The organism is Peribacillus simplex (genome assembly GCF_900156045.1).
GTDB classification, from domain to species: domain Bacteria; phylum Bacillota; class Bacilli; order Bacillales; family DSM-1321; genus Peribacillus; species Peribacillus simplex_D.
The window spans coordinates 519,045-576,715 of sequence record NZ_FTMX01000002.1 but is presented as its reverse complement, the minus strand read 5'-3'; the positions used below and the strand labels follow the sequence as shown (position 1 = coordinate 576,715).

The following is a 57,671-nucleotide window of genomic DNA, read 5'->3' as shown; positions in this document are numbered from 1 at the left end:
ATACATGCTCAAGGCCGGCCAGAGGATATCATCACTCCTGAATTGGTACGGCATGTATTCAGCATGGAATGTCAAATTTCTTTTGATCCAATTTTCGGCAGTCCCATGTGTGTCCCGTTTGGTAAAGGCCGCTATGCCCAAGGTCAGTTAAAAGCGCTGGCCAATGCATAACCTAACACCTGCTATTGAAAAAGAGCTGCAGGGTTATCGCATTTCCTTTCGAGATGAAGCCAAAGTTTCCAAGACCTTCAATCATGCTGATGAGCTTATTCAGTATGCACAAGCCCGGACTGGTGCTGAAACGTCTAGGATAGCAATTTCAATGTGGTTCAGACGCTATGCTTTTTTTGTCACGGCACAATTTTACATGTTCAGCAAACATCGGCTTATCTGGGAAGGCACACTTCAGGAAATTGGCGTTTTGGATGATCCAGAAGATGAACATTGGCTCCCGAATTTTTTGTTGAAAACTAACAGGTGGAGCAATGTCACGGAAAAGGAAAGCACATCTGCCCTCCATTCCATTTTAAGCAGCTTTGGTGCTGATTCCATTCGCTTCTTTTCCGGAACTGCTAAAATATCGAAACTAGTGCTCTGGGAAAATATTTGGAGTTATACGGTATGGATGTATAGTGAGTTATTGAAGCAGGCAGATATAAAGACGCGAGTTGAAAAGGACATTGAAATGCTGCTTGAAGATGAAGTATGGCTTAATATTGAAAAGCATTCGCCATTTAAACGATTCATTGGGGAAAAAAGTGTTCCGGCTTCCATGAATCCTTATAAACGGGTGACATGCTGTTTATATTACCGAATTGAGGGTCAGGAAAAATGTGCGTATTGTCCGAACAAAAACTGTTGAAATAGATTTGATTGGAGAGCCAGGCTTGGGGTCAAGCCTGGTTTTCTTGTGGAGTGATAAGAGACGGTCAGCTTAGGCTTTTTCTGGTCAATTGTCCATCACTTATTAACGAAAACTAAACGCACTAACGAGATTGGTATGTTATAATGTTGATATTTAATTGAACGGAGGCAGTCGCATGGGAAATGGGATCATACACTACGGAATTGGTGAAGTAGTAGATATATATATGTACATTAAAACGAGTACAAAAGCGGTGGCAAGTAATGGAAAGCCATTTTTAACATTGATTTTGTGTGATAAAACCGGGGAGATCGAGGCAAAGCTATGGGATGTTTCCGAGGCTGATGAGAAAACATACAGTGCGGAAGCTACTGTGAAAGTTCAAGGGGAAGTCCAAAATTATCGAGGACGCAGCCAATTGAAAATCCGTAATATCAGAATTACTTCAGACACTGATGGGGTAACGAAAGCCGATTTAATCCAAACGGCCCCTATAAGTCAGGAAGAAATGTTGGATACCATCACTCAATTCATTTTTGAAATGAGGAATCCGAATATCCAAAGGGTGACTAGGCATCTCATAAAAAAATACCAGAATGAATTCCTGACGTTTCCTGCTGCCACCAAGAACCATCATGAGTATATGTCGGGTCTGGCTTATCACGTTGTTTCGATGCTAGGGCTGGCTAAGGCCATTTCAACACTATATCCTTCCCTCAATAAGGATCTTTTGTATGCAGGAGTCATTCTCCATGACCTTGGAAAGGTACATGAGCTATCTGGACCTGTTTCAACTGTTTATACAGTTGAAGGGAACTTGTTGGGGCATATCACCATCATGGTAAATGAAGTCGGCAAAGCTGCAGAGGAATTGGGCATTGAAGCGGAAGAAATCATGATTCTCAAGCACTTGATATTAAGCCACCATGGTAAAGCTGAGTGGGGCAGTCCAAAACCGCCAATGGTTAGGGAAGCGGAAGTGCTGCATTATATTGATAATATGGATGCCAAGATAAATATGATGGACCGGGCATTGGAAAAAGTGAAACCGGGTGAATTTACGGAAAGAGTCTTCGCGCTCGATAATCGTTCATTCTATAAACCAACATTTTAATGAAATATGTTTCTTTCTCGATGGAGAAAGAAGCATATTTTTTTTGTTCGCGCATATTCTCTAGTAAATGAACAGTAGATTTTTTGGGGAGGGAATGGACATGCCAATTTGGATCTGGTTCGTGTTTATTGGGATAATTGTCAGTGCAGTCATGTCAATTTGGACAGCTAGGCAGGAACGCCTCATAGATGATGCTTGGATTGAGAAGGAAGGTCAGAAGTACATTGAACGCATGGAAGAAGAGCGCGAGCGGCGTAAAAAGGATATAAATCAGGGGGCATGACTCGAATGATGAAAAAAAAGCGACAGGCGAATCCTGTCGCTTTTTTTCTATTCAATTATTTTTCAGCATTGGTTGTGTCACCAGAAGTGATGGCATCTTTTAGATCTTTATCTTTAATCTTCACGTCAGCTTTTTTGACTTCTGAATTCAAAATATCCTGAACTTTAGTTTGGTCAATTTGAGCGACTTTCAAATCATATTCAAGATCTTTTTTCATATCTTTGTATGATTCCTTTTCTTTTGTATCAAGAAGTTGGATGATGTGGTAGCCATAATCAGATTTAATCGGCTTGCTGATTTCATCTTTCTTCATTTTGTAAGCTTGTTCTTCAAATGCAGGAACCATTTCACCTTGTCCGAACCAGCCTAGCTCGCCGCCTTTTTCAGCTGTGCCTGTGTCTGTTGAATATTCTTTTGCAAGTTTAGCGAAATCTTCGCCTTTGTCCAATTTAGCTTTAACTTCGTTGGCTGTTTTTTGGTCTTTCACTAGAATATGTCTCGCTTTGATTTGTGGTTTATAGTTTTCATAAGCTTTTTTCACATCAGCTTCTTTAACCTTTATATCGGCAACGGCTGCTTTTTCTTGAAGCATGCCGATTTTAAGTGCACGTTTAAGATCATCTTCGCTCTTATATCCGGAAGAGGCCAGGGCCGTTTCGAAATTTTCGCCCATTTGCTCTTTAAGTTCGTCCGTTTTAGCTTTAACTTCTTTATCGGTTACTGTGTATTTTTCAGAAAGAACTTTTTCATAAACAAGTTCCTGAAGAACGGTTTCACCATAACGGTCTTTCATTACATTGTAAAATTCTTCTTTAGTTATATCCCCCGCTTTAGTTTCCACGACTGCTTCCTTATCACTGTTGCATGCTGTAAGTCCGATCAGCCCTGCAGTAACAGCAATCGATAATGCCCACTTCTTCATAAAAACAACTCCTAGTTTTAAGTTTCTGGTTTGCTATTTTTCGTATTTCCACAAAATTAACTATAACATATTCTGGTTGCTTTACAAAAAATAATATATTGGTGCATGAATAAGATTTTTTTGAAAAATGGGTGTACGCCTACCCAGATAATAAACCATTACATATGATAAATCGAGGACAACAAAAGGGGGTAGGAAAATGAGTAATGGATTTAACGGAGGTTTCGCCTTGTTAGTGGTGTTATTCATATTATTAATAATTGTAGGATCAGCCTGTTTCTAATCGGCTGCAAAATTAATAATGGAAAGAGCCCACTCCTTTTGTCATGGAGTTGAATAGGATAGGGTAGCCGCTCAACAAAAAGACGAAGTGAATATCAAGCCTAGAAAGGAATGGATTCCTTTTGGCGGATTTAAGGGTGTGCATGAAATTACAATTACTTAAGAATGGAAAGGAGGAAGATCAATGTCTGGAGGAATAGGTGGAGGCTTTGCTCTAATTGTCGTTCTTTTCATCCTGTTAATCATCATTGGAGCTTCTTGGTGCTAAGCTCATAAACAAAAGGCGAAGCTGCTGCTTCGCCCTTTTTCTTTATGTGGATAATGCCCCGGGTATCACCAATGTATGTAACAAATGATGGCCATCATTTGTTGCTCATCTCTACGTATACAAAATTTCAATATAGGAGGATAATAACATAATAGTAATTAATACATTAATGGTCCTGAATACTTTAGGCTGCCGGTCTTCAGCAATTTCCTTTTGAATGCATAAAGAGTTAGTCATTCTATTAATATTATAAAGGATCAAAATAGCAACAATAATAAACCAGAATGAGATCAAAACCTAAAATCCCTCCTTGCAAAACATCATGTATAAATACGATACCAAATTATAATGAAAAAAGATACCTAAAAATCTTATTGGACATCATTATGAATGAATAAGAAATCACTTTTGAATAAGTATATCGTATCCTTCGAGATGTTCCTCGATAAAAGAATGCCTTGGGGAACCAATCAGGTTTTTTATATAAATAAAATCCGATACGCATAATCCGGTGTGCAGGGATAATAAAATAGTGAAATAATGAATGTAATGTGGAAAACTAAGGGCACAACCAATCAATATGCCAGACATAATGACGAAAGGCAACACAAGGGTCAAAAGATAAAGGTGCTTTCGAATCGGAACATGTACATTGACTCTGCATGTAAGCACAAGGTTCCACTTCAAGGACCAAGAAGTTTTTACTTTTTTACATAATAATCGTAAAGGTAAATAGTGTAATAGTTTGTGAACAGGATATAATAAGAGCAATAGGCTAAAAAATACCATTGTTTGATCGCCATACAAAATAACATGCGTTAAAAGGACACTTAATAATGTATAGATCAGAACAAAAGACAACAATATAGTAAAAACTGAAAAAAAGATCAGACGGCAACTGCCATATTGTTTTGCCACGTCAATTGTTTTCCACGAATTCATTTCGAAATCAGCCCTCCAAAGCTGTTTTAATATACTTACATACATTACGATGAATGGGTGGAAAAAGCAATGAAATTCTTGGATTAACTTTAAGATAAAATCACGATGGAGTGTAGGCGAGCTAGGCGCGTTTAAGGCCAGGTTCTGAACCAGGGATCTGACGGATTACTTAGCGTGAAAAATCAAAAATTGGTTATATGCCTTTTATGATAAATTGAATGATCGATTGGGGATAATTGATGTATGAAAAATATAAATGAAGAAATAGAAATACTCCGTTTTCATCAACGGCTTTTATTAAACCTGATACGCAATCCGGAGGCCAAGTTGGACTATCTATTTGTGGAAAAAAATTTCACGAAGAAGGAAGCGGAAGAATTATTGGAAACATGTGATATCTTGAGCAAACGCTATGAAATAGAAAAAGCGGAAGGGTATATGAACTTTCGACCGCTTTTTAATCAATTTGAAAGAAAAATCAATCCAAAAATAACCATAAAGGAATGCATTGATGCATGCCTCTCACAAGGTTTATATGTATCATTCATGAAGGAAATGGATAGAGTCTGAGATTAAACTGGCTCAGTTTCTTTCTCTATCTTTTTTTTTGTGATTTTACCCTCCACGTCAGTAAACTCCTGATCAATGTTATCAAAGGATCGTTCAAAGATTTGCATGAAATCTTCACCGTAGATATTACGGATGATGGCCATCATTTCTATCATATCCGGAAACTTGCCATAAAGCTCACGCAGTGGAAGTGCACCTGAGAAAGCAGAGTTCTTGCTTGGGTCGTATGTCTCCATTAAATCAAGAAGAATTTTTTCACCTTCCTCTGTGATCTCTATATACGTATTCCTTTTGTCATTTTCTTTTTTGGAAAATGTTAAGTATCCGCGTTCCTCTAATTTTTTTGAAAAGTTAAATGCCGTAGAAACATGCATGACCCCAAATTTTGCAACATCAGAAATGGAAGAGCCATTAAGATGGTAGGCAATCCAAAGAATATGATGCTCATTGATATTTAAATCATAGGGCTTGATCCATTGCTGCCAATCTTTTTCAATCGATTTCCATAATGCTTTGCTTAATTGTGCAATTCGTTGACTAAAAATCATTGCTTCTTTCATAGAATAATTTTTATTCTGCATATTATGGGCTCACCTACTTATAAGATTCTATATATTTATTATGACAATAAAATAAAAATTAATAAAGAAAAATATTTGCAAAATTTTTAGAAAATTTTAGTTTTTTAATGAATTCTCCATTCTTCTCCAATAAATCATGTAATTTATTGGGAAAAATGGAGAATCAAGTTTGTGTGACGATGTCAGCTATTAATTTTTAGAAGAAGGGGTGGCCGCTTCCAATTCTTTCAATGAATTTTCAATTTCTTGAACGTTCTTCAATAATTCATTTTTATTGGGTTCGATTTCCCGCTTCCAGCTTTCGATGACGACCTGAACATCCGAAATGAACGTTTTTACCGTTTCTTTGCTGATTTGTGAAGCTTCCATCGTGTCATCTTTAATATTTAGCATTTTTACCTTTAACTCATCAATAGTATTCTTAATTTCTTCGGTATTCGTTTTGATGCGGTTCCGTAGGTCTTTACCTGAACTTGGTGTTGAAAGTAAGGTTGCCGCACCAGCTACTACTGTTCCGGTCAAAAAGCCAATTAGTAATGATTTTGCTTTCATTAGGATCACCTCATTTTATAATATGTTTTCGCTTTCCATGGTCTGAATCCCTGCTGAAAAAAGCATCAATTGGAAATTATGATAAATAGGGAGAGAAATACTATTGATATCAAAATACCATAATTTTCATCCTTATGGAAGAGAATCGACCATTTTATCTTTATATCACAAAAATATTTTTTTAAACTTAGAGAGTAAATATATAATATTTAAAAATAACTTGAAGCTTTATTAATAATGCTTCATATAAAGGGAAGAGCAGCATATAGATAATAAAAACGAGCTGTCGGAACATGGATGGCACTGGTGGGTAAAGAATGAAAATCATTTTTTTATTAGGTCTGGTATGCGTGTGCGGAATGGGGTATTTTCTAAGGCAAGCTAAAAATCCTGGCATCTATCCGCCTAAGAGGGTGCTCCAGGCCAGAGCCTTCGCTATGGGCCTCCCCGGGGTTTTACTGCTTTTCATTTGGTTTATGTGGATATTGATTCAATGACTGACGAAGGATGATTCTGACTAGACTTCCAGATTCATAAGATTGGAAAAAAAGCACCGGATATTCCGGTGCTTTTTTAGGTATGATGTTCCTGCTGCTTAAGCATTAATGGGTATATTTGATTTTCTTACGATGCCGTTCACAATTGGATAAATGATGACCATCGCAACTGTATTTAACAGTACGGCAGGAAGTACAACAGCGCCGAAAAGTGCAACGAAAGGCCCTGGAAGGGAAACGATATAATAAGCCGAACCAAGGAAGACAGCGCCGGAAATCATTGTTCCTACGGCAGTCAAGATACTAACGGTGACAACGGACGTTGAAAACTTCTTAAGACTGATGAATAAAAGGTAAAACAGAAAGGCTGTTGCCAATTTGTCTATGATATTTGGAATCTGTCCACCAGGAAATGTAGTTGTCATGGCAGAGATGGCTCCAGCAGCCAGGGCGACAATGAAAACATTCTTCTTCGCAGGAAACAGGGTAATCGCCAAAAACATCATCAACAGCATCATATCCGGTTTCATTCCAAGGAAGAATCCAGGTACGATAAAATGCAGGGCAGCCCCAATTCCGATTAATAGGGACAGTGACACAAGGGTTTTCGTTTTCATTTACTCATCTCTCCTATTCTCATCTCAACTAACATCTTTTCTTCAACAATGCACTATTGCCTGTTGCAAGAAGTTTAAAATAGTATATCATAAGACCTATTTTTTTAGAAGTGATATTTGTTTGAATTAAAGGATTTGAGCTTCCTTCGCTTTATACGATTCCTGGAATTTCTTCATGAAATCCGCAAGGTCCTGGCAATGGGATAGAGGGACAGCATTATAGATGGATGCTCTGCAGCCACCGATGGAACGGTGACCGTTCAGTCCTACGAATCCGGCTTGCTTTGCCTCTTTAAGGAATTGTACTTCAGCTTCTTCGGACGGAAGCGTGAACGTCACATTCATTAATGAACGGCTGTCCGGCAGGGCATGGCCTTTATAAAAACCATCGCTGCCGTCGATGGCATCATAAATGACTTTTGCCTTTTCTTCATTGGCTTCAGCAATCTTTTCCACGCCGCCCTGATCTTTTGCCCAATCCAACACAAGGGACAATAAGTAAATGGCCAATGTCGGAGGAGTGTTGTATAAAGAGTTATTTTTAGAATAGATAGAATAGTTCATCATGGATGGGATTTTGTCATTATCCGTAATTAAATCTTTACGGATGATAACGACCGTGATTCCCGATGGACCCAGATTCTTTTGTGCACCTGCATAGATGATGCCGAATTTACTAACATCAATCTTTTTACTGAGAATATCACTTGACATATCAGCTACTAAAGGAATGCTACCTGTTTCCGGGAAGTCCTTCCATTGCGTTCCGTAAATCGTATTATTGCTTGTGATATGAAGATATGCAGCATCATCATTCAATTGGATGTCTTCGACTTTAGGGATGAACGTATATTTTTCATCTTTGGATGAAGCGACAACAGCCGTTTCACCAACCTTTTTGGCCTCTTTTAAAGCCTTTTCCGACCAAGATCCAGTTAGGACATAATCTGCCCTTTTCCCATCATTCAAAATGTTCATGGGAATCATGGAAAATTGTAGGCTTGCTCCTCCTTGAAGCAGGAGAACTTCATAATTTTCAGGAATTTCCAAGAGGTCTTTTAATGATTGAATGGCATGGTTATGAATCTTTTCGAATTCCGAACTTCTATGGCTTAATTCCATGACCGACATACCGGAATCCTCAATATTCAACCATTCGTTTTGGGCTCTTTGTAAAACTTCTAATGGAAGGGCGGCTGGCCCAGCGTTAAAATTGCGTGCACGTTTCAATTTTTTTCCTCCTATGCGACTATGCGATAAAGTATTTGAGACTATTTATATATCCTACCAGAAAACTAAATTCAATAGGAGGAAAATTTAGAATTTTAGGTGACAATTCGTATTAATGATGGGCCAATGCAAAAAGGTCCTTCACTTTGAGTGAGGACCAAATCGGAATCATTGTTTTTTCATGCAACCAACGTGAGCTAACGTTCAATTGCCGATTCTTTTAAAAAGATATAACGAGAGGAAAAAGAAACCTTCATAGGCCATCACGGTCTCATTTTAAATGCTGTGCAATGGAGTCTGCGATTTGTTTCAGGTCATCTGGTGTATAGTCGCTGGTATTCGTTTTCCAAACAGCCCCAAAGCCGTCCCCTTCACCATGCCGAGGAATTAAATGCATATGAAAATGGAAAACGGACTGTCCTGCGGCTTCGCCATTATTATTTAAAAGGTTCAGGCCTACAGGTTGGAATTCCTGTTTCATGGCGCGGGCAATTTCCGGCACCACTTCAAAAAGGTTCTTGGCAATCTCGGGTGTCAACTCATAAAGATTTTCCTTATGTACTTTAGGTATTACCAGCGTATGTCCTTTTGTTACTTGACTGATATCGAGAAAGGCCAATACATGTTCATTTTCGAAAACTTTGGAACTTGGGATTTCCCCATTGATTATTTTACAAAAAATGCAATCACTCATTAAAAACGCCCCTTTAGATGTTAATGTATTTGGTTAATCGTACCATAGCTTGAATCCTTGAGAAAAGGAAAAATCATAAAAACAGGATGCAACATAAGTTGCACCCTGCCTGTTGAAAAAGGGGGTTTTGCTTCAAAATTCGCATTAGCATAAATTCTCTGCGACAAACACCTCATCTACGTTTTAGTAAAGTATGGTTATTATCTGATTAGAGATTTTCCATTCAAAGCAACCATCTCCTATATCTTTAAAGTTTCATCAACTTTCAAAGCATAATTGATAATTATTGAATGATTTTTCTGCTTTTACGTGCAAGAGAACCATCTCCTTGCTCGAAACGATTTTTTTAATGAAGCTTCTGGTTTAATTCAGTTATACGTCTTTAACTGACACCTCATTTACAATATGATGTGAATCATTTGTAATAAAACATTTGGGTATTTCAGTGTAATACGTCTTTAACTGACACCTCATTTACTATATGATGTGAATCACACGTAATGACTAACCCCTTCTTCCTTATTTATGATGACCACTAAGCAGGGAAAATATAATTAGTTATTTATGGAAATTTAGTTCAGGGGACACTCGACTATATAAAAGCAGGAGAATTTGATAAAATGGAAATAAGAACCTCTATATAGAAAGGATCGTTTATATGTCCTTATTGGAAATAAAGCAATTAGTGGGCGGATATACGAAAACGCCCGTTTTAAAGGGAATAAGTTTTGACATTCAACCAAATGAGCTAGTGGGGTTAATTGGGCTCAATGGGGCTGGGAAAAGTACGACGATTAAACATATCATCGGACTCATGGAGCCGAAAGGCGGAAGCGTCTCGATTCATGGTAAAACTCTTGCCCAGGACCCGGATACATATCGTAAACAATTCACTTATGTTCCAGAAACGCCAATCTTGTATGATGAGCTTACACTTGAGGAGCATTTAAAGCTTACGGCCATGGCACATGGTTTGGCGGAAGCCACGTATAAAGAAAGGATGGACGTTCTATTAAAGGAATTCCATATGGAAAAAAGGCTTAAATGGTTTCCGGCCCATTTCTCAAAAGGAATGAAGCAAAAGGTCATGATAATGTGCGCCTTTTTAGTACAGCCGTCTTTATATATCGTCGACGAACCCTTCGTAGGTCTTGATCCATTAGGCATTCAATCCCTGCTCGATTTGATGAGGAAAATGAAAGAAAGCGGAGCGGGAATTTTAATGTCTACACACATACTGGCGACAGCCGAGAGGTATTGTGATTCTTTCATCATACTGCATAATGGAGAGATCCGGGCAAAAGGCGACCTTGAGCAGCTTAGGGAACAATTTTCCATGCCGGGGGCAACTCTTGACGATTTATATATTCAATTGACGAAAGAAGAAATCGGTCATGAATAGTCAAAATCTCTGGAAGGAAAGATATTTAGGCTATATAAATGAAACGCAAAGATATCTGCGCTATATTTTTAATGGCCATCTTGTTTTTGTCATGGTATTGGTTCTTGGTGGTTTGGCCTATTATTACAGTGATTGGGTGAAGACGTTAGACAATGATTTCCCTGCTGAATTGATCATGGCCTTTGTTTTATCGATCATTGTGACCAGAAGCCCGATAAATACTTTTTTGAAAGAACCTGATACGGTATTCCTGCTTCCGCTTGAAACGAAGTTGAGAAGCTATTTCAAGAATTCACTGATATTAAGTTGGGTCATGCAGGGATTTATTCTTCTGGTTGTCCTCGTTGCATCTATACCGATGTATTCGAAGGTTACGGGTGCAGGAGGTACGGACCTTGGAATGATCCTGGTCGTTTTGCTTATTTTGAAGTTCTTGAATTTGACCATGCGCTGGCAGGTGTTGAAATATCAGGATACATCAGTGAGCCATTGGGACTCTCTCATCCGCTTTTTACTTAATGGAGTGATTCTTTATTTCATCTGTTCAAGGGCAAATATACTGTTTGCACTTATAACATTTTTATTATTGTTAGGACTTTACATGTATTACCGAAGCGCAACTAAAGGGTTTGTTCTTAAGTGGGAACGGCTGGTGGAACTGGAAAATAAGAGGATGAATTCTTTTTATAGAATAGCGAACATGTTTACTGATGTTCCCCATTTGAAAGGGAAGGTAGCAAGAAGGAAATGGATGGACTGGCTATTATCATTCATACCTTATGGTGGAAAATCAACGTATACCTATCTTTACGCCCGTACCCTGTTGAGATCGAATGATTATGTGGGACTTTGTTTTCGCTTGACTATCATTGGGTCAGTGATTTTAAGTGTATTCACTAACATATGGGCACATTTGATTGTAACCTTCATGTTCCTATTCATGACAGCCCTGCAACTGCTGCCTGTTTGGAAGGCTCATGAATGGAAGGTATGGGTCTCATTGTATCCATTGCCAGCAAAAATGAGAGAATCTGCAGTCATAAAGCTAATTTCCTATTTCTTATTGTTTGAGGACCTTGTCTTCGGTTTGGTCCTGCTAGTGAAAGGGGAATGGATGTCCGCTTTAGCCGCCTTGGCAATGGGGCTTGTTTTCTTGCTCGGTTTTAAAATTTATGCAGCAAAGAAAATTAAAAACTTTTAATCAGAAGCTGATTTTTCATAAAATCAGCTTTTTCTTTTAAGAAATGAAAATTGAAACTAAAAGCCTTATAGGGGGTATATACATATTTAACGGAGGTGTTAAATGATGGATGAATATGGACAAAAGGCATTATCGGAACTGGTATCATGGAAAAAGAAAGTAGCCAAGAAATCCGGCAGGCTTGAGCGGATGTCCAAAAAGGCGCAAATCAAAATGAATAGTTATATTCCTGACCGAGTGCACAAAATGATTACTGATAGTATTAAAGGGATGATAGAGGCCGTATTATCAGGTTCGAAATATATGTCTAAAGAAAAAAATGTAGTGCTTTTATCCTTGCAGCAAAAAGAAGAATGGGTTGCGGAAACTGTAACGGCCCATCGGAAAACGGCCGTTATAGAAGGTGTGGGAACCGGAGCGGCAGGGCTTTTAATTGGATTGGCTGATTTCCCATTACTGCTTAGCATCAAGATGAAGCTATTATTCGAAATATCCCGTATATATGGTTTTGATCCAAATAAATATGAGGAACGCCTGTTCATACTCCATATCTTTCAGATGGCATTTTCAAGCGAGGAAAAAAAACTGGAAACATTACGGGTCATAGAAGAATGGGATTCAGGGACATGGCCGGAAATAGACTGGCAAGAATTTCAGCAGGAATATCGCGATCACATCGATATCATCAAAATGTTCCAGCTAGTTCCAGGGCTTGGGGCAGCTGTCGGTGCATATGCCAACCATCATTTGTTGGAACAACTTGGGGAGACGGCTGTCAATTGTTACCGAATCAGACTTCTAAAAGAGTAAGGGACGGGGAAAACCCGTCCCTTTATCATTACCGTAATAAAGATTCATTCACTTTTTGCGATGATTGTTTCTTATTGTGATAGGTTATAGCTGCAGTGCCTAATATTTTGGCTGCAATGAGCATCGCTTTTTCATCGATGTCAAACAAAGGATGATGATGCGGATATGTATGTTCATTTTTTGGCTTGGCCCCTGTAAAGAAGAATGTACCTTTCACATTTTGTAAATAATAAGAAAAATCTTCACCTGTCATATCCGGGTCAATTTCCTCTGTATTCAAAACTTCCTTGACGTATTCAGTGCTTTCGATGAGGAATTTGGTTTCTTCAACATGTGGAATAACAGCTGGATAACCCTGAAAGTATTGATATTCATAAGTGCAGTCCGCAGCTATGCAGGTACCTTTAACAACCCGCTCCATTTCTTCGCTTATGAATGAACGGACATCATCCTTGAAAGTGCGGACGGTCCCGATTATTCTAGCCTTATCTGCAATGACGTTAAAGGCATTATCCGCTACAAAGGAACCGACGGTAATGACTGCAGAATCTATTGGGTTAAGGCGGCGGCTTACGATTTGCTGTAGGGCCATGACTAGCTGGGAGCCGACAACAATTGCATCACGGGTCTTATGCGGCTGGGCTCCATGTCCGCCCTGCCCTTGAATGGTGATTTCAAAACGGTCAGCAGCTGCCATCAGGGGTCCATAAGCGTATTGGACTGTTCCGGTAGGGACCGTAGCCCATAAATGGGTACCGAAAATTACATCCACCCCATCAAGGCAGCCAGCCTCAATCATCGGTTTGGCACCTCCTGGAGCATATTCTTCCGCATGCTGATGGATAAATATATATTCACCTTCGAGCTCATCCTTCAGATCATTCAGATTTTTTGCAAGGACAAGGAGTGTCGCTGTATGGCCATCGTGTCCACACGCATGCATAACCCCGGGTACGGAAGATTTATAGGGAACTTCTTTTTCATCCTGAATGGGTAAAGCGTCGAAATCAGCGCGCAAAGCTACGGTTTTACCAGGCTTATTGCCTGTGATCTTGGCAATAACACCATTACCGCCTACATTCGTCCGATGTTCGATTCCTAGTTTTTCATAATACCCAGCGATGAATGCCGCCGTTTGGGTTTCTTGAAAAGAAAGCTCGGGATGTTGATGAAGATAACGTCTGATGGAAACCATTTCTTCATATGAACCTTCTAGAAGATCGTGTAATCGCTGTATCATTTTGCGCCTCCTAATGATTGGGTTAATTGTAAATAGTATATCATATTCTGAATAATCCAAAGTGAATAAATACCTTGAGGAGATCTATATTATGATTAAATATTCCTGGGTTGCTATTGGTTTCATTTGCTTGTTGCTATTCTTTTTTTTGATGCAAGAAGTCCAGAGTGGGAGGCCTTTAGCGTTCGATTCATATATTGCGAAACTTTTTTCCGTAGGTGAGAATACCTTTTCGTTCACTTTCTTCAAGTCCATTACCTATCTTGGAAAATCCAAGTTCATTGGTTTTGGAAGCTTATTATGTGTTCTATATTTGTGGATAATAAAGAAGGATTATTGGACCATGGCCATCTTCTCTATCGGTATGGCCGGGGGGGATGTATTAAATGGGTGGATAAAAAATCATATTAAAAGAGTGCGCCCTGAAAATCATTTGATGGAGGCTGCTGGCTTCAGTTTTCCAAGTGGCCACGCAATGGTGGGCCTTATTTTCTTCAGTATGGTTGCTTATTTAATCATGAAAGAAATTAAAGGAAACTCTTTGAAATGGGCAGTGGGAATCGGTTTCGTTTGTCTGGTTCTGCTAATCGGGGTCAGCAGGATCGCTATGAAAGTCCATTTTCCAACTGATATCTTGGCAGGTTTTGCATTAGGAGCGGCATATATTTTAACCTTGTTTAAATTGTATAAATTCCTCGGACCTAAAGTACTTTGAAAAAAGATTCAGATAAAATAATTGTAAATACCCGTTGCATTTCCCCGGAAATAAAGAAGGAATTTGTCGGATTGTTATAGGTTTATATCATTTTTGGGCCGTCCCAAATAACGCTCTGTATTACTATGAATTCAAAAAGGCCCATCCTTGAGGAATGGGCCTTTTATTGAGCAAGAATGGATTATTCTTCTGAATCCTTCACCAAAGTATACTGCGTTACATAGGCTTCACCTGAAAACATCTTCTGGCTGGAATTCGTAATGGGAGCTTTGGAGTCGCTGTTATGCGCTTTCTGAAAGGAACTGGATTTCTTCCAGTTCAGGAAATCGGTTTGTTTCTCCCAAATCGTCAAGATTACATAAGTGTCAGAGTTGATTGGCCGCAGTACACGAAGTGCGACGAAACCTGGCTCATTCTCAATGAATCCTGCCCTGTTTTTAAAACGATGTTCGAATACCGGCCTTCCTTCTTCACTGACGGGTATATTGTTCATGACTACATACCCATGATCCTGAAGGTTTCCTTTTCCATCAACTACTTCATACTTACGAGGAGAGCTGAAGAGCGTTTTTCCTGCTGTTTCATGTAAAAGTACTGTAGTGTCAGGATTTTGCATAAGTAATATATTTTCATTCGGATGCTTATCTTTTTTGCTTTTCAAAAAATTGAAACTGCCTGATGTGATGAATACATTCATAATTTCCCCTCCAATATCTATATAGTACCTGTATACCCATTTTACCCAATGAATAGTGCTTTTACCATTTCCAATCTAACCAATAGTCTTTGATACCGGGTAAGATACTTATAAAAAAGTCGATTTTCTGACAAATAAATAGGTTGGCTATACTTCTATTATAGAAAAAGCTATAGTTTAAGGAGAATCGATTTGAAATTCAACATCCTTCTGATATTCTATGTAGGTAATGAATAAAAATCGAAACGTGATTGCTTGAAAGGTGGATATTAATGTCTAAGGAAATTACGAATGATACATTTTTAAAAGCTGCAAGAGGAGAGAAAACGGATCATGTGCCTGTTTGGTATATGCGTCAGGCAGGCCGTTCACAGCCGGAATACCGTAAATTGAAAGAGAAGTACTCCCTTTTTGAGATCACTCATCAGCCGGAATTATGCGCTTATGTGACTAGATTGCCAGTTGAGCAATATGACGTAGACGCTGCGATTTTATATAAAGATATAATGACACCGCTCCCAGCCATTGGTGTGGATGTTGAGATTAAGTCCGGAATCGGTCCAGTCATATCCAATCCGATCCAATCGGTGACAGATGTTGAAAAATTAGGTGAATTGAATCCAGAGAAAGATATCCCATATGTGTTGGACACGATTAAATTATTGACCACGGAGCAATTGTCCGTTCCTTTGATCGGTTTCTCCGGTGCACCTTTCACCATTGCGTCATACATGATTGAAGGTGGCCCATCCAAAAACTACAATAAAACGAAAGCTTTCATGTATTCCGAGCCAAAGGCCTGGTTTGCATTAATGGATAAGCTGGCGGATATGATCATCGTATATGTCAAGTCACAAATTAAAGCCGGCGTCAGTGCCATCCAAATCTTTGATTCATGGGTAGGTGCTTTGAACGTTGAAGATTACCGTGTGTTCATCAAGCCGATCATGACCCGTATCTTTTCTTCATTGCGTGAAGAAAATGTACCGCTAATCATGTTCGGGGTCGGCGCAAGTCACTTGGCACTTGAGTGGAATGATCTTCCGATTGATGTAGTCGGGCTCGATTGGAGATTGCCAATTACAGAAGCAAGACAAATGGGAATACAGAAAACGGTACAAGGTAATCTTGATCCTGCCCTTCTATTATCATCATGGGATGTTATAGAAGAACGGACGAGAAGAATCCTGGATCAGGGCATGGAACGGGATGGATACATCTTTAATCTGGGACATGGGGTTTTCCCTTCCGTAAATCCGGAAACACTGAAGAGGCTGACCGCTTTCATTCATGAATATTCATCAAAAATGAAGTAAGGTGAGCGAACCATTTGCTAAAACTACTTAATTGGATGCACAATAAAAGAACGAAATCTTTAAATGAGGTGTAATTTCATGTCAAGAAAAAAAATGGGCCTTTTAGTCATGGCTTATGGTACTCCATACACGGAAGAGGATATTGAAAGATATTATACACATATTCGTCATGGGAGACGGCCAAGCGATGAATTGATTGCCGACCTAAAAGGCAGATATGAAGCGATCGGTGGATTATCCCCGCTTGCAAAAATAACGGAAGGACAAGCTGAAGCCCTTGAAAAGAAATTGAATTCCGTTCAGGAAGAAGTTGAATTCAAGGCATATCTTGGACTGAAACATATTGAACCTTTTGTTGAAGACGCAGTGAAACAAATGCATGAAGATGGAATCAAAGAAGCGGTCAGTATAGTATTGGCACCGCATTTTTCAACATTCAGCGTGAAGTCTTATAATGGACGCGCCCAGGATGAAGCCGCTAAATTGGGGGACCTGACCATTACTTCCGTTGAAAGCTGGTATGATGAGCCGAAATTCATTCAATATTGGGTAGACCAAGTAATAGAAGTAATCGGGAAAATGACCTCGGAAGAACGCGATAACTTCGCTTTGATTGTGTCGGCACATAGCCTCCCTGAAAAAATCCTGCAATCAGGAGATCCGTATCCAAATCAACTGAAAGAAACGGCAGACATGATTGCTGAAGGAGCAGGTGTTACCAATTATGCAGTAGGCTGGCAAAGCGCAGGACAAACACCTGAACCATGGTTGGGACCTGATGTACAGGATTTAACCAGAGATCTTCATCAAACAAAAGGTTATAAAGCTTTCATTTATATTCCTGTTGGCTTTGTTGCCGAGCACCTTGAAGTCCTTTATGATAACGATTATGAATGTAAGGTTGTGACGGAAGAGATTGGTGCAGGTTACTATAGACCGGATATGCCGAATGTTAAACCTGAATTCATCGATGCTTTGGCCACAATCATTTTAAACAAATTACAGGAAAAGTGATCATTCAATAGAGGAAATTGGTTTAACCATGCTTACAATGTGCTCTACATATTTTCGTATGAAGTTGATAGATGCCATACACCTGGAAAAGCGATGCGTTTTTTACTTTACATGAGTGATTTAAATAAATATCCTTTTGAAAAAGTGGCTGTCCATTAATGAGGATGGCCATTGTTTCTCTAAAAAATTAAAAATTTAATTGAAAAGACTGAATATTTTTGGTATGATATCGTTGAACATAATGACTATTTTGTCCGTTTGGTCAGGATTGAGGTGGGAAATGTCTGTTGATCGTAAAAAATTGATTTTGGAAGCCGCGACCAAGTCGTTTTCACTTTTTGGATATAAGGCAACGACGATGGATCAAGTCGCTAAAATTGCCAATGTGGGAAAAGGGACCATTTATACCTTTTATAAAAATAAAGAAGAACTGTTTAAAGAAATCGTTCAGCGGATGATAGAGGAAATGAAATATGAGGCGGAACAATCTTTGGATGATCAACTCTCCTTTTTTGAAAATCTGCATCGGGCCGTTTATCGAATTCTGGAGTTCAGGCAGGAACATCAATTATCTTTAAAACTTCTTCAGGAAGAGCGGGAAATTGGTACGCCGGCCGTTCAGGAAATGGTTAATGAAATGGAAGAAGCCATTGTATCCTACATTAAGGAAAAACTAAAAATAGCGATTGATAAGGGCTATATACAGCCTTGCGATCCAGAGATAACAGCTTTCCTGATGCTAAAGATGTACCTTGCCCTGATTTTTGATTGGGAAAGGAACCATGCCCCATTAGAGAAAGAGGAAATTGCTGAACTATTTAAAATATATCTGTTCAAAGGATTATCCGTAAAGTGATAATTCTATTTTTTTGCTGAAAAGCAATGAATTCCAATAACAATAAAAAGAAGAGATACCGATGAGCGGTATCTCTTCTTTTTATTGGGGACGTTTTTCAGCTGCGAAACTGAATCTTATATAAATTCATCCTGCTATTTGGGAAGCGGATGGTGGAACACAAGAATACTACTCTCCAGAAAGGCAATGATCACAGTGGTTTCCATAACATTCGTGCTGTTCTTCGATTTTTTTTCCGCATTCCATGCATTGTTTCGGAGGCAGGTTTTTAAAGAACTCAACGCTACTTTGAATCATGAACATCATCTCCTGAATTTATTTTATTATTCTCTTTTCTATGGTTTTATTGTATTATAACAGATTTGTGATGTCAATGAATGTTTTATAACATAAGTAAAAAAGGTGAAATAAGGGCAAGAATAGTTTATATTAATGGGGAAGTCATTGAGAGAAAAAAGGAGTGCCTAAGCATGAAAATCACCGTAATTGGCTGCTGGGGCGGTTATCCAGCTAAAAATGAGGCAAGTTCCGGCTATTTGCTTGAATATGAAGATTTTCGCATTCTGCTTGATTGTGGCAGCGGTGTTCTATCACAGCTGCAAAACCATATGAAGCCGGAGGATCTTGGTGCAGTTGTATTATCCCACTATCATCCGGATCATGTAGCGGATATTGGTGTCCTGCAGCACGCTGCGTTCATACAGCAGATATTGAGCAGCGAAAAAAGGACGATTCCTATTTATGGTCATGATTTGGACGAAGTCGAGTTTGGTAAGTTAACTTATAAAGACGTGACAGAGGGGATAGCCTACACTGCTGATCAACCCTTAACCATTGGACCGTGTAAATTTACGTTCATGAAAACAAACCATCCAGTCCCTTGTTTTGCAATGAGGATTGAAGCTGAAAATCATTCGATAGTTTACACAGGGGATAGTTCATATATGGATGAGCTTGCAGATTTCGCTAAAGACGCAAATGTTTTACTATGTGAAAGTAACTTTTACAGTGATATGGATGGTTCAAAGGCGGGGCATATGACAGCAAGAGAAGCGGGCATGCTAGCGGAAAAGGCTGACGTCCAGCTTTTGCTGTTAACTCATCTCCCTCATTATGGGAATCTAGAACAACTGAAAGAAGAAGCATCCGAGGTATTCAAAAGGGAAATAGCTGTAGCAAAAACCAATCTCGAATTCCAACTATAAATGAAACAACAGTGATATGAAATCTACAAGGAGGAACAACTGTGCTTTTTATTGATAATAAGGGAATTATAGATCCAAGAATTAACCTGGCCATAGAAGAATATGCGCTTAAACATTTAAATATAGATGAAACCTACCTTCTATTTTACATTAATCGTCCTTCAATCATCATAGGAAGAAATCAAAATACGATTGAAGAAATCAATGCCGATTATGTAGATGGAAATGGCATTACAGTTGTTCGCCGCCTTTCCGGGGGGGGAGCGGTTTATCATGACCTGGGGAATCTCAATTTCAGTTTCATTACGAGGGACGATGGGGATAGTTTCCACAATTTCAAAAAATTCACCCAGCCTGTCGTGGAAACGCTTGAGAAACTTGGAATACATGCAGAATTGAGCGGTCGTAACGATATTCTGGCTGAAGGAAAGAAAATCTCGGGAAACGCGATGTTTTCAACGAAGGGCAGAATGTTCAGTCATGGGACATTGCTGTTTCAATCAGAAATGGATCACATTGTATCCGCTTTAAAAGTGAAAAAAGATAAAATCGAGTCCAAAGGGATAAAATCAATAAGAAGCCGTGTCGGTAATATCGCTGATTTCTTAAAAGAACCGATGTCTGTTGAAGAGTTCCGTTCATTCCTTCTGCAAAATATTTTCAAAGATAGCGGAAAGGTTACAGAGTACGTTTTAACGGAGACGGATTGGGAGAAAATTCACAAAATCTCTGAAGAAAGGTATCAAAGCTGGGAATGGAATTACGGAAAATCGCCTAAATTCAACTTGCAAAACTCACATAGATTCCCTGTGGGGTCTGTTGATATCCGCCTTGAAGTGAACAGGGGAATCATTGAAAATTGTAAAATCTATGGTGATTTCTTCGGGGTCGGAGAGGTTGCGGATATTGAACAAAAGCTTACTGGAATACGTTATGAAAAGGAAGCAATCAGCAGGGTACTAGATGAGATCGATGTTCGTCATTATTTTGGCAATGTAACGAAAGAAGAAATATTGGCACTAATATATTAAGCCACAAAAGCCGTCCCGACTTAATAGTACGGCTTTTGTGCCTAATAATGACAGTAATTGCTTGAATATGGATAAAATTGTTGCTGTAATAGCTTTCTTTTAATATAATAAAAATGTATTTAGTTCACCATAAAAATGAATGACTATTCATTCATGCTATTTGCAGGGGAGGGAGAAAGATGAATTTATCTGAACAGCTTCATCAAATGGCTTTAAAAAAGGCGGATAAGCCAGCATATTACTTTATGGATCAATCCACTTCATATGGGGAATTGGATAAAGCCGTTACGAAGTTCGCAGACGAATTACATAGGCTTGGTGTTTCAAAAGGTGATAACATTGCGCTGTTATTAGGCAACTCTCCACATTTCATCATTTCGTTGTATGGGGCTATGCGAGCAGGGGCGACCGTAATTCCCGTCAATCCAATTTACACACCTGACGAGATTGGTTATATCCTGAATAATGGCGATGTAAAGGTTGTTGTGGCATTAGATAAGCTTTTACCCTTACTAGAGAAAATGAACCCGATTCTCTCAAGCGTAGAAAAATATGTAATTTGTGAAACGCAGCAGGATAATGGGGATATTAGCGAATTTAACATCTACCCAAAAATGAAATCGTTTACAAAAATGATCGAATCGGGGGATGACTGCTTTAAAGGTCCAGAACTGGATTCTGAGGATACGGCAATCATACTCTATACTTCCGGAACAACGGGGAAACCAAAGGGGGCCATGCTCACACATACCAATATATTTTCCAATGCACATGATATTGGTGAATATTTAAAAATCTCGGAAAGTGACCGTGTTATTACGACATTGCCAATGTTCCATGTTTTCAGTTTAACGGTCGTTGTGAATGCCCCATTGATAAGCGGAGGTACGCTTTTAATTGTCCCGCAATTCAGTCCAAAGGAAATATTCAGGCAAATCAAAAAATATGAAGCAACCGTTTTTGCTGGAGTGCCTACGATGTATAACTTTCTTTTCCAATACCCAGAGGCGAAAGAAGATGTTTTGAAGTCGTTGCGGATATGCATATCGGGCGGATCCGCCATGCCAGTGTCCCTGCTTGAATCATTCGAGCGAAAATTTAATGTCAGGGTTTCAGAAGGATATGGCTTATCCGAGGCATCCCCTGTTACCTGCTTCAATCCTTTGGATCGTCCAAGAAAGTCGGGATCCATCGGAACCTCCATCCTTAGGGTGGAAAACAAAGTGGTCAATGAGCTTGGAGAAGAAGTGCCGATCAATGAGGTAGGAGAGTTGGTTGTCAGAGGTCCGAATGTAATGAAGGGTTATTATAAAATGCCTGAAGAATCAGCCGTTGCCTTGAAAAATGGCTGGTTATATACAGGCGATTTAGCGAGGATGGATGATGAAGGCTATTTTTTCATTGTAGATCGTAAAAAGGAGCTTATCATCGTTGGTGGTTATAATGTCTATCCACGTGAAGTGGAGGAGATTCTGTATGCCCATCCTGAAGTAGTTGAGGCAGCAGCCATAGGCGTTCCCGATCCCAATCAAGGGGAAGTGGTTAAATGCTTTGTGGTAAAGAAAAACAATGCATTGACGGAGGAAGAACTGCTTGCTTATTGTATGGAACACTTGGCCAAATATAAGGTACCGGCAAAAATCGAGTTTTTGGATGAACTTCCTAAAAACGCGACTGGTAAAATATTACGTCGCTCCTTGAAAAATCATGTACTGCAAAACTGAATATTCATTGATCATCAGGGATCATTGCCTATAACCGGCATGATCCTTTTTTTGTACAACCAAAGTGTATCAGGCTGCATAAAATATATTGGAGCATCTTAAAACCTTGATTCTTGTTTCGAAAAGAGTTATGATTGTCATTAAAAATTTCCACATAATTGTAAGGAGGGGTTAGATGAGAGATGTAAAGCTTTTGGATATTTTTACACATCCCATTGCTCAAAAATACTTGAACCGTTCAGGTCTGGCACATGCGATTGCGGTAGCATACCATGCGTTTCACTTAGCAAACGAATATAATGTCGACCCTGATATTGCTGCTAAAGCTGGACTTTTGCATGATATGGGTCATTTCACCTGGTATCGCAATGGTAAATGGGATTATGATCTGTATAAACAAAATGATATTCATCCCATCAAAGGTGCAGAACGAGCACATAAACTGTTAATCCGCTTGGGAGAAAACCCGATAAAGGCAAAGACCATTTCCCTCGCCATTTTATTTCACACCGATTCGTTCTTACCTTCAAATGATATTATTCGTACACCGCTTCAGCAAGTCGTCAAATGGGCTGACGAAAAAGATGAAGAAGAAGGTGGAAAACACCATTATCGCAAAATTGATTTTCCCCGGGCAAAGGAGAGCATCATGAAACTTGATACGCTCATAGATGAGGAACAAAGAAAAAGGCTATCATCCTGAAGGTAAAGGGGTGATAGCCTTTTACTGTCAGGAGGAACACTTTTTAAACATTTTACAGTTTAAATTTGTTATCAGGTGAATTAATGATGTAAAGTATAGACCAATAGAACTATTCGCGGCGGGCAATTATAAAAAATTATCGGATTAATAACAAATAATGAAAGTAACAGGTGATGTTATGAAATCGATTAGGCTATTGATATATGGTGATCAGGGAGGATATGAGGAATTCATCGAAAAAGAAGAAGACATTAAGGTCATAGGGGTGACTGGAAATGAAATGGACCCTCTTGATTTTAATCACACATCTTCAGTCATGCCAGATGTCATTCTTATTGATGCCCGGTCATCAGGAAAGTATGGACAGGAAGTCATGCCAATCCTAAAGGTAATATATCCATCCACTCCTTTCCTCATTTTTACTGCCTATTCAGAAGATCATTATCTTATCGAAGCGATATGCCATGGTGCAGCAGGTTATGTGTTACAGGATGGCGGAAGGAAACATGTGCTGTCGGCAATCCGTCAATGTGCCAACGGTCAGATAGTTTATCCTGCCTCATTTAAATCATTTTTAATGAAGAAGCTGCAGCAGGATGGTGAAAGATCGCCAGTAACTTTGGATAAGGCAATCGAAAAATTGGGGGCCTTTTCTAAACGCGAGTATGAACTGCTTATCCTGCTGACCCAAGGTGAAACAAATCAGCAAATCTCAAAAAAACTTTTTTTATCCATCGGCACGGTAAAAAACTATATAAGCCGTATTTACAGAAAACTGAATGTTAATAATCGACCGGAGCTTATGGCACTTTTGTATAGATTTCAAAAAAGCGGGATGAAGGGATGACTACTCTTGCCCGCCGTTCCGTTAGTCGGCTTTTGTATCGAGTTCACAATCCAAAAAAATTGATGAACGAATTACATCAAAGTAATTAGGTGGCAGCAAAGGGATAAATTCGTCGTTGCTTAAACCTCCCAGCCCTCCGTTTTTTTTATATCTCTGCGTAAAAATAAAAGGCTCTTTTCGTAAAGATTGTTGTTTTTAAAACGAAACGATTTAAGGTTGATTGGAGCGGAAGTGCGAAACTCCTGCGGGAGCACCGCCCGCCCCGCGGAAAGCGAGCATCTGGAGGGGAAATCAACCACACCGCTTTACTTGGTAAATAGCAACAAAGTATGCGAAAACAGCCAAATAAAAAAATGATGAAGATTGAAAGGAATAAATAATATAGAAGGGAAATGCGGTTCTAACCTGTCCATTTTGGATTAAACTATTAAGAGGGAGATTCGTTTAAGGAGGGGCATCATGGTTAGAAAATGGGCTGGAAGAGCGATTCTGTTATATATCCTTTATGCAGCGGCGATGTATTGGTATATTTTTTATGGAGCTGATACCTCGATTCCCGAAGCTTTGCGTGGAACTGCAGCAGATCCTGCAACATTCCTGAATGCAAGGGAACTAAAGCTTAGCGAAGAGTATTCAGGACTGCGAAATTTTATTTTTTTCGTATCCACGCCATATGAATGGCTGTTGTATTTCTTCATTTTATTATTTGGTTTTTCAAAAGCATTTGAAAAGTCGTCAATGGCAGTCTCGAAATGGAAAGCGATCAGAACGGGCATTTACTTATTCTGGCTTTCCGTTATTTCTTACCTGGCACTGTTTCCGATCAGTTTCATTGGATATCGGATGAGTAGGAGTTACCATATAAGTACACAAAGTTTCACCTCGTGGATGAAGGATGGAGTCATCGAATTCTGGGTGAATTTCGGGATGATGTTTATCATCGTGTCCGTTTTGTATTGGTTAATGAAGAAAAGTGCGAAGAAGTGGTGGCTCTATGCTTGGATGTTGTCCATTCCATTTTCCTTGTTCCTGATGTTTGTACAGCCTGTATTGATTGATCCGCTATATAATGAGTTCTATCCGCTCAAAAATAAAGAGCTGGAAACGGAAATATTGGCACTTGCCTCACAGGCTGAAATTCCTGCTGAACATGTGTATGAAGTAAATATGGCGGAAAAGACAAATGCCTTGAATGCATACGTGACCGGCATAGGCTCCAACTCAAGAATAGTCCTTTGGGATACGACCCTGAACAAACTGAAGGAAGATGAGATCCTTTTTATCATGGCACATGAAATGGCTCATTATGTGGAAAAGCATATTTATATAGGGATTGCAGGTTATTTAGGACTGACTTTAATAGGTTTGTGGCTGACCTCGAAAATCATGAATTTTATCATTAGACGCTGGGGCCATCTATTAAAGGTTCGTTCTATTGACAGCATTTCTTCTCTTCCGTTATTTCTCTTGATAACGTCTGTGCTGCTCTTTGCTTCGAGTCCGCTGTCCAATTATGTTTCCAGATATCAAGAGACAAGGGCTGACCGTTATGCCATTGAAATGACCAGGGATAAAGAATCAGCAATCACGACGTTCCAGGAACTAACGAGATCGGGTTTGAGTCAAGTCAATCCACCATTCCTGGTTAAGTGGCTGCGGTATTCCCATCCAACCATGCTCGAGCGGATTTCAACGGTTGAAAATACAGATACAAAGGGTGATTGAAAGCCAGCTGAAAACCAGCTGGCTTTTTTCTTCTATATCGGAAAAGTGTAAGTTTGTAAGTTGTTTTCAGAAAAAACTATTATTTTTAAAAACCTTAGGTTCTCTACTATAATAAATTAAATTCCCAGTTCGTTTTAAGGAGATCGGATATGTATAATGTACTTTTGATCACTATGGGCTCAGTGCTTGTAGCAGTAGCCTATAACTTATTTTTGATACCTCATTTAATTTTAAGCAGCGGACTTAGTGGACTTGCGATTATGTTCGGAATCATCACCCCGGTCAACACAGGGATATTGAATTTTCTGTTGAACCTCCCATTGCTGATTCTTGGTTACTTGAAATTAGGGAGACGCTTTATCACCTATACGATATTATCAGTTGTCGTGATATCCGTCAGTTTATACCTCATTCCAGTTCACGGAATATCCACTGATCCGATTTTGTCTTCTTTATTTGGCGGAATCATATCGGGATTCGGTATAGGCATTATCTTTCGTGCTTCAGGTTCTTCTGGCGGTTTTGATATCATTGCCATGCTATTGGCTAAGAAGAGCGATTTTCCACTTGGTACATTGCTTTCGGTGATGAATGCAGTTGTGGTGGTTATCTCAGGCTTCATCTTTGGTTGGGATGCCGCATTATATACGCTGATTTCCATTTATGCAGCAGGAAAGGTGATCGATACGATCCATTCCAATCACATTAAATTAACTTTGATGATCGTTACCAAAAAGAGTGACGAAATGAAAACCAAGCTCCTCACCAACCTTTATCGTGGAATTACAGTCATGGATGGTGAAGGTGCATATTCAGGAGAAAAGAGTAAAGTAATGATGACAGTCATTACTCGTTATCAGTTAACCGATGTAAAAACGATGATAAAAGAAGTGGATCCGAATGCTTTTGTCAATATAACCGAAACCTCCGAGGTCATGGGTATGTTTCATAAAGAGTGATGATAATTAGAAAAGCCTCCCATATGGGAGGCTTTTTTGATCATTAGGCTTTTTTATTCATTCATTTAATTACCAAACTGTTTTAGTAAAACGTTCATTTCAGAACTTAGTTTTAAGAATAAAGGTTTGTTTTTCATATCCAAGGCTTCATCGATCTGTTTTGCAAGGATATTCTTTTTGGTAGTAAGGACGGCTTCCTGAATAATCATATCAATTAACATTTCCTGAACCACGGCATCGTTTTTCATTTCGCTCATTGATAAGGACTTCACTGACTCTGAATAAGATTTTTCATTTTTCAAAGTTACCACCCCTGACCCTTTTTATTATTATATGGATTTAAGCGGATAAAATCAACTGAAAATTTAAAAAATTTAAATATTAATAGAGAATGTGTCGTTTAGATGACGAAAAAGCCACTATATAAAGGAATTCTTAATTTTTTGTGAACTCCCTTTTTATATATAAAGATTGTGCTATTATAGTGAGGAATTTAACATACATTTACTAGCCCCCTTCACTCTTCTTGGATAATGGGTAATGGAAGGGTACAAGCAATCAAGAGTATAAGTTTCGGTAAGCGGTGTTTAGCAATGAGGAAGAGGTGGATTAAAAATGAAGGAAAACAATCAAGGAATCATCGAGGAATATGAAATCACGCCACATACACTAATGGTTTCGCCAATCAATTACGGCAGTAAAATATATTCCCGAATCGTTGAAATGGAGGACGAGTTCATCTCCCCTTTTAAACCCATGGAAATAATAAAGAAAAGTTGTGAGTTCTTCGGATCAAGTTATGAAGGACGCAAGCAAGGCACGAAACAGCTCATAAACATCACACATAAAGCACCGATCGCGATCGATCCGACCAGTTCGATTTTCTTCTTTCCGACTACTTCTCCGTTGCGTCCTCAATGCATCTGGCTATCACATGAGCATGTGGCATCCTATGATCGCCTGGATCCCAAACATACAACCATCACATTCAGGAATAGACAAACCATCGATATAGCAGTATCATGCAGTTCTTTCGAAAACCAGCTACACCGGACATCTTTTTTAAAAACGAAATTGATCCAGAGGATTGAGGAGACAAAGAGGAAATCCTTCTATTTGTTTTCCGATGTAAATGGGGCAAAGGCTTCAGAAGTAATGTCAAAGTATATACCGCGTTAGGGGGGCAGGGATAATCATAGAAGAATGCAAACGCGATTCATTCAAAATTGAAGCAAGCCCTTCTTATTAAAGAAGGGCCCGGGAATTAATCTTCAAATAATTCATCCATTAAATCGTCAATCTCTTTTCTTAACTGATTAGTGCCTTCTTTGGAAATGGTGATCGTATTACCATCGATAATCAGCATATCTCCTACTTTTGCTCCCTTGGGGAGAGCGCTTTTAGGAAAATCCTTCATGTCACCACCTTCGATTTCAACGACAGCGACCTTTCCTTCGAAGCGATCAATAATTCCTTGTACCATTTATTTCACCGTCTTTACAGTAATTTTCTGACCTGTAGAAGTAAAAATAATGTTACCTGATTTATCTGTGCGATAAGTTTTGGCTTTCACTGAATTCAACCGTTTTACAACAGTGGAGGTAGGGTGCCCATAGCCATTTTTCCCTACACTGATTACAGCATATTTCGGTTTTGTTTTGTTAATGAAAGCTGAACTTGTCGATGTTTTTGCACCATGATGGCCGACTTTAAGTACATCCACACTTGGTACCAGTTTTTTAGCCAGCATATCTTTCTCTGCTTTTTCTTCGGCATCACCTGTAAACAAGAATGTTTTTTTGCCGTGTTTAAGTAAAAGGACAGCACTCCAATTATTTAAGTCAGACTTGGCATAGTCTTTAACAGGTGCAATGAATTTAAGGGAATTATCCTTTGCTTTAGTGACGATTTCCACGCCAGTCTTCGCTTTTTTTATTGTAAGCTGCTTCTTCTTAACAGCCGTTAAAAAGTCTTTGTATGCCTGGGTGGTATGAGAAACTTTAGGGGCATACACAGATTTTACATTAAGCGATTTAATCACATAAGCCAGACCGCCTACATGATCCGCATCTGGGTGAGTGGATACTAATGCATTAAGTGTTTTTACCTTTTGTTTTTTAAGGTAGGCTACCACTTCGTCGCCCTTTCCTTTACCGCCGCCATCGATTAAAACGTTTTCATTACCGGTTTGTATAAGGATTGAATCTCCTTGTCCAACGTTGATGAAATGTACCTTCACATTTGAGGCTGCCTCAGTTGTTTTAAGTCCAGTGAATAAAGACAAAACAAGAAAGGCAACCAGTAGAATATTTATTTTCTTCATTTTTCCCCTCCAATTAATAATTTACCATGTTTAACCGGAAAAACGGGGATTTGGACACGGTTTTTATTTGTGGTAAAAAAGGAAAAAAACGTCTTAATCTATGGTTAAAATGATAATAGGTATTTATACCTAAGTTATAAAGCGGTTAATTTACAGGTGAAAACTAATAGAAAATCTATTTCTCTCAGAATTTTATAAGAAGAATGTTGAAAGTAATATGGAAAGTTAGGCTTACCAACAAAATATTTTATTACAGAGAATGTTGATGAGTTTGTCTACTGTTTTTTTAGGTTTGTCCAATTTAAACGTTGATTTCCACTCCAGGCACCCGCTTTCCGCGGGCGGTCCGGCGGGAGCCTTCTCGGTGCGTTTGCGCCTACGGGGTCTCCCTGGGACACGCATTTCCCGCAGGAGTCTCGTATATTTCGTTCCAATCAACTTTGTTTTAAAATTTAGATAAACCCTTTTGGCTACAAATTAAACCATGCAAACAAAACATTGCATGGTTTTTTATAAGAAATAAGGGATTGGGGAAATTAAACAATGGGGGTATAAGTTGTTGATGATCATTTCTTAATACATAATATAATAGACACCCACGATGCAACAATAATTTTGTTCAATGTTTCACAAACTATTCGGGAAAGGTTCTTATTTTTTTCTGAATGTTCCTTTTTACTTTATACGTTTTATATCAAGAGATCGTTACTAGTAGATATAGGTATGGATATGCAATTAACAATCTTTTGCAAAAAAACTTTTACGGACTCTAAAATGATAGTGTTGGCGAATGGTTATAATAGGCGTATAGGTGATTAAAATGACTAATTATGAACAGACGAGCCGGCCCGGCCTATTATTCGTTAAGGGCTGTGTCCTTAGAAATCGTTCAGTGCAAATCATGAGTGATGTGTTACATTCTACGGCGGATAATGATATTGATTACTTTTTCATTGATTTGTCGAAGCTCATCGTTCAAGATAATTGTTTTCCTAACTTTCTATTTAATATGGTGAGTGCTCTTGGTTTGATGGGGGGAATGATCACAACGGGTGTCACTCCAACCTTGGCCAAGGAATATGTAAAAATTTTTGATTTGAAGAATCTCAAAAATAAAATGTTTTAAGGATATTCAAAATGCACTTGATTACATAGGTTATGACTTGATCGAAAGTGATATTTCATGGTGCTAGATCCATATTTGAGATAGCCAATTATATATGGATTATGGAATATTCATACAGGTGAATGGAGGTAAGTAAGTCCTATCGATCTTGATCATCAAAAATTGACCTCCCGTAACTTTATGAAGCAGGAAAGGTGGGATGCGTTGTTAATGGTCATGCATACTTACAACGAAGGCATCTGTATCCTTCCCGAAAGGCTCCAAACACCTATATTCCACAAATATATATGGAGGAGGCCTGTCTCTAATTCCTTGAATAGTGGTTTTTTTCGAAAAAGTAATAACATAACAAGTCTTCGGTTTTGTTGCGAAGGCGGGGATTGAAATAATTATGATGTTCCTCGTATCCTTTATATAAAAAACAATACATCGTGAAGGATTCATCGCGTTTGATTTCACTAACCTTAATATTCTCCTTGCGCAAATATCGCCTTACCTCGGCAAGTTCGTCTTGAACCACTTTTAAAATATGTTCGACTAGCTCCGAATAGGGCCTTTTTAATTTGAACGGACTAATTTCGATGACCTTGAGATCCCGGTTTAAGACTGTAATAACCATAGGGAGGTAGATGGCTTTTTCAATCATATTTCGGTCATCTTCTGGAATGCGGGTCATCTTGACCGCTCCTTTCTAATAGCACGGTTTTTAATATTAGTATGTATACCTTGTAAAAATAGAACGTTTGTTCCGTTTTTTATCCTAATGTATTTTCAGTGTATATGCAAGCGGTTTTGATAAATCCAGAAATATTCGTTAACAAGATTATGTTTTCCGGAGTTAGGGAAAGTATGAAGGTATATGGATAATAATTCTTGCAATTTCAGGGGAAAGTGATATATCTAAAATAAACAGTTTTTAATAAGTTTATGCTGCTCTGATAGCAGCATGTCGAGGGAGATAATTATGGATTTGGATACTATACGTGAGTGGTTTACACTTGATCATATATCTGCACTTATTCAGCAATATCGCTCATTCGGTCCAATTCCTGGGATCTTACTGCCGATGCTGGAAGCTTTTTTGCCCTTTTTGCCTTTAGTGGTGTTCGTGCTTGCTAACGCAACGGCTTTTGGTCTCTGGTGGGGCTTTTTATTTTCTTGGATTGGTGCGGTAGCGGGTTCTTTTTTGATCTTTTGGATTATTAGAAGATATGGTCAAATGAGGTTTTTCCGATTTTTGCAAAAGCATAAACAGGTGCAGAGGTTGATGGTTTGGGTGGAAAGCCATGGATTCGGTCCTTTGTTCATATTGCTCTGCTTCCCTTTTACACCTTCGGCCATCGTTAATATCGTGGCAGGACTTTCAAAAGTCAGTCCCTTGCAATATGGACTTGCAGTGGTGGGGGGGAAAGCGGTGATGATCTTTACGATCAGCTTCGTAGGTTACGATTTAGTATCCTTAATTCATAAACCTGTGCGTACGATCATTATCGGGATCGTCATCTTTATCCTATGGTATGTGGGAAAAAGACTTGAAGTCCGGTTAAATAAAAGCATGAAGAGGGAAGAAGGACAATAAATTAGTATATAAATGCAGTAGGGGTTGAACTAGATGGAAAAAACAAACAAGAATTCTTTATCCGATTGGATAAAACCAGCGATGATAGCTTTTGTTATTTACATCTTAATCCGTACATTTTTCTTTTCAAGCTATGATGTTGAAGGGAAGTCGATGCAGCCGACCCTAGAAGATGGAAATAAACTTGTCGTGAATAAAATCAATTACCAGATTCATGATATCAACCGTTTTGACATTATTGTTTTTCATGCAAATTCACAAGAAGATTATGTTAAGCGAGTTATAGGGGTTGCAGGTGACCAAATTCGATATAAAGATGATTGGCTTTACGTAAATGGTGAGAAAGTGGATGAGCCCTATCTTGAGAAATTCAAGGAAGGTTTCCCGGGACAGGACTTTACAGGTGATTTTACATTAAAAGAGTTGACGGATGTGACCAAAGTTCCGGAGGGCAAGCTTTTTGTCATGGGTGATAATCGTCTTGAAAGTGCTGACAGCCGTCACTTTGGTTATATACCGGTTGAAAATGTTGTCGGTAAAGTGGATGTTCGATATTGGCCGGTCAAAGAATTCAATTATAAATTTACAGGTGAATGATCGTGGAAGCCCAAAATTATGTGGGCTTTTTCTTTTGGGAAAAAACGCGAACGTACGATTGGTGTTTTTTTAAGGGAAACGGTAAAATAATAGAAAGTAAATCTAATTGGAAACAGAAACCTAGTCATGGTGACTAAAGTATTTCTGGTATGATGGATCTAGATATTATGTTGTAAGGGGGAAAAAGAGATGTCACTCCGTTTTTTACTGGGAAGATCGGGTGCAGGGAAAACTTCGAATATATTGGACGAAATTCGCTCCAAATTGGCAGAAGATCCCGAAGGAAATCCAATTATCTACCTCGTTCCTGATCAGATGACGTTTCTATCTGAATATAAATTAATTAAAACACCAGGCCTTGCCGGAATGATCCGGACACAGGTTTTTAGTTTTAGCAGGCTTGCTTGGCGCGTCCTTCAGGAGACCGGGGGGATGAGCCGGCTGCATTTGGACAGCGTTGGCGTTAATATGTTGATACGGAAAATCATGGATGATAAAAAGGAAGAGTTAAAGATGTTTCGTCGTTCTGCCGATAAGCAGGGGTTCATTGCACAGATGGAGCTAATGCTGGCTGAGTTCAAGCAGTATTGCATCCAACCTGATGACATTCAAAACTATTTGGCCGAAACCTCACAGGCCGGCAGCGGCATTCAGGATAAACTGCATGATCTTGAATTGGTCTATCAGGCTTTTGAGGATGAAATGGTTAACAAATATTTAGATTCCGAAGACTACTTCACTTTGCTGATCGAGAAAATGGCGGATTCTTCCTATATAAGGGATGCGGATATATATATCGATGGTTTTTATAGTTTGACTCCGCAGGAATTATTGATTGCGGAAGAAATGATCAAGCTGTGCAGGAGTGTAACGATCTCGCTGACGTTAGATCAGCCCTACAGACAATATGCTCCGGATGATTTGCAGTTGTTCAGGCAAACGGGAAATCTATATCATCACCTTTATCAGGCTGGATTGAGGAATGGCATACCGATTTCAGAAGATCGAATCTTAAAAGGAACGGAAAGGTTTGGAAAGAGCCCGGGGCTGAATCACCTGGAAACTTATTTTGCCATTCGCCCTGCCAAAGCGTTAGAGCAGTCGCCTGATGTGACGATCGCCCAGGCAGTTAACCGCAGAGCCGAGATTGAAGGAGTTGCCCGGGACATCTTGTCGCTGGTCAGACAGAAACAGCACCGTTTCAGTGATATTGCGATTTTAGTCCGGAATGGAGAAGCGTACGCAGATATTTTACAAACCGTTTTTCGGGATTATCAAATTCCCTTGTTCGTCGATTCCAAACGGACGATGCTGAATCATCCTCTGATTGAACTGATTCGTTCCACTTTGGAGATCATCAATGGCTATTGGCGTTATGAGCCGGTATTTCGTGCGATCAAGACGGAGCTTCTTTTTCCGCTGCAAAATAACCATGATAGAATGCGTGAACAGGTAGATAAGCTGGAAAACTATGTGCTGGCCCGTGGCATTAAAGGAAGCAGGTGGACGTCCAAAGATCGTTGGACCTACCGGCGCTTCCGCGGACTGGAACTCGAGGACCGGAATCAAACGGATAAGGAAATGCAGCTTGAGCAAGAGTTGAATGAGCTGAAGCAATTATTTACCGAGCCCATCTTGAAGCTCTCAAAACGTGTTAAAAAGGTTGTTAATGGCAGGGAATTGTGTGAAGCCCTTTATCTATATCTTGAAGAATTGCATGTACCGGAAAAATTGGAAAAGCTGAAACAAGAGGCAGAAGAAGCAGGTGACCTGGTATCGGCAAGAGAGCATGAGCAAACATGGAATGCAGTTGTCGACCTATTGGACCAATTCGTTGAACTGCTGAGCGGGGAAGAGCTTTCTTTGAAACAGTTTGCAGTTATCATTGAAGCTGGTCTGGAGTCTCTTGAATTTTCTTTGGTACCGCCGGCAATTGACCAAGTATTGGTCGCCAATCTAGATTTATCCCGCCTGGATGATGTGAAGACAGCTTTTGTTATAGGCCTGAACGAAGGGGTTCTGCCTGGAAAAGCTGTATCTGACGGGATATTTTCAGATAGTGATCGTGAGGTGCTGCTGGCTGGTGGACTTGATGTTGCCCCAAGTTCAAAAGTGCGCCTGCTGGATGAGGAGTTTACAGCGTACAAAGCATTTACTACGCCTGCCGAGGCCCTTTATTTATCATATCCGCTTGCCGATGAGGAAGGGAAGGCACTTTTACCCTCATCCTATTTGAAACGGGTAAGGGACGTATTGCCCAACGTTTCCGATGTGTATTATATGAACGATCCGTCCGATCTGCCTGCTGAGGAACAGGTGAAATATGCTGCAAATCATGATGTCGCCCTATCGTACCTGGCTGCCCAATTGCAGCTGAAAAAAAGGAACTATCCAATCCATTCACTATGGTGGGATGTATATAATGCCATTATGGATGATGATATGGCCGGTCCTTCAGCAACTAAGGTTTTATCGAGCCTTTTTTATCAAAATAGGACAAAGAAATTATCTGAGGAAACAAGTAAGCAATTATACGGTGAGAGCATTCTTACGAGTGTATCCCGGATGGAAATGTTCAATAGCTGTCCGTTTTCCCATTATGCCGCTCATGGCTTGAAATTACGGGAACGGCAAATTTTCCGTTTGGATGCCCCGGATATAGGCGAGATGTTCCATGGAGCGTTGAAAATGATTTCCGATTATTTAAAGGACCATGATATTCCTTGGTCTGCATTGACCCCGGAACAATGCTTGGAGCTGGCCAGAATGGCTGTGGAGAGACTTGCTCCTAAACTCCAAAATCAGATTTTGTTAAGTACGAACCGCCATCACTATTTACGCAGGAAACTGGAAAATGTGATTGGCCGGGCCTCAATCGTATTAAGTGAACATGCAAAGGTGAGCGGTTTTGCCCCAGTCGGATTAGAACTTGGTTTCGGAAAAAATGGCGAGCTTCCTCCACTTTCTTTCACATTGAAAAACGGTACGAAGATGGAATTGATCGGGCGGATTGACCGCGTGGATAAAGCGGAAGAAGATGAGGGTGTCTATTTGCGTGTGCTCGATTATAAGTCGAGTGAAAAGGAACTGAACATGAGTGAAGTGTATTATGGACTCGCGCTGCAAATGTTGACATACCTAGATATCGTTGTCACCCATTCCAAGTCGCTTATAGGAAAAGAAGCGATTCCAGCCGGCGTTTTGTATTTTCATGTGCATAATCCCGTTGTCAAATCAAAGGGAATGCTCAGTTTGGATAAAATTGAGGAAGAAATTTATAAAAGTTTTAAAATGAATGGACTAGTACTGGATCATTCAAATGTCATTCAGATGATGGATACTTCGCTTGATATTGAAAATTCGGGTAAGTCGGATATCATTCCAGCTGGATTTAAAAAGGACGGATCACTCCTTGCGGCTTCCAAAGTTGCCAGCAGGGAAGAGTTTTCGCTTCTGAATCATCATGTGCGCCGTATTTATCAGGAGGCTGGTGATCGAATGGTCGATGGTGATGTGGATATAACCCCATATAAATTAAAGGAAAAAACGCCGTGTACTTTCTGTTCCTTTAAATCTGTATGCCAATTCGACCAATCACTGGAGGAAAACCAATTCAGGAATTTGGCACAGAAGAAACAAAATGACGTTCTTGAGCTATTAAGGGGGGAGGGAGAGAAAGATGAGTAAAACGAAAATTCCTGCTCTGCCGGGAGATGTGACTTGGACGGAAGATCAATGGAAAGCGATATGGGCTAAAGATCAGGACATTCTGGTTGCGGCCGCCGCAGGTTCAGGGAAAACAGCGGTGCTGGTCAATCGGATCATTCAAAAAGTCATTTCCGAAGAAGATCCAATCGATGTTGATGAACTGCTTGTCGTTACATTCACCAATGCCTCGGCTGCCGAGATGCGCCATCGGATAAGTGAGGCATTGGAAAAAGCGATCAATGATAATCCGCATTCACAGCATCTGCGTAAACAGTTGAGCTTGATTAATCGTGCCTCGATTTCCACACTTCATTCCTTTTGTTTAGAGGTGATCAGGAAGTATTATTATCTGACGGATATCGACCCGGGCTTTCGGATTGCAGATTCAACGGAGATCCAGCTGCTCCGTGATGAAGTGATGGAAGAGCTTTTCGAGGAGCAGTATGGCCAAAGTGATAATGAAGAGTTCTTTAATTTGGTTGATGCTTTCACAAGCGATCGAAACGATGATGCGCTTCAGAATATCGTTCGATCGCTGCATGATTTTTCGCAATCGAATCCAGAGCCGGCCCGATGGCTCGATGGTGCAGCTAGCATGTATGAGTTGGCAGATGATGAAGGGATTGATGATCTTTCGTTTATCGATTCATTGAAGTTCGATGTTGGCTTGCAATTGGACACTGCCAGGGACTTATTGGAACGCTCGCTTGCATTGACAAAAATCCCTGGAGGCCCGGCACCAAGGGCTGAAAACTATATAGCTGATCTTGCCCTGGTTGCTAAACTTTCGGAAGTGAAGGATCAATCCTGGAATGCTCTTTATGAAGAAATCCAAAATGTGAAATTTGGTACGGCAAAACGCCTTACTGGTGGAGATTTCATCAAAGAAGTTTCGGATGAGGCTACCAAGTGTCGTGATAAGGCGAAGAAAATCATCAAATCGTTACAGGAAGAGTTATTTTCCCGCAAACCGGAAAGTTATCTGCGGGATATAAGGGAGCTCAAGGGCTATGTCGATACACTTGTAATGCTTGTTAAGCAGTTTGACGATCGATTTTTTGCTGCAAAAGCAGAAAAGAACTTGGTGGATTTCGCCGATTTGGAACATTATTGTCTTCAAATTTTGACGGGGGAAACTGTGGACGGTGAACGAAAACCTTCAGCCGCGGCCGTAGAATACAGGAACCAGTTCAAAGAGGTACTCGTAGATGAGTATCAGGATACGAACCTGGTTCAGGAATCCATCTTAAAACTTGTGACGGCTGACGGCGAATATAATGGGAATCTTTTCATGGTTGGCGATGTCAAGCAGTCCATTTACCGGTTCAGGCTTGCGGAACCGAATCTCTTCCTTGGGAAATACACACGTTTTACTCATGATGGTGTCGATTCCGGACTGAAAATAGATTTAAACCGCAATTTCCGGAGCCGTAAGGAAGTTCTCGATGGGACCAATTTCTTGTTTCAACAGTTGATGGGCGTTACAGTCGGTGAGATTGTATATGATGAAGATGCCCAATTGAAAAAAGGTGCCCCATATCCCGAAGAAGATCCAAATCCGATCGAACTCCATTTAATCGATGGAACTGCCGATCCGGAAGCACATTCGGAAACGGAAGGATCGGATGGCGGGTTTGAAGCCGAAGAGCTTGAAAAAGCACAGCTCGAAGCAAGACAGATGGCCAAGCTCATTAAAAGGGCTATAAGCGAAAAGCATCGGATATATGATACGAAAACCCAAAAGTACCGATCTGCGACTTATCGAGACATGGTCATTCTTCTTCGTTCGATGCCATGGGCACCGCAAATCATGGAGGAATTTAAAAAGCAGGGCATTCCAGTATATGCTAATTTATCGACTGGTTATTTTGAAGCGACCGAAGTGGCCATCATGATTTCCTTATTGAAAGTGATAGATAACCCGCAACAGGATATCCCATTGGCATCCGTTCTCCGTTCACCTATCGTCGGTCTGGATGAAGAAGAGATGTCACAGGTGCGTTTGTTCCATAAAGGAAGCTATTACGAAGCGCTAGCTGATTTTTACAGAAAGAGTGACCCGGAAGAACATCCCGGGCTTTATGAAAAAGCCTCTGCTTTTTATAAAAAACTCGTGAAGTGGAGGAAGCTTGCCAGGCAGGAAGCATTATCGGATTTGATTTGGCTTCTATACCGAGAAACGCAGTTTTATGATTTTGCAGGTGGGATGCCGGGTGGCAAACAGCGTCAGGCCAATTTAAGAGCTCTGTATGACAGGGCAAGGCAATATGAAGCAAGTTCTTTCCGCGGTCTGTTCCGTTTCTTGCGTTTTATAGAAAGAATGCAAGAACGTGGGGATGATTTAGGGGCAGCCCGGGCTTTAGGGGAACAGGAAGATGTAGTCCGGCTGATGACGATTCACTCCTCAAAGGGGCTTGAGTTCCCGATCGTGTTCATTGCCGGCCTTTCCAAGCAATTCAATATGATGGATTTACGCAAGCCCTATTTACTGGATAAGGATTATGGCTTTGCGGCAAAGTATGTGAATTCCGAATTACGGATAACTTATCCATCCCTCCCTCAAATGGCTTTCAAGAAAAAAAAGCAGCTTGAATTAATTGCCGAAGAAATGCGTGTCCTCTACGTGGCGCTTACAAGGGCTAAGGAGAAGCTTTATTTGATTGCCAGTATCAATGATGCTGAAAAAACGCAGCAGAACTGGGAAAGTAATGCTGCACATGGAGAGTGGCTATTAAAGGACTATGTACGGGCAGGTGCAAAAAGTTATCTTGATTGGATTGGTCCATCCCTTGTCCGACATCGGGATTCTCTTGGTGCTGCAGGTCAAGGCTTGGAAATGGAGTCGCATCCATCGAATTGGTCCATTTCCGTCATTCCAAGTGAAGAGCTTGCTGTTCTTGATGAGGAAGAGGCACTGGTTCAAGAGCAAATGCTTGATCATGTCCAGAAATCGGAGAAGGTCGGTATCGTTTCCGAGTTTTATGATGATATCAAGGAACAGCTGGAATGGGAGTACCCAGAGCATGATGCGACGGTGTATCGTTCCAAGCAATCCGTTTCTGAACTAAAACGTCAATATGAACTCAAGGACGAGCAAAGCTCCACAGAGTTGTTGCGTAAATTTAAGCGACCTATCACGAAGCGGCCGACTTTCATGCAAGAAAAGTCACTGACTCCTGCTGAAAGGGGTACGATTACTCATTTAGTCATGCAGCATATCGATCTATCTAAAGAGATTACCATTCAATCGATTCAGGAACTGATCGTTGACTTGATTCAACGTGAGCTGTTGACGGAGGAACAGAAAGCAGCTGTGGAACCTGAGACGATCCTCGATTTCTTTGACAGTGAAATCGGGCAAAGAATGCAGAGGGCCGGAAGCATTCGCCGTGAAGTGCCATTCACGATGTCGTTGCCTGCAAAGGAAGCTTACAGCGATTGGGCAGCGGGAGATGAAGAGATCCTTATTCAAGGTGTGATTGATTGTATCTTTGAGGATGAACAAGGTCTTGTGCTCCTCGATTATAAAACGGATACCATAACCGGCCGTTTTGCTAGCGGGTATGAAGGGGCCAAAGAGATTCTTGCCGATAGATACCGGATGCAGCTCCAGCTTTATACGAGGGCTGTTGAAGGGATAATGAATAAGAAGGTAACCGGCCGTTACTTGTTTTTCTTTGATGGCTCGCATTTAATGGAAGTATAAGAGAAAAGGAGTGTCCCATTTATGTGGGACGCTTCTTTTTGGTTAAATAAACAGAATAGTTTGAAAAGGTATAAATGCTTACTATATACTAGTGGAGAAAAATACCTTTTTAAAGGAGTAGAGACGAGTATGACGAGTGAGATCAAGAGCAAGGGATACTTTGGTGAGTTCGGTGGAAGCTTCGTACCTGGTGAACTTCAGGAAGTTATGGATATTTTGGAAACGGAATTCCTGAAATATAAGGATGACCCGGAATTCATTGAGGAGTTTCAATATTATCTGAGAGAATATGTCGGACGCGAAAATCCGTTAACACATGCGAAGAATTTAACGAAAAAGGTTGGCGGGGCAAAAATATACTTGAAGCGTGAGGATCTGAATCATACAGGTGCTCACAAAATTAATAATGCGATCGGACAAATCCTGCTCGCTAAACGGATGGGTGCTAAACGCATCATCGCAGAAACGGGCGCTGGGCAGCATGGTGTGGCGACTGCTACTGCATGTGCGATGTTTGGCATGGAGTGTGTGATCTATATGGGTAAGCTGGATACGGAGAGGCAGGCATTAAATGTCTTTCGGATGGAATTGTTGGGGGCAAAGGTCGTAGCGGTCGAAAAGGGACAGGGTCGATTGAAGGATGCCGTTGATGAGGCATTGAATGATTTGGTGCAAAACTATGAAAATACTTTTTACTTGCTTGGTTCAGCAGTGGGACCACACCCATATCCAACGATTGTTAAGCATTTTCAATCAATCATAAGTGAAGAATCAAAGCGCCAGATCCTTGAAAAGGAAGGAAAGCTGCCAACTGCCATCATTGCTTGTGCAGGAGGGGGAAGTAATGCGATTGGTGCTTTTGCTCATTATATCGATGAGGAAAATGTCCGTTTAATTGGTGTAGAGCCAAGTGAGGCACCAAGTATTTCCCAAGGTGTCCCGGCAGTATTGCACGGATTCAAAAGTTTGACGTTAGTGGACGAACAAGGGGAACCAAAACCGACATTTTCCATAGCAGCCGGATTGGATTATCCAAGCGTGGGACCCGAACATAGTTTTTTGAAAGATAGCGGACGGGCGGAGTATGTAACGGTTAAAGGAGAAGAAGCTCTTGAGGCTTTTCAGGTATTATCAAAAACAGAGGGGATCATTCCAGCTCTCGAAAGCTCACATGCTTTAGCTCACGCCTTGGAGCTGGCGAAAGAGTTGACAAGAGAGGATATACTGATCGTCAATTTATCAGGCAGGGGAGACAAAGATGTCGAGCAAGTATTTAACATGTTAAAAAAATAACGAATTTAAAAGCCTCCCTGGAGATGGGAGGCTTTTTCTTTGACTAATTATTCCCTGTAATGGGCTGGTCGACCCCATTGACATCAAGGACATTGCTTCCATTCAGGCCATTGGCCGTAAACACGATTGCAGCTGTGTTCCCTGAACCGGATCCGGAAACCGATTTGGAGGAAGACTTAGGGGAAATGACGGCGCAATCACCAAATAGCAGGTTTCCTTCCGCGACATTAAATACTTGAACTGGGCCGATAATGGCTGGCATATGAACCCCTCCTTTTAAAATTTAAGCGTTATTGGTTGAATCCACGACTGGCGTTTCTTCGATTTTTTTAGGAACTTCCCGAATATGTTTCACTCTTGATTCCATACGTGCATGACATACATTCCCCACACCAACTACAGATGAGGCTGATATCCCGATTATATTGATATTGCCGACCCGTATGAAGGGATTCGGATTTGAAAAACTTGATATGACTGGTTCATTCAATCTCGGAATATAAAATGGTCTCTTGAAAATTTCATAATTTTCGAAATGAATATCGACTGACTGGAAAGTTTCACTTCTCTTTTGGACCGCTAAAGCCTGGGAATTACCGTCTATATATGAAGTATCCCCGATTTGCAGAGTGGAGCTGAATGATACCGTGTCGGATACTAAAGATTTTACTTTTGATATTCTAGAAAACATGTTATTTACCCTTCTGGAGTAAGCGGCACGAGTGGCCCGATAATAAGGGATTCCGGCGGGGTATCGAATGCTGAGGACAGTTGGACCGTTTGTACATCCCCTATGAGAAATAAAGCAGAGCTTGCTACACCGGTAATTTTAATATCTCCTACGCAAAGTTGGTGATTGGTTACATTAAATTCCATTTGGATTTCCTCCTGTCTCGGCTTGTGAATGGGTAATGAATTGAAATAGTGCGGTTTGAATATCGGATTTCACCTTTTCCCTGATCTTTTCCTTGATATTATCCCTTTGCTGCGGAGCACGTTCCGCGTATGAAAGATTATCGAAATACATATTAATCCGTTGATGCAGCTGGCGTTCGACGTCCTGCTTAATGAAGTCATGATAAGAGGGTTCCAATGATATTTTTAGCTGGTTTTCCGCATCGTGAATCATATTTTCCAAGTCTGAAAGTATATCGTTGTGAATTTCCTGGACGACGATCTCCCTGCCTGGAAATAGGTTAGGGGCAGGTTGAACAGGTTGGTTGTTGACGGCAAATTCATCAATGTTGTTAAGATCAGTTGGATTTAAACCGATATTCAATGTTCCATCTAGAGATTCGACCTTTAACTGATCGAATTTATATTCAATTTTATCTACATGGATTGGCGGTTTATTTTTCAGCTCGGCTAGTTCATCTGTCAGGCGTTTGAGTTCGTGTTCAAGTTTCATGATCCGTTTATCCTGGGCTTCAAGAAAACGCTGCATTTGTATGGAATATGAATATAGATCCTGATTCACGATTCAACACCTCACCTTCACAATAAGTTAATTTCATATATGACAGTATATGAAAAAGTCGGAGGTAGGTGAATGCCTATGAACTAGGAGGGGGTAAATGGGACGAAACTGGTTAATGGAGTTACATCAGCATCAATTTGTGGAGCAGGCTCGGTGAATCCTCCGGTATTGGCTAATGTTGAATATGGTTTAATCACCCCGGCACTTCCTATTTGAAAAACGGATGAATTGGCGATGCTTTCAATTTTTATCATATTGATTTGTATGGTCTGGTGAATATTGAAGATCATGCTGACTCCTTTCTTAAAAACATTAGAGATTTAAGACCAGTGGCTGATCGATACCATCTGTATCATTTGTATTTGTGGTGCTATAGGCATTATACAGGGATATGGATTCACCTGTATTAAAAGAGCCAGCACCTGCAAACGTTTTTGAGGTGGAAAATGGACTTATTTTAAAGACGTCACCAATATGGACAATTCCACTGCTACCGACGTTGATGACTTGAACGACTCCTACGATGGCCGGCAAGAAAATCACCCTTTTTTTTCTGGTTTTTCCCTTGAATCTCAGGCCATGAGCCTATCACTGAAGGGAGTTTCAATGTATTGTATGTTGGCTCATGATTGATGTGATTCATCTGCCTATCAATATATTGTTATATAACAATGGTGAATATTGTTGAAAGCCTGATAACAGATATGGTAATATAATACTAATTTAGAATATTCAAATAAAATTAGAGGTGAGGAAATGAATGTACCATTAGTATTATCGCATTTCTTGGATCGGGCAGCCTTACTATATGGCGATAAGAAAGCCATCATTGGAGATGACAAGGTTTTAACATACTTAGAGCTGAACGGTCGTGTAAACCAGCTTTCGAATGGTTTAAGGGACCTTGGAGTCAAAAAGGGTGATAAGGTGGCATATTTAGCACCTAACTCAATTGAAATGCTTGAAGGCTTTTATGGGGTCTTTCAGCTTGGGGCAGTAATCGTTCCATTGAATATCCGTTTAAAGCCTGCCGATTATGTATTCATTTTGAACCACAGCGAGTCAAAGGTCCTTTTCGTAGATCAGGAATTATATCATCTAATTTCCCCTGTCAAGGATGAACTTGAATCGGTGGAGCACATAATCGTTCATTATAAAAATGAAGAGATAAATGAAACCGATTACAACCATTGGCTGGAACGTCATGATAACAAGTGCTTCAAACGGGAGTCCGTGGATGAAAATGATGTTTCGAGCCTCCTTTATACTAGCGGGACCACAGGAAATCCCAAAGGGGTGATGCTGACTCATCGCAACAACTATTTACATGCTCTGGGTGCGATGCATCATTTCAGGGTCAATGACCGCGATACATATTTGCATGTACTGCCGATGTTCCATGTGAATGGGTGGGGTGCCCCATTTTATTATACGGCAAATGGTGCCACTCAAGTTTGTTTGAGGAAAACCAGCCCTGAAATGATATTTGATGCACTGCAAAAACATAAGGTTTCCATAATGCATATGGCACCAACGGTTTTGAATTCCCTGTTTCAATATTATGAAAGGAATGTTCCGAATATCGAGCAGGATATCCGAATCGTCGTTGCGGGTTCCGCACCGCCTCCTGCATTCGTTACAAGGGTGGAAAAAGAGTTAGGGTGGGAATTCATTCAAATTTACGGAATGACTGAATCAACACCGGTTAGTCTGATATCGCTGATTCGTTCTGAATTTGATGATCTTTCGGAAAAAGAAAAATACAGAATGAAGGCGAAAGCCGGATATCCCATCATAGGCAGCGAGGTAAAGGTTATCCATGACAATGGTGAGGAAGTGGCCCATGATGGTGTAGATATCGGGGAGCTCATCGTCCGCAGTCATGGAGTGATGTTAGGTTATTGGAAAAATGAAGAAGCGACCAGCCAGGCTTTGAGAAATGGATGGCTGCATACAGGGGATATGGCCACAATCGATGAAAATGGCAATGTTGATATCGTTGACCGCAAAAAGGATATCATCATTAGTGGCGGAGAAAATATCTCTTCCATAGAAGTGGAAGGAGTACTCTACGAACATCCGGAAATACTTGAAGCGGCAGTCATTGCCGTTCCGCATGAAAAGTGGGGAGAGACGCCGCATGCCTTCATAGTGCCAAAAAGGGGCGTGGAATTAACGGAGGATGATATAAAGGCCTTCACACGGGAAAAACTAGCTCATTTCAAATCAGTTACCAGTGTGTCGTTCGTCGATGAGCTTCCAAAAACGGCATCAGGGAAAATACAAAAAATCCATCTCCGTAATGATTACTGGGAATCTAAGGGGAAAACAGGCAGATTCGTTAATTGATGCCTCGCTAACGCTGTTCAGAAATGATCAGCGTTTTTTTCTGTTGCCCTTTAAATTCGGTTTCAGATTAAGCTATGAAGAGTAACTCATGCCATTGTTGGATAAGGACGGTCATTCAGGAGCAATGAAATTTGTTTCGATAAAAAGCTTCCTGTTTAACGATAAAGTGTTACTATTATAAAATATTTCAAATTATTATAATTTTTCATTTTCATGAGTTTTGGATTGTGGAGGGAGAGCATTGAAACGTATTCATTATAGCTGGGTTATTTTAATCATAACCTTCTTCTCGATAATTGTAGCGGGAATCGTTAGGTCATCATCGGGTGTATTCATCGTACCATTTGAAAGTGAGTTCGGCTGGGACCGGTCCGTCATTTCTTTAGCTTTCGCCATAAGTCTTTTTCTTTATGGCTTATCGGGTCCATTCATGGCCGCTCTAATTGAAGTGCTTGGATTGAAGAAAATGATGGTATTGGCCATGTCCACTTTATTGGCAGGGATTTTCCTCACTTTTTTCATGGAGCATGAGTGGCAGCTCATTTTAATTTGGGGAATTATCATTGGATTGGGTTCTGGTGTGTTTTTAACGGTATTGAGCCCATATGTGGCAAATCGTTGGTTCGAGAAGAGGCGGGGGCTGGCGGTAGGGATACTGACGGCAAGTACAGCCACAGGTCAGCTCATTTTACTTCCGGTTTTAGCCATCATCATTGAGAATTATTCATGGAGATGGGCGATTGGATTAATTTTGATCCTTAGCTTGATCATGCTGGCAATCATCCTTTTATTCATGAAAAACAATCCGATGGAAGTCGGCACTCTTCCATACGGATTAGAGGAGGAAAGTCAGGAGGCCGTTATAGTACAAAAGAAGAACCCCATCGCCATGGCCTTTCAGTCATTGAATCAAGCAGTGAAAGTGAAGGAATTCTGGCTATTGGCAGGGAGCTTTTTTATATGCGGACTTTCAACGAGCGGGTTGATCGGCACACATTTCATTTCTTACTGCATTAGTTTTGGTTTACCGGTTGTGACGGCAGCATCACTGCTATCTTTCATGGGAATCTTTGATTTGATTGGTACGACTGTATCCGGGTGGTTATCAGATCGTTTTGATAACCGTTGGCTGTTGTTTTGGTATTACGCTCTAAGGGGTGCTTCCCTCGTATTACTTCCTTTTGCGCTAAATGAAGGCTCAATCGGTCTATTGATCATCTTCTCCATTTTTTATGGCCTGGATTGGATAGCCACCGTTCCTCCGACCATAAGCATTTCAAGGCAAGTCTTTGGCATGGAGAAAAGCGGGATTGTATACGGATGGATATTCGCGGCCCATCAGGTGGGTGCGGCAGTGGCGGCGTATGGTGGAGGGCTTATCTTCAAAATATTCAATTCCTATACATGGGCATTCTTCCTGGCAGGAATCTTTTGCTTATTGGGCAGCTTGTTTGTCATACTGATAAAAAAGCAAAAAGCGGTCACGAAAGTTAAAACTGATGCAATGGAGTTATAGAAAGGATGTTAAATCTGTATGGATGAAAGAGGGTGTACCCTATGAAGGGCACAATGGTACCATTGCAGGAAAGTAAAAGGATCGTAAGCATCGATGTTTTACGTGGATTGGCCATTTTAGGCATTTTTTTAGTGAATATGCCTTCTTTCCACTCTCCGCTCTTATACATAGATGGTGCCGGGCAGTGGTCCGAGGGATGGGACAGGATTTTGTACAGATTCAGTGATATTGTCGCACAGGCCAGCTTTTATCCGTTATTCGCCTTTCTGTTCGGTTTTGGGGCAATCATACTAGCTGTAAGGACTGAAGAAAAGGGTATTTCATTTCCTTTACTATATATGAAAAGGCTAAGTTTCCTGCTGATACTTGGGTGCATTCATGCTTTTTTCATCTGGCATGGGGACATCCTCATCAATTATGCTGTATTTGGGTTTGCATTTTTATTTTTTTATAAAATGAAGGGCAGGAATTTAATTCTGCTAGGCTCGGTTTGTTATATCCTGCCTTTTGCGATATTGGGTACGCTATTTCTTATATTGGGCCTTTTTGATAGGGAAGGGATGGCAATAACGACTGATACGGCGATGATGAAACAGTCTTTGGAAGTCTATCAATCTGGTACATTTACGGACATAATGAGCCAAAGGGCACAGGATTGGTATATGGTGAACAACCCTTTTAATGCCATTATCCTCTTTTTATCGATTTTTCCTTTTTTTTTAATTGGAGCAGGCGTTGCAAAACAAGGCATTCTCCAAAATCCAACCCAATATAAACGACAATTGAAAATGATTTCGATTGTAAGCTTGCTATTGGGCATGTCAATTAAGATTCTGCCGTATGTGACGGTTTACCATTTTGGTACGATATTCGTGCAGGATTATTTGGGAGGGCCGTTACTTACGACTTTTTATATCACGGCAATCGCGCTTTTGGCGGAACAGGCAGGGGCTTTCCGCCTCTTACATCCGCTTTCGTATATCGGAAGGATGTCGATGAGCAATTACTTGTTCCAATCTATGGTATGTACGGCCATTTTTTATTCATATGGCCTTGGATTATATGGATCAGTCTCTTATACGACAGGATTTGTTTTCTTAATGGCCCTGTTTTGCCTGCAAATTTTGCTTTCCTTATTGTGGATGGGGGTGTTTAAATACGGACCGGTTGAATATATATGGCGTTTGGTTACATATGGTAAAAAGCCGGTTATGCGCAGGTAGGGACCTATTAAGAATAAATGTAAATGATGTTCATTAAATTGTTGGTTTTTACCCATTCAGGTAGTTCCTTAGTTTTGTTTTTTTGTAAAAGCCTATGATATGATGAAATGGAAACTGAACGAGGGGGCAAAAAAATGACACATATGCATATTACGGCTTGGGTTATCGGAATCATTCTTTTCTTTGTCACATATTCGATGCTTAAAGGTGGAAATCCGAAAGCGAAAATGCTACATATGATAACACGGTTGTTCTATCTATTGATTTTCCTGACTGGCGGTATGCTGATCACTGATTTTGGTGCTTACGCAGTAAAAATGATTGTTGGAATCATCGTGATTGCGGCGATGGAGATGGTGCTGGTCCGTACGAAAAAAGGGAAAAGCACGAGTGCCATGTGGATATTGTTCATCGTAGCGCTTGTATTCGTCCTTTATTTAGGGCTTTCGCTGCCACAAGGAATGGACTTTTTTTAATACAGAATTGAAGACGGGTAAATGAGGAAATCTCATTTACCCGTTTTCTTTTGCCCATTATTGTGAATTCACTTTCTCAATGACGATCCTTTTTCCAGTGTTCAGGGTGAATTCAAAACGATCGTGATCCTTTTTCCCATAAGAAAAGTGGTGCTGAACGAGACATATTTGGCTCTCGTTATCAAAGGTGAAGAAATTAACGCCTGACTGGTTAGGGACGGCCCTTAAAAAGGTGAGCTGGTTATAACTATATATACAATCATAAATAGAAAAATCAAGTGAATTCAATGTCGTTACAAATTGGAAAAAGGAATCATCGTTCAATTCTTCCAATAAACGTTCAAAAGAGTAGAGCAGTTTTTTGCGTATCCGAATGGGCTCATTTTCCCTTAAGAAGGTGATTTCTCGGTGAAGCAGGATTTTTCCCTCTTCTTCAACTACTCCTTGCTGCCAGCGCCCACCCCTGTACACTTCAATGATGCTATCAACGTGGTCTTCAATGGAGCAGGCCTCATCTGTTTCATCATCGAAAAAAATCCATTGTTGATTGATATTTTCCACTGTTCCTTCGGTAAAAGCTCTTGTTTGCCTGTTCATTAACTTGATTCGTTGTTGCTGACTCATACATATACCTCCAATAGTGGAATCCTCACCTACTTTTTAGTCAAAATCCAATGAAAATATAACTGTATATTTTAAAATATTATGGACAAATAACCATCTTTCCGTCTTTGCATAGGCTATGTTTAAACACGGGATGCTTTGCTCAACAATTCATTAACGACGCCGGGCGATGTGGGCAGGGTAGTCCTACGGAATTGCTGATCGATACTTAGGGACTGTAAATCTTTTTTTAGATAGGGAGCCAATATATTTTTGATAGTCCGGATAGAAAGGATGAAGTGTAAAATGTGTGGGATAACAGGCTGGGTGCATTTTCAAAAAGATTTACGGACGAAAACGAGAACATTGGAAAACATGACAAAAACGTTGGCAAAGCGGGGGCCAGACGAAGAAAATGTTTGGAGCGAAGCCCATGTTGCCTTTGGTCATAAACGGTTAACGGTTGTCGATGCGGAAGGCGGAAAACAGCCGATGACGAAAAATCACGAAAACGGCAGATATACACTTTGTTATAATGGTGAGCTATATAACACCGAGGATATTCGTAAACAGCTATTATTAAAAGGATATTCCTTTAACGGTCATTCTGATACAGAAGTTTTACTAACTTCTTATATAGAATGGAAAGAAAAATGCATTGACTTGTTCAATGGGATTTTTGCATTTGCGATTTGGGATGAAAAGGAACAGAAATTATTCGTTGGAAGAGATCGCATGGGGGTAAAACCATTCTTTTACGCGGAAAGGGACGGCGGGTTCATTTTCGGATCGGAACTAAAGGCGATCCTGGCCCATCCGGATGTTAAAACGGAGATTGACCGCGATGGGTTGTCTGAAGTTTTTGGTGTTGGTCCATCCCGAAAGCCAGGTTCAGGGGTATTTCATAATATCCAGGAATTAAGGCCTGCCCATGCGCTTACCTTATCAAGGAAAGGCCTCCGGATTTGGAGATATTGGAATGTGAAAAGCGAGGAACATCGGGATACTCTTGATGAGACGGCCGAGAAGGTTCGCTTCCTTGTCGAAGATGCAGTCACACGGCAACTTGTATCAGATGTTCCGCTTTGTACCTTCTTATCGGGAGGGCTTGACTCAAGCGCGATAACAGCCATTGCGGCAAACGCCTATCAAAAAGAAGGAAAAGGCCAGCTTCATACGTATTCCATCGATTATGAAGATAATGAGCGCTATTTTAAGGCAAATGATTTTCAGCCTAACTCTGATGGGTATTGGATAAAAAAGATGTCGGATACCTTTAACACGGTTCACCATTCATCGATCATCACTCAAGAGCAGTTGACGGATTATTTAACGGAAGCTGTCCTTGTAAGGGACCTCCCAGGCATGGCGGATGTCGATTCTTCTTTACTTTGGTTTTGTAAGGAAATCAAGCGGGATTTTGTCGTAGGCCTATCCGGCGAATGTGCGGACGAAATTTTTGGCGGTTATCCTTGGTTCCATCGTGAGGATGATTTGAATCGTGCTGGTTTTCCATGGATGAGATCGACCGGGGAGCGGGTATCTTTATTAAAGACGGAATGGCGCGAGAAATTGAAGCTGGAGGAGTATGCGCAGGAAGCTTATTTGACCACCCTTGCCGAAACGCCTAAATTGGAAGGGGAAAGCGGTGTGGCAGCAAAGCGGAGAGAGCTTTTCTATATGAACTTATTATGGTTCATGACGACGCTCCTTGACCGGAAGGACCGGATGAGTATGGGTGCAAGTCTAGAGGTGCGCGTGCCATTTGCCGACCATCGCCTTGTTGAATATGCATGGAACATTCCTTGGGAAATGAAAATGGAAGGCAACCGTGAAAAGGGTATTCTAAGGAAAGCGTTGGAGGGGCTGTTACCTGATGAGGTATTGTATCGTAAAAAAAGTCCATATCCAAAAACCCATAACCCTATATATACAGACCGTGTGCAGGCGTGGTTGAAAGACTTACTTACGGATAAAAATTCGGTCCTGCATGAGTTTTTCGATAAAAAGAAGCTAACCGATATAGTAGATTCCAAGGGTGCCGCTTTTAAAGTGCCGTGGTTCGGGCAATTGATGTCTGGTCCACAGTTGCTCGCTCACTTGGCACAAACCCATGTATGGTTCAAAGAATATGATATCCAAATAATCGATTGAAAAAAACGGGGCGAATGATTTTCATTGCCCCGTTTTCATTGCCTCAATGATTGAATGCGAGAATTTTATATTGATAACCACCCAATTCATATTTACTTTCCTGGGTGGTTTCTTTTGTTCTTAAATCGGTTAGTGTACGTCCTTTCAAATCAAAAGGGAGGGTAAAGGATTGCTGGACATCCGTCGGATTGATGAGGATCACGACAGAACGTTCCCCATTATACTTTTGGTAGGCCACGATATTTTCGTTTCCGGCAGTATCAAGGAATTTGAACTTTCCGTCATTGGCGAGTAATCGTTCTTCTTTTCGCAAGAGGATCAATGCCTTAATTTCATTGAAAAGCTCGGTATTTTGTTTTTCTTCTTCCCAGACCATACATTTTCGGCACCCTGGATCCATGCCTCCGGTTAAGCCGATTTCATCTCCATAGTATATACAAGGGCTGCCACTGAATGTCAGCAGGATTGCGTGGATGAGCTTGGCCCGAGCTAGATCTTCCCCGCAATCCGTGAAAATCCGCGGTGTATCATGGCTTCCAAGAAGATTGAATGTCACGTCAAAAACATTGGTAGGATAACTGTGATAGATGGCTGTCATTTGTTCTGTGAACTCGCGTGCATTGATGGTTTGTGAAGCGACCAAGCGAAAAACTTGGTTGGTAAACGGGTAATTCATGACTGCATCGAACTGATCGCCGCGAAGCCAGGGCATCGAGTCATGCCAAATTTCCCCAAGAATATAAAGGTCAGGCTTTATATTTTTCACCGTTGTTCGAAATTCACGCCAGAATGGCTGATCGACTTCATTTGCCACATCGAGCCTCCAGGCGTCTATATCGTACTCCTTGATCCAATAAGCCGAGACCTCAAGCAGATATTCTTTCACCTCCGGATTCGCAGTATTCAATTTTGGCATCGATTCAAAAAAACCGAATGTTTCATAATTGGGCCTTTCCCCTCCCTTAAGCGGAAAGCTATGTGGGTGGAACCAATCCTTATATTTCGATTTCTCTCCTTTTTCGAGTAAATCCTGAAAAGGGGGGAAGTAGTAGCCGCTATGGTTAAAAACGGCGTCCAGCATGACCCGGATATTCCGTTTATGGCATTCGGCTATTAGTGTTTTCAATGTTTCCTTCGTTCCAAATTGCGGATCGATACTCCGATAATCAATCGTGTCGTATTTATGATTGGAGTAGGCATGGAAGATTGGCGTGAAATAGATTCCGTTGATGCCGAGATTCTCAAGGTAATCCAAATGTTCAATGATTCCTTCGAAGTCCCCGCCAAAAAAATTATCCACGGCCGGATCTTCACTTCCCCATGGTATCACGCCTTCCGGATCATTGTCGGGGTTTCCGTTCGCGAATCGTTCAGGAAAAATTTGATACCAAACTGTATCTTTGACCCATTCCGGTGCCCCGAAAACTTCATTTTGATGTAGATAGGGTATCGCGAAATAGCTTCCTGGATCTCGGGGGGCTTCATTAAAGAAGCCCTTTTCCGTATAAATGGCACTTTCATCTTCTGAGGATACCTTGAACCCATATCGAATTCTTCGGTAGGGAGGCTTCACATAGATATGCCAATAATCATAACGGTCATCGCTGCCTGATAAACTCATGGGAAGTTCTTCGTACTGCCACTGACCATCATTATCGGAAATGTATGGATCCCCAAAAATCAATCCAGCTGAGGAGATATCTTGTTTTTTCGTACGTAGGCGGATATGTAGGGTTTCAGTGTTGATGGTATAGCCGTAATTGTCATTAGGTCTATGGTGTATGGATGAAAATTCCATTGCAAAACCACTCCAATTCTATAGGTATTTGGGGAGGTGAAAAAGGAAACTTCCGGCTGTTTTATGAGGGGGCACCATGAAGTTGCACTAAGCCAGGTAAAGTGTTTTTTCAATATGGTTATATACCCGATTTCAATTGAAAGAAGCACTTATTAACTAAAAAATAACAAAAAGTATACATCACTACAAGGAAATAAATACACCAAGGAAAAATGTTGTAAAAACCAAAGCCGTTCATATAATGATAACAATAGCTTTGGTACCGTTTTCATTAAGCGGCTTTGTTTGAATGAATGAACTGAAAAACAGTATTATTTGGTGCTTTTGGACATGATAGAATAAACATTTTAAAAAGGAGAATGAAAGTGAAGAAGCTGATTTTTCATTTGTTCATGTCCATGTTTTTAATCGTAAGTGTAAGTGCTTGTGGTACCAGTTCAGATTTGGAAAATGAAGTAGTGAAAGAAAAGAAGAAAAAAGGAGACGAAGCCAGCAAAGAAGCTAAGCCGGAAAAATTGATCATTTGGGAGGAAAAAGGTAAAGCGGAGGCCCTAAAGCCGGTGATTGAAGCTTTTGAAAAAGAATATGGAATCAAAGTTGAGCATAAAGAGCTTGAAATAGCTACCGAGATGTATGAGAGGCTTCGAAGTGATGGGCCAATCGGAAACGGAAAGGCCCCGGATGTCGTAACTTTTTCTCATGAAAAAGTCGGGCAAATCGTGAAGGAAGGCTTAATTCAGGAAGTGAAGGTGAAAGATGAGGTATTGAATGCCTTCATTGAGCCCTCAATTAGTGGGGAGATGTATCAAGATAAGGTGTTTGGATTGCCAAAATCCGTAAACACATCCGTTTTCATTTATAATAAAAAATTGATGGCTAAGGCTCCTGAGACGATGAATGACCTTTATAAAATGGCGAAGGAATTAAGAAAGGGTAACGTGCATGGTTACTATGCCAAATGGAATGATTTCCATGATTCGTATGGAGTGATCGCTGGAATGGGAGGTTATATATTCAAAGATAAGAATGGAAAACTGGACCCTTCCCACATTGGTTTGAATAATAAGGGTGCCATAAAAGGGGCTGCGTACATCCAAAAATGGTATAAGGCCGGTTTGATTCCTAAAGGCGACAAAGCAGCGATCGAGAAGTTGTTCATACAAGGGAATTTGGCTTCTATCATGAGTGACGGTGACTCATTTACAGAACGAGAGGATACAGGAATTGCCCCCATGCCCGAATTGCCCAATGGCCGGCCAATGAAAACGTTGATGGAAATCAAAGGCTGGCATGTAACAGCATTCACGAAACATCCTTATTGGTCTACCAAGTTAGTGGAATATTTGACAAATGATGATAATGCAATGCAGCGTTATGATTTAACAGGGGAAATCCCTCCTAATAAATCAATCAAACACAATGCCGAAATCAATGAAAATGAAAGGGCACAAGCCATAAGCATACAATTACAATACGCTGAACCAGTGCCGAATATACCGGAAATGAATAGAGTATGGGTACCGATGAATGCAGCCATGGATGAAATAAGCACTCAAAAAGCAAAACCAAAAAAGGCCTTGGATAAAGCGGTTAAGACGATAAAAAAAGAACGTTAATAATGTTCTTCCTTTTCCGATTCAGTAACTATAACCAGTTTCACCAATTTGTCCCTTTAGTGTAAAGTTTTTTATAAATTGGATTTGACGTTAAAGGGCCAAAAGGCTAATCTTAAAGGCGTAAAGAGATAGCTAGGAGGAGAGCGGATATGAGAAAAAGAGTGTTATCACTCGCTTTAATTCCGTTGCTTCTTTTTTACGCCATTCCAGTAGGAGCAGCTGAAAAAGAACAACGAACTTGGAAGGATGAAATCGTATATTCATTATTGGTCGACAGATTTTTCGATGGGAATATTCAAAATAATGGAGATGCGAACGTGAATGACCCTTCCGCGTTTAATGGTGGGGATTTCGAAGGTGTCACGAAGAAACTGAATTATTTAAAAGATATGGGTTATACCGCTATCATCCTTTCACCGATTTTCGCTAATGATGAAAATGGCTATCATGGCGATTGGGTGGCAGATTTCTATAAAACGGATAAACATTATGGGACATTGAAAGAGTTTAAAAAACTCGTGAATGAGGCACATAAACGCGATATGAAGGTGATCCTTGATTTTCAAGCAAATAATGTGGGTCCTGACTCCACGTGGCTGACCGATCCAAAAAAACAAGATTGGTTCCATGAAGAAAAAAAGATTTCCCAGGACAGTAGCCAAAAGGATTTGGAAACAGGCTGGGTAGATGATCTTCCCGATTTGAATCAAGAAAATGAGGAAACAAGGGAATATTTACTTGATGCTGCCAAATGGTGGATAACGGAAACCGATATTGATGGTTACCGCATAAATAAAGTCCAATACGTAGCAAAAGATTTTTGGAAGGAATTTGTGGATGCAGTCAAATCTGAAAAATCAAATTTCTACACAATCGGCGATGTACAAGGTGATGCCGATCTGATATCAAGCTACAAGAAGACGGGTATCGATGCTTTTATGGCTTATCCACTAAATACTGAGCTAAGGGAAGCATTTGCTGCACCCGATAAAGAATTGAAACCTGTTTTTAATGCGTTTGAGAAAAGCGAAGGTGAATTAGGGGGCGATGCTCAGCAGGCATTATTCATGGATACACAGGGGATGCCCCGTTTTACAAAGGATGCAGCCGACCATAACGAAAATCCAGGTTCCAGATGGAGAATGGCGCTGTCGTATCTATATACGATGCCAGGGGTGCCAATCGTATTTTATGGATCGGAAATTGCCTTAAATGGGGATATTGCCCCGGATAATCACAAGTTGATGAATTTTAAGACAGAACAGGAATTGGTGGAATATATAACAAAGCTTTCTGATCTCAGAGACATGTACCCAGCGTTGGTAAAGGGGGATATGGAGCTTCTATATGAAAAAGGTGGAGCTTCGGTATTCAAGCGTGTATATGGTGATGAAACGATTGTCGTCGCCATGAACAATACGACTGAAACTCAAACGATAAACCTTACTGATAAGGAGCTTGAAAGTAATAAAGAGTTGAGAGGTATGCTGAATGGGGATCTGGTCCGCAGTAAGGACAACAGTTACTCTATCGTAATCGACAGGGAGACGACAGAAGTCTACACGCTGTCACCTAAATCGATTATTAATATTCCTTACCTGTTAGTCATAGGATTGGTTCTTCTTATTTTTGGTATATTCATTGCTTTGGTTATTAAGCGTTCAAAACGGAACCAACCAAAATAATCATATACCTCTCGATTGTCGGTAGCCGCCAAACATTGTCCCTAAGGCTTTGTGGAAAACAGGATCGGGAGGTTACAGCATGAATAAGACCTGGTGGAAAGAAGCGGTCTGCTATCAAATATACCCGCGCAGTTTCATGGATAGTAATGGTGATGGAGTCGGTGATATAAAAGGTTTGATTTCAAAGCTTGACTATCTGCAGGAATTAGGAATTGATGTTATTTGGATTTGTCCGTTTTATAAATCGCCCAATGCGGATAATGGCTATGATATTAGTGATTATCAAGCAGTTTCCGATGAATTCGGTTCAATTGAAGATATTGATCTGTTATTGAAAGATGTTCACGGACGTGGGATGAAGGTGATACTCGATCTTGTTTTGAATCATACAAGTGATGAGCACCCCTGGTTCGTAGAGTCACGTTCGTCCCGCGATAATCCGAAACGGGATTGGTATATATGGAGGGATGGGCAGGACGGTCGTGAGCCTAATAATTGGGAAAGCATCTTTTCCGGAAGTGCCTGGAAATTCGATGAAAGGACCAATCAATACTATTTACATTTATTTGCCGAAAAGCAGCCAGACTTAAACTGGAAAAATACTGATGTACGAAAGGCATTATATGAAATGGTCAATTGGTGGCTCGATAAGGGAATAGATGGCTTCCGGATTGATGCCATCACACATATTCATAAGCGTGATGGCCTTCCGGATATGCCCAATCCTTATTGGCATCAGTACGTACCTGCGTTTGAAATGCACACCAATCAGGACGGGATTCTGGATTACCTTCAGGAGTTGAAAGAAGAGACTTTCTCTAAGTATGATATCATGACGGTCGGTGAGGCCAATGGCGTCAGGATTGAGCAGGCGGATGAATGGGTCGGGGAATCGAATGGTAAGTTCAATATGATATTTCAATTTGAACATCTTGGACTTTGGAATAGGGGACAGAATCACGACGTTGATGTTCAGGGATTAAAGCGCACAATGACCAAATGGCAAAAGGGGCTGAAAAACAAAGGATGGAATGCTTTGTTTTTTGAAAACCATGACCAGCCAAGAAGTGTATCCACCTGGGGAAATGATCAACAATACTGGTTGGAAAGCGCAAAAATGATTGGGGCTCTATACTTTTTCATGCAAGGCACACCTTTTATTTATCAAGGTCAGGAAATTGGCATGACGAATGTCCAATTTGATTCGATTGATGATTATGATGATGTAGGAATGAAAAATTTTTATCGGATAGAGACCTCCAAAGGCCGCCCGCATGATGAAATCATGAACATTATCTGGCATAGCGGCCGTGATAATTCACGAACACCGATGCAATGGAATGATATTGAAAATGGCGGTTTCACGCACGGAACACCCTGGATGAGGGTTAATCCCAATTATCGCGCCATTAATGTAGAACAGCAGAAAAATGACCCGTCATCCATTTATCATTTTTATAAAAAGATGATTGATCTTCGAAAAAAACATCAGGTTCTTGTTTATGGGGAATATGAATTATTATGGGAAGATCATCCCGACCTTTATATTTATACAAGAAATATGAATGATAATTCAGTCA

At 40.4% G+C, this 57,671-nt stretch carries 60 protein-coding genes (2 of these 60 cut by a window edge); 37 read left to right on the top strand and 23 right to left on the bottom strand.

From position 1 onward, the window contains the following. From BW986_RS09395 to BW986_RS09380, 4 genes are all read left to right on the top strand, one after another. On the top strand, positions 1-171 hold the 3' end of the coding sequence (locus BW986_RS09395) for an ABC transporter ATP-binding protein (protein ID WP_076367298.1). 654 nt of this gene lie to the left of the window's left edge; the window shows 171 of its 825 coding nt (coding positions 655-825); its start codon lies off the left edge, out of view; its stop codon occupies positions 169-171. After that, positions 164-862: a (2Fe-2S)-binding protein gene (locus BW986_RS09390; RefSeq protein WP_076367296.1), complete on the top strand. Its 699-nt coding sequence runs from the start codon at positions 164-166 to the stop codon at positions 860-862. The genes BW986_RS09395 and BW986_RS09390 overlap by 8 nt, the downstream gene beginning before the upstream one ends. Before the next feature lie 178 nt (positions 863-1,040). Continuing rightward, a complete protein-coding gene (yhaM, locus tag BW986_RS09385; protein ID WP_076367294.1) occupies positions 1,041-1,979 on the top strand; it encodes a 3'-5' exoribonuclease YhaM in 939 nt (312 codons plus the stop codon). A 100-nt stretch (positions 1,980-2,079) separates the two neighbouring features. Beyond that, the gene (locus BW986_RS09380; RefSeq protein ID WP_053344914.1) at positions 2,080-2,262 is read left to right on the top strand and encodes a sporulation YhaL family protein; all 183 of its coding nucleotides are present in this window, start codon (positions 2,080-2,082) and stop codon (positions 2,260-2,262) included. A gap of 55 nt (positions 2,263-2,317) precedes the next feature. On the opposite strand, the gene BW986_RS09375 is transcribed toward BW986_RS09380, so the two are convergent. After that, positions 2,318-3,184 carry a peptidylprolyl isomerase gene (locus BW986_RS09375; RefSeq protein ID WP_076367292.1) on the bottom strand — a complete coding sequence of 289 codons (867 nt, stop codon included), beginning with the start codon at positions 3,182-3,184 and terminating at the stop codon, positions 2,318-2,320. Positions 3,185-3,383: 199 nt separating this feature from the next. On the opposite strand from BW986_RS09375, the gene BW986_RS09370 reads away from it, so the two are divergent. Further along, positions 3,384-3,467 (top strand): YjcZ family sporulation protein, encoded by an 84-nt coding sequence (locus BW986_RS09370; RefSeq protein WP_076367290.1) that lies wholly within the window; start codon positions 3,384-3,386, stop codon positions 3,465-3,467. Between the two features lie 183 nt (positions 3,468-3,650). Further along, positions 3,651-3,734: a YjcZ family sporulation protein gene (locus tag BW986_RS09365; protein WP_076367288.1), complete on the top strand. Its 84-nt coding sequence runs from the start codon at positions 3,651-3,653 to the stop codon at positions 3,732-3,734. 111 nt (positions 3,735-3,845) lie between these two features. On the opposite strand, the gene BW986_RS30630 is transcribed toward BW986_RS09365, so the two are convergent. Both BW986_RS30630 and BW986_RS31205 read right to left on the bottom strand, forming a co-directional pair. After that, positions 3,846-4,028, bottom strand: a complete 183-nt coding sequence (locus BW986_RS30630; protein ID WP_057912502.1) for a hypothetical protein — start codon at positions 4,026-4,028, stop codon at positions 3,846-3,848. 108 nt (positions 4,029-4,136) lie between these two features. Continuing rightward, positions 4,137-4,523 carry a DUF3267 domain-containing protein gene (locus tag BW986_RS31205; protein ID WP_397222057.1) on the bottom strand — a complete coding sequence of 129 codons (387 nt, stop codon included), beginning with the start codon at positions 4,521-4,523 and terminating at the stop codon, positions 4,137-4,139. Between the two features lie 396 nt (positions 4,524-4,919). Here BW986_RS31205 and BW986_RS09350 point away from each other — a divergent pair, with 396 nt between their 5' ends. Beyond that, on the top strand, positions 4,920-5,246 hold the full coding sequence (locus BW986_RS09350; protein WP_076367284.1) for a DUF1878 family protein: 327 nt from the start codon (positions 4,920-4,922) through the stop codon (positions 5,244-5,246). Between the two features lie 2 nt (positions 5,247-5,248). On the opposite strand, the gene BW986_RS09345 is transcribed toward BW986_RS09350, so the two are convergent. After that, on the bottom strand, positions 5,249-5,827 hold the full coding sequence (locus tag BW986_RS09345) for an HTH-type transcriptional regulator Hpr (RefSeq protein WP_076367282.1): 579 nt from the start codon (positions 5,825-5,827) through the stop codon (positions 5,249-5,251). Positions 5,828-6,016: 189 nt separating this feature from the next. Next, on the bottom strand, positions 6,017-6,379 hold the full coding sequence (locus BW986_RS09340; RefSeq protein ID WP_076367280.1) for a YtxH domain-containing protein: 363 nt from the start codon (positions 6,377-6,379) through the stop codon (positions 6,017-6,019). Between the two features lie 317 nt (positions 6,380-6,696). Here BW986_RS09340 and BW986_RS31400 point away from each other — a divergent pair, with 317 nt between their 5' ends. Next, a complete protein-coding gene (locus BW986_RS31400; RefSeq protein WP_076367278.1) occupies positions 6,697-6,876 on the top strand; it encodes a membrane protein YhzF in 180 nt (59 codons plus the stop codon). A gap of 98 nt (positions 6,877-6,974) precedes the next feature. Here the strand turns inward: BW986_RS31400 and BW986_RS09330 are convergent, their stop codons facing one another. The 3 genes from BW986_RS09330 to BW986_RS09320 form a co-directional block, all read right to left on the bottom strand. Next, positions 6,975-7,493, bottom strand: coding sequence for a tryptophan transporter (locus tag BW986_RS09330; RefSeq protein ID WP_076367276.1), 519 nt, complete (start codon positions 7,491-7,493; stop codon positions 6,975-6,977). A 126-nt stretch (positions 7,494-7,619) separates the two neighbouring features. After that, a complete protein-coding gene (gene serC, locus BW986_RS09325; RefSeq protein ID WP_076367274.1) occupies positions 7,620-8,723 on the bottom strand; it encodes a 3-phosphoserine/phosphohydroxythreonine transaminase in 1,104 nt (367 codons plus the stop codon). Positions 8,724-8,994: 271 nt separating this feature from the next. Beyond that, positions 8,995-9,417 carry an HIT family protein gene (locus BW986_RS09320; RefSeq protein ID WP_076367272.1) on the bottom strand — a complete coding sequence of 141 codons (423 nt, stop codon included), beginning with the start codon at positions 9,415-9,417 and terminating at the stop codon, positions 8,995-8,997. Between the two features lie 658 nt (positions 9,418-10,075). Here BW986_RS09320 and BW986_RS09315 point away from each other — a divergent pair. From BW986_RS09315 to BW986_RS09305, 3 genes are all read left to right on the top strand, one after another. Beyond that, complete coding sequence (locus tag BW986_RS09315) at positions 10,076-10,819, top strand: ABC transporter ATP-binding protein (protein ID WP_076367270.1); 744 nt, start codon at positions 10,076-10,078, stop codon at positions 10,817-10,819. Beyond that, positions 10,812-12,020, top strand: a complete 1,209-nt coding sequence (locus BW986_RS09310) for an ABC transporter permease (RefSeq protein WP_076367268.1) — start codon at positions 10,812-10,814, stop codon at positions 12,018-12,020. Before BW986_RS09315 ends, BW986_RS09310 begins: the two co-directional genes overlap by 8 nt. A 102-nt stretch (positions 12,021-12,122) precedes the next feature. After that, complete coding sequence (locus BW986_RS09305) at positions 12,123-12,830, top strand: EcsC family protein (RefSeq protein WP_311316537.1); 708 nt, start codon at positions 12,123-12,125, stop codon at positions 12,828-12,830. Positions 12,831-12,858: 28 nt separating this feature from the next. On the opposite strand, the gene BW986_RS09300 is transcribed toward BW986_RS09305, so the two are convergent. Next, complete coding sequence (locus BW986_RS09300) at positions 12,859-14,070, bottom strand: M20 family metallopeptidase (RefSeq protein ID WP_076367266.1); 1,212 nt, start codon at positions 14,068-14,070, stop codon at positions 12,859-12,861. A gap of 91 nt (positions 14,071-14,161) precedes the next feature. On the opposite strand from BW986_RS09300, the gene BW986_RS09295 reads away from it, so the two are divergent. Then, entirely contained in the window at positions 14,162-14,785 is a 624-nt protein-coding gene (locus tag BW986_RS09295; protein WP_076367264.1) for a phosphatase PAP2 family protein, read from the top strand. Between the two features lie 181 nt (positions 14,786-14,966). Here the strand turns inward: BW986_RS09295 and BW986_RS09290 are convergent, their stop codons facing one another. Next, entirely contained in the window at positions 14,967-15,482 is a 516-nt protein-coding gene (locus BW986_RS09290; protein ID WP_076367262.1) for an antibiotic biosynthesis monooxygenase family protein, read from the bottom strand. A gap of 272 nt (positions 15,483-15,754) precedes the next feature. On the opposite strand from BW986_RS09290, the gene hemE reads away from it, so the two are divergent. The 3 genes from hemE to BW986_RS09275 all read left to right on the top strand — a co-directional run bounded on the left by hemE (position 15,755) and on the right by BW986_RS09275 (position 18,668). Continuing rightward, the gene (gene hemE, locus BW986_RS09285; RefSeq protein WP_076367261.1) at positions 15,755-16,798 is read left to right on the top strand and encodes a uroporphyrinogen decarboxylase; all 1,044 of its coding nucleotides are present in this window, start codon (positions 15,755-15,757) and stop codon (positions 16,796-16,798) included. 78 nt (positions 16,799-16,876) lie between these two features. After that, a complete protein-coding gene (gene hemH / locus BW986_RS09280) occupies positions 16,877-17,812 on the top strand; it encodes a ferrochelatase (protein ID WP_076367259.1) in 936 nt (311 codons plus the stop codon). 280 nt (positions 17,813-18,092) lie between these two features. Then, positions 18,093-18,668 (top strand): TetR/AcrR family transcriptional regulator, encoded by a 576-nt coding sequence (locus tag BW986_RS09275; protein ID WP_076367257.1) that lies wholly within the window; start codon positions 18,093-18,095, stop codon positions 18,666-18,668. A gap of 168 nt (positions 18,669-18,836) precedes the next feature. On the opposite strand, the gene yhfH is transcribed toward BW986_RS09275, so the two are convergent. Beyond that, positions 18,837-18,965 (bottom strand): protein YhfH, encoded by a 129-nt coding sequence (yhfH, locus tag BW986_RS09270; RefSeq protein WP_076367255.1) that lies wholly within the window; start codon positions 18,963-18,965, stop codon positions 18,837-18,839. A 173-nt stretch (positions 18,966-19,138) separates the two neighbouring features. Here yhfH and BW986_RS09265 point away from each other — a divergent pair, with 173 nt between their 5' ends. The 7 genes from BW986_RS09265 to BW986_RS09235 all read left to right on the top strand — a co-directional run bounded on the left by BW986_RS09265 (position 19,139) and on the right by BW986_RS09235 (position 26,862). After that, a complete protein-coding gene (locus tag BW986_RS09265) occupies positions 19,139-19,873 on the top strand; it encodes an MBL fold metallo-hydrolase (protein ID WP_076367253.1) in 735 nt (244 codons plus the stop codon). A 41-nt stretch (positions 19,874-19,914) separates the two neighbouring features. Next, positions 19,915-20,904: a lipoate--protein ligase gene (locus BW986_RS09260; RefSeq protein ID WP_076367251.1), complete on the top strand. Its 990-nt coding sequence runs from the start codon at positions 19,915-19,917 to the stop codon at positions 20,902-20,904. Positions 20,905-21,083: 179 nt separating this feature from the next. Next, positions 21,084-22,628: a fatty acid--CoA ligase family protein gene (locus tag BW986_RS09255; protein ID WP_076367249.1), complete on the top strand. Its 1,545-nt coding sequence runs from the start codon at positions 21,084-21,086 to the stop codon at positions 22,626-22,628. A 175-nt stretch (positions 22,629-22,803) separates the two neighbouring features. After that, the gene (locus tag BW986_RS09250; RefSeq protein WP_034314654.1) at positions 22,804-23,331 is read left to right on the top strand and encodes an HD domain-containing protein; all 528 of its coding nucleotides are present in this window, start codon (positions 22,804-22,806) and stop codon (positions 23,329-23,331) included. A gap of 178 nt (positions 23,332-23,509) precedes the next feature. Further along, positions 23,510-24,178, top strand: coding sequence for a LuxR C-terminal-related transcriptional regulator (locus BW986_RS09245; protein ID WP_076367247.1), 669 nt, complete (start codon positions 23,510-23,512; stop codon positions 24,176-24,178). Positions 24,179-24,637: 459 nt separating this feature from the next. After that, entirely contained in the window at positions 24,638-25,903 is a 1,266-nt protein-coding gene (locus BW986_RS09240) for a M48 family metallopeptidase (protein WP_076367245.1), read from the top strand. A gap of 149 nt (positions 25,904-26,052) precedes the next feature. Continuing rightward, positions 26,053-26,862, top strand: a complete 810-nt coding sequence (locus BW986_RS09235) for a YitT family protein (RefSeq protein ID WP_076367243.1) — start codon at positions 26,053-26,055, stop codon at positions 26,860-26,862. 65 nt (positions 26,863-26,927) lie between these two features. Here the strand turns inward: BW986_RS09235 and BW986_RS09230 are convergent, their stop codons facing one another. Continuing rightward, positions 26,928-27,164, bottom strand: a complete 237-nt coding sequence (locus BW986_RS09230; RefSeq protein WP_034314641.1) for an IDEAL domain-containing protein — start codon at positions 27,162-27,164, stop codon at positions 26,928-26,930. A 313-nt stretch (positions 27,165-27,477) separates the two neighbouring features. Between BW986_RS09230 and BW986_RS09225 the strand changes: the two genes are divergently transcribed. Continuing rightward, entirely contained in the window at positions 27,478-28,041 is a 564-nt protein-coding gene (locus tag BW986_RS09225) for a competence protein ComK (RefSeq protein ID WP_076367241.1), read from the top strand. An 85-nt stretch (positions 28,042-28,126) separates the two neighbouring features. Here the strand turns inward: BW986_RS09225 and BW986_RS09220 are convergent, their stop codons facing one another. Both BW986_RS09220 and BW986_RS09215 read right to left on the bottom strand, forming a co-directional pair. After that, positions 28,127-28,345, bottom strand: a complete 219-nt coding sequence (locus BW986_RS09220) for a DUF3006 domain-containing protein (protein WP_076367239.1) — start codon at positions 28,343-28,345, stop codon at positions 28,127-28,129. Next, on the bottom strand, positions 28,346-29,185 hold the full coding sequence (locus BW986_RS09215) for a ComEC/Rec2 family competence protein (RefSeq protein ID WP_076367237.1): 840 nt from the start codon (positions 29,183-29,185) through the stop codon (positions 28,346-28,348). A gap of 820 nt (positions 29,186-30,005) precedes the next feature. Between BW986_RS09215 and BW986_RS09210 the strand changes: the two genes are divergently transcribed. Next, positions 30,006-30,311 (top strand): STAS domain-containing protein, encoded by a 306-nt coding sequence (locus BW986_RS09210; RefSeq protein WP_076367235.1) that lies wholly within the window; start codon positions 30,006-30,008, stop codon positions 30,309-30,311. Between the two features lie 304 nt (positions 30,312-30,615). Here the strand turns inward: BW986_RS09210 and BW986_RS09205 are convergent, their stop codons facing one another. Next, entirely contained in the window at positions 30,616-30,987 is a 372-nt protein-coding gene (locus tag BW986_RS09205) for a YhjD family protein (RefSeq protein WP_076367233.1), read from the bottom strand. Between the two features lie 288 nt (positions 30,988-31,275). On the opposite strand from BW986_RS09205, the gene BW986_RS09200 reads away from it, so the two are divergent. The 5 genes from BW986_RS09200 (at position 31,276) to trpB (ending at position 41,194) form a co-directional block, all read left to right on the top strand. Then, positions 31,276-31,890: a TVP38/TMEM64 family protein gene (locus tag BW986_RS09200; protein WP_076367231.1), complete on the top strand. Its 615-nt coding sequence runs from the start codon at positions 31,276-31,278 to the stop codon at positions 31,888-31,890. Positions 31,891-31,923: 33 nt separating this feature from the next. Further along, the gene (gene lepB / locus BW986_RS09195; protein ID WP_076367229.1) at positions 31,924-32,487 is read left to right on the top strand and encodes a signal peptidase I; all 564 of its coding nucleotides are present in this window, start codon (positions 31,924-31,926) and stop codon (positions 32,485-32,487) included. A gap of 189 nt (positions 32,488-32,676) precedes the next feature. Next, positions 32,677-36,174, top strand: coding sequence for a helicase-exonuclease AddAB subunit AddB (addB, locus tag BW986_RS09190; RefSeq protein ID WP_076367227.1), 3,498 nt, complete (start codon positions 32,677-32,679; stop codon positions 36,172-36,174). After that, positions 36,167-39,901 carry a helicase-exonuclease AddAB subunit AddA gene (gene addA, locus BW986_RS09185; RefSeq protein ID WP_076367225.1) on the top strand — a complete coding sequence of 1,245 codons (3,735 nt, stop codon included), beginning with the start codon at positions 36,167-36,169 and terminating at the stop codon, positions 39,899-39,901. The genes addB and addA overlap by 8 nt, the downstream gene beginning before the upstream one ends. 129 nt (positions 39,902-40,030) lie before the next feature. Then, on the top strand, positions 40,031-41,194 hold the full coding sequence (gene trpB, locus BW986_RS09180) for a tryptophan synthase subunit beta (RefSeq protein ID WP_076367965.1): 1,164 nt from the start codon (positions 40,031-40,033) through the stop codon (positions 41,192-41,194). A 43-nt stretch (positions 41,195-41,237) separates the two neighbouring features. On the opposite strand, the gene BW986_RS09175 is transcribed toward trpB, so the two are convergent. The 6 genes from BW986_RS09175 to BW986_RS09150 all read right to left on the bottom strand — a co-directional run bounded on the left by BW986_RS09175 (position 41,238) and on the right by BW986_RS09150 (position 43,205). Beyond that, positions 41,238-41,456: a spore germination protein gene (locus BW986_RS09175; RefSeq protein WP_076367223.1), complete on the bottom strand. Its 219-nt coding sequence runs from the start codon at positions 41,454-41,456 to the stop codon at positions 41,238-41,240. 21 nt (positions 41,457-41,477) lie between these two features. Next, the gene (locus BW986_RS09170; protein ID WP_076367221.1) at positions 41,478-41,885 is read right to left on the bottom strand and encodes a spore germination protein GerPE; all 408 of its coding nucleotides are present in this window, start codon (positions 41,883-41,885) and stop codon (positions 41,478-41,480) included. 5 nt (positions 41,886-41,890) lie between these two features. Continuing rightward, complete coding sequence (locus tag BW986_RS09165) at positions 41,891-42,070, bottom strand: spore gernimation protein GerPD (protein ID WP_076367219.1); 180 nt, start codon at positions 42,068-42,070, stop codon at positions 41,891-41,893. Then, the gene (gene gerPC, locus BW986_RS09160) at positions 42,060-42,671 is read right to left on the bottom strand and encodes a spore germination protein GerPC (protein ID WP_076367217.1); all 612 of its coding nucleotides are present in this window, start codon (positions 42,669-42,671) and stop codon (positions 42,060-42,062) included. Before gerPC ends, BW986_RS09165 begins: the two co-directional genes overlap by 11 nt. 83 nt (positions 42,672-42,754) lie before the next feature. Continuing rightward, positions 42,755-42,961, bottom strand: coding sequence for a spore germination protein GerPB (locus tag BW986_RS09155; RefSeq protein WP_076367215.1), 207 nt, complete (start codon positions 42,959-42,961; stop codon positions 42,755-42,757). A gap of 22 nt (positions 42,962-42,983) precedes the next feature. After that, positions 42,984-43,205, bottom strand: a complete 222-nt coding sequence (locus tag BW986_RS09150; RefSeq protein ID WP_076367213.1) for a spore germination protein — start codon at positions 43,203-43,205, stop codon at positions 42,984-42,986. A gap of 222 nt (positions 43,206-43,427) precedes the next feature. Here BW986_RS09150 and BW986_RS09145 point away from each other — a divergent pair, with 222 nt between their 5' ends. The 4 genes from BW986_RS09145 (at position 43,428) to BW986_RS09130 (ending at position 48,235) form a co-directional block, all read left to right on the top strand. Beyond that, entirely contained in the window at positions 43,428-45,020 is a 1,593-nt protein-coding gene (locus tag BW986_RS09145; RefSeq protein WP_076367211.1) for a long-chain-fatty-acid--CoA ligase, read from the top strand. 241 nt (positions 45,021-45,261) lie between these two features. Then, positions 45,262-46,536 carry an MFS transporter gene (locus tag BW986_RS09140; protein WP_076367209.1) on the top strand — a complete coding sequence of 425 codons (1,275 nt, stop codon included), beginning with the start codon at positions 45,262-45,264 and terminating at the stop codon, positions 46,534-46,536. Between the two features lie 41 nt (positions 46,537-46,577). Next, entirely contained in the window at positions 46,578-47,759 is a 1,182-nt protein-coding gene (locus BW986_RS09135; RefSeq protein ID WP_076367207.1) for a DUF418 domain-containing protein, read from the top strand. A 134-nt stretch (positions 47,760-47,893) separates the two neighbouring features. Continuing rightward, a complete protein-coding gene (locus BW986_RS09130; protein ID WP_076367205.1) occupies positions 47,894-48,235 on the top strand; it encodes a YisL family protein in 342 nt (113 codons plus the stop codon). A gap of 57 nt (positions 48,236-48,292) precedes the next feature. Here BW986_RS09130 and BW986_RS09125 read toward each other — a convergent pair whose 3' ends face one another. Next, positions 48,293-48,859 (bottom strand): DUF2777 domain-containing protein, encoded by a 567-nt coding sequence (locus BW986_RS09125; protein ID WP_076367203.1) that lies wholly within the window; start codon positions 48,857-48,859, stop codon positions 48,293-48,295. A gap of 285 nt (positions 48,860-49,144) precedes the next feature. Between BW986_RS09125 and asnB the strand changes: the two genes are divergently transcribed. Further along, positions 49,145-50,992, top strand: coding sequence for an asparagine synthase (glutamine-hydrolyzing) (gene asnB, locus BW986_RS09120; protein ID WP_076367201.1), 1,848 nt, complete (start codon positions 49,145-49,147; stop codon positions 50,990-50,992). A 43-nt stretch (positions 50,993-51,035) separates the two neighbouring features. Here the strand turns inward: asnB and BW986_RS09115 are convergent, their stop codons facing one another. Further along, positions 51,036-52,790 (bottom strand): glycoside hydrolase family 13 protein, encoded by a 1,755-nt coding sequence (locus BW986_RS09115; RefSeq protein WP_076367199.1) that lies wholly within the window; start codon positions 52,788-52,790, stop codon positions 51,036-51,038. Positions 52,791-53,155: 365 nt separating this feature from the next. Between BW986_RS09115 and BW986_RS09110 the strand changes: the two genes are divergently transcribed. The 3 genes from BW986_RS09110 to BW986_RS09100 all read left to right on the top strand — a co-directional run. Then, positions 53,156-54,406, top strand: coding sequence for an extracellular solute-binding protein (locus BW986_RS09110; RefSeq protein ID WP_076367197.1), 1,251 nt, complete (start codon positions 53,156-53,158; stop codon positions 54,404-54,406). Positions 54,407-54,555: 149 nt separating this feature from the next. Next, the gene (locus tag BW986_RS09105) at positions 54,556-56,091 is read left to right on the top strand and encodes an alpha-amylase family glycosyl hydrolase (protein WP_076367195.1); all 1,536 of its coding nucleotides are present in this window, start codon (positions 54,556-54,558) and stop codon (positions 56,089-56,091) included. Positions 56,092-56,170: 79 nt separating this feature from the next. Beyond that, positions 56,171-57,671: the 5' portion of a glycoside hydrolase family 13 protein gene (locus BW986_RS09100; RefSeq protein ID WP_076367193.1), read on the top strand. The gene runs 149 nt beyond the window's last position; the window shows 1,501 of its 1,650 coding nt (coding positions 1-1,501); its start codon is at positions 56,171-56,173; its stop codon lies beyond the right edge, outside the window.

Bases quoted from the DNA above. Each gene is read 5' to 3' on its own strand.
- BW986_RS09390 (WP_076367296.1), top strand. From the start codon at position 164: ATGCATAACCTAACACCTGCTATTGAAAAAGAGCTGCAGGGTTATCGC.
- yhaM (WP_076367294.1), top strand. From the start codon at position 1,041: ATGGGAAATGGGATCATACACTACGGAATTGGTGAAGTAGTAGATATA.
- BW986_RS09380 (WP_053344914.1), top strand. From the start codon at position 2,080: ATGCCAATTTGGATCTGGTTCGTGTTTATTGGGATAATTGTCAGTGCA.
- BW986_RS09375 (WP_076367292.1), bottom strand. From the start codon at position 3,184: ATGAAGAAGTGGGCATTATCGATTGCTGTTACTGCAGGGCTGATCGGA.
- BW986_RS09370 (WP_076367290.1), top strand. From the start codon at position 3,384: ATGAGTAATGGATTTAACGGAGGTTTCGCCTTGTTAGTGGTGTTATTC.
- BW986_RS09365 (WP_076367288.1), top strand. From the start codon at position 3,651: ATGTCTGGAGGAATAGGTGGAGGCTTTGCTCTAATTGTCGTTCTTTTC.
- BW986_RS31205 (WP_397222057.1), bottom strand. From the start codon at position 4,523: ATGGTATTTTTTAGCCTATTGCTCTTATTATATCCTGTTCACAAACTA.
- BW986_RS09350 (WP_076367284.1), top strand. From the start codon at position 4,920: ATGAAAAATATAAATGAAGAAATAGAAATACTCCGTTTTCATCAACGG.
- BW986_RS09345 (WP_076367282.1), bottom strand. From the start codon at position 5,827: ATGCAGAATAAAAATTATTCTATGAAAGAAGCAATGATTTTTAGTCAA.
- BW986_RS09340 (WP_076367280.1), bottom strand. From the start codon at position 6,379: ATGAAAGCAAAATCATTACTAATTGGCTTTTTGACCGGAACAGTAGTA.
- BW986_RS31400 (WP_076367278.1), top strand. From the start codon at position 6,697: ATGAAAATCATTTTTTTATTAGGTCTGGTATGCGTGTGCGGAATGGGG.
- BW986_RS09330 (WP_076367276.1), bottom strand. From the start codon at position 7,493: ATGAAAACGAAAACCCTTGTGTCACTGTCCCTATTAATCGGAATTGGG.
- BW986_RS09320 (WP_076367272.1), bottom strand. From the start codon at position 9,417: ATGAGTGATTGCATTTTTTGTAAAATAATCAATGGGGAAATCCCAAGT.
- BW986_RS09315 (WP_076367270.1), top strand. From the start codon at position 10,076: ATGTCCTTATTGGAAATAAAGCAATTAGTGGGCGGATATACGAAAACG.
- BW986_RS09310 (WP_076367268.1), top strand. From the start codon at position 10,812: ATGAATAGTCAAAATCTCTGGAAGGAAAGATATTTAGGCTATATAAAT.
- BW986_RS09305 (WP_311316537.1), top strand. From the start codon at position 12,123: ATGATGGATGAATATGGACAAAAGGCATTATCGGAACTGGTATCATGG.
- BW986_RS09300 (WP_076367266.1), bottom strand. From the start codon at position 14,070: ATGATACAGCGATTACACGATCTTCTAGAAGGTTCATATGAAGAAATG.
- BW986_RS09295 (WP_076367264.1), top strand. From the start codon at position 14,162: ATGATTAAATATTCCTGGGTTGCTATTGGTTTCATTTGCTTGTTGCTA.
- BW986_RS09290 (WP_076367262.1), bottom strand. From the start codon at position 15,482: ATGAATGTATTCATCACATCAGGCAGTTTCAATTTTTTGAAAAGCAAA.
- hemE (WP_076367261.1), top strand. From the start codon at position 15,755: ATGTCTAAGGAAATTACGAATGATACATTTTTAAAAGCTGCAAGAGGA.
- hemH (WP_076367259.1), top strand. From the start codon at position 16,877: ATGTCAAGAAAAAAAATGGGCCTTTTAGTCATGGCTTATGGTACTCCA.
- BW986_RS09275 (WP_076367257.1), top strand. From the start codon at position 18,093: ATGTCTGTTGATCGTAAAAAATTGATTTTGGAAGCCGCGACCAAGTCG.
- yhfH (WP_076367255.1), bottom strand. From the start codon at position 18,965: ATGATTCAAAGTAGCGTTGAGTTCTTTAAAAACCTGCCTCCGAAACAA.
- BW986_RS09265 (WP_076367253.1), top strand. From the start codon at position 19,139: ATGAAAATCACCGTAATTGGCTGCTGGGGCGGTTATCCAGCTAAAAAT.
- BW986_RS09255 (WP_076367249.1), top strand. From the start codon at position 21,084: ATGAATTTATCTGAACAGCTTCATCAAATGGCTTTAAAAAAGGCGGAT.
- BW986_RS09250 (WP_034314654.1), top strand. From the start codon at position 22,804: ATGAGAGATGTAAAGCTTTTGGATATTTTTACACATCCCATTGCTCAA.
- BW986_RS09245 (WP_076367247.1), top strand. From the start codon at position 23,510: ATGAAATCGATTAGGCTATTGATATATGGTGATCAGGGAGGATATGAG.
- BW986_RS09240 (WP_076367245.1), top strand. From the start codon at position 24,638: ATGGTTAGAAAATGGGCTGGAAGAGCGATTCTGTTATATATCCTTTAT.
- BW986_RS09235 (WP_076367243.1), top strand. From the start codon at position 26,053: ATGTATAATGTACTTTTGATCACTATGGGCTCAGTGCTTGTAGCAGTA.
- BW986_RS09225 (WP_076367241.1), top strand. From the start codon at position 27,478: ATGAAGGAAAACAATCAAGGAATCATCGAGGAATATGAAATCACGCCA.
- BW986_RS09220 (WP_076367239.1), bottom strand. From the start codon at position 28,345: ATGGTACAAGGAATTATTGATCGCTTCGAAGGAAAGGTCGCTGTCGTT.
- BW986_RS09215 (WP_076367237.1), bottom strand. From the start codon at position 29,185: ATGAAGAAAATAAATATTCTACTGGTTGCCTTTCTTGTTTTGTCTTTA.
- BW986_RS09210 (WP_076367235.1), top strand. From the start codon at position 30,006: ATGACTAATTATGAACAGACGAGCCGGCCCGGCCTATTATTCGTTAAG.
- BW986_RS09205 (WP_076367233.1), bottom strand. From the start codon at position 30,987: ATGACCCGCATTCCAGAAGATGACCGAAATATGATTGAAAAAGCCATC.
- BW986_RS09200 (WP_076367231.1), top strand. From the start codon at position 31,276: ATGGATTTGGATACTATACGTGAGTGGTTTACACTTGATCATATATCT.
- lepB (WP_076367229.1), top strand. From the start codon at position 31,924: ATGGAAAAAACAAACAAGAATTCTTTATCCGATTGGATAAAACCAGCG.
- addB (WP_076367227.1), top strand. From the start codon at position 32,677: ATGTCACTCCGTTTTTTACTGGGAAGATCGGGTGCAGGGAAAACTTCG.
- addA (WP_076367225.1), top strand. From the start codon at position 36,167: ATGAGTAAAACGAAAATTCCTGCTCTGCCGGGAGATGTGACTTGGACG.
- trpB (WP_076367965.1), top strand. From the start codon at position 40,031: ATGACGAGTGAGATCAAGAGCAAGGGATACTTTGGTGAGTTCGGTGGA.
- BW986_RS09175 (WP_076367223.1), bottom strand. From the start codon at position 41,456: ATGCCAGCCATTATCGGCCCAGTTCAAGTATTTAATGTCGCGGAAGGA.
- BW986_RS09170 (WP_076367221.1), bottom strand. From the start codon at position 41,885: ATGTTTTCTAGAATATCAAAAGTAAAATCTTTAGTATCCGACACGGTA.
- BW986_RS09165 (WP_076367219.1), bottom strand. From the start codon at position 42,070: ATGGAATTTAATGTAACCAATCACCAACTTTGCGTAGGAGATATTAAA.
- BW986_RS09155 (WP_076367215.1), bottom strand. From the start codon at position 42,961: ATGATCTTCAATATTCACCAGACCATACAAATCAATATGATAAAAATT.
- BW986_RS09145 (WP_076367211.1), top strand. From the start codon at position 43,428: ATGAATGTACCATTAGTATTATCGCATTTCTTGGATCGGGCAGCCTTA.
- BW986_RS09135 (WP_076367207.1), top strand. From the start codon at position 46,578: ATGAAGGGCACAATGGTACCATTGCAGGAAAGTAAAAGGATCGTAAGC.
- BW986_RS09130 (WP_076367205.1), top strand. From the start codon at position 47,894: ATGACACATATGCATATTACGGCTTGGGTTATCGGAATCATTCTTTTC.
- BW986_RS09125 (WP_076367203.1), bottom strand. From the start codon at position 48,859: ATGAGTCAGCAACAACGAATCAAGTTAATGAACAGGCAAACAAGAGCT.
- asnB (WP_076367201.1), top strand. From the start codon at position 49,145: ATGTGTGGGATAACAGGCTGGGTGCATTTTCAAAAAGATTTACGGACG.
- BW986_RS09115 (WP_076367199.1), bottom strand. From the start codon at position 52,790: ATGGAATTTTCATCCATACACCATAGACCTAATGACAATTACGGCTAT.
- BW986_RS09105 (WP_076367195.1), top strand. From the start codon at position 54,556: ATGAGAAAAAGAGTGTTATCACTCGCTTTAATTCCGTTGCTTCTTTTT.